Below are 57,671 nucleotides of genomic sequence, written 5' to 3'. Positions count from 1 at the left end.
GATGTTGATAAAGCCCCCTGCCCCTGCCAGCCGAGGTCCAAAGCGTGAAACATTCACATTGCCGACCGCGTCCACCTCGGCCATGCCAAGCACGGCAAGGTCCAGCCCACCGCCATCGTAAAAATCGAACTGCTGATGCTGGGGAAGAATGGCATCAGTATTGATCGCTGCGCCAAAATCCAATCCCGATGCCGGCTGACCGCCCATTACGCCGGGCTCGGCAGTCAGTGTCACGTGCTCCAGCAATCCCTCTTCAGCAGCGACCGCAGCAACACCCTCCGGCATACCGATGCCAAGATTGACGACACCATTGACTGGCAACTCAAAGGCCGCACGCCGCGCAATGATCTTACGAGGACCAAGGTCCATCGTGGGTGCGGCGCCTGGTGGCGCGCGAAACCGCCCGGCAAACAAGTGAGAATAAGCCGTCGCGAAAGTCTGCATATGATCCTGTGGCTCAGCGACCACAACCGCATCAACCAAAGTGGCGGGAATCTGGACCTCGCGTGGATTCAAACTGCCCCGTGCAGCGATGCGCTCCACCTGCACAATGACCACGCCGCCTGAATTGCGCACGGCCATGGCCTGTGCCAACCCATCGATGACCAGGGCTTCGCGCTCCATGGAAATGTTTCCCGCGGGGTCGGCGGTTGACCCGCGCAGCAACGCCACATCGACCGGAAAAGCTTTGTAAAAAAGATACTCCCTACCGGCGACCTCCATCACGCTAACAAGGTCTTCGGCTGTCATAGCGTTGATCTTTCCACCCTCAACGCGTGGATCGACAAAAGTGCCAAGCCCAACATGAGTGAGCGTGCCCGGCTTTCCAGCAGCAATGTCACGATAGAGATGGCTAACCACCCCTTGTGGGAGATTGTAGGCCTCGATCAGGCCATCAACAGCCAGCCTTCCGACCTTTGGGATAAGACCCCAGTGGCCACCGACAACGCGCTTCAAAAGTCCAGGATGGCCCAGATGATTAAGCCCACGGTCTTTACCATCACCCTGTCCCGCCGCAAAAAACAGCGTGAGGTCACGCGGCGCCGCTGTCTCGATGAAGCGTTGTTCCAGGGCTCCAAGAAGCGCCTCGGGAACCCCGATGCCAACAAACCCTGACGTGGTGATCGTGTCGCCGCTGCGCACCAATGCCGCCGCATCAGCCGCGGAGAGTATCTTGTCTTTCATAGCCCGCCCTTTTTTTGAACGGTATCCTAGCTCGACGTTGCGGTCTGTCGAGTGGACCACACTAGAGAACAGGCATGCGTTGAATCACGCATCGACAAAAGGCTGATTCGCAAAAAGAGCGTAAGTAGATGCAGTATACGAAAAGAAAGACATAAAATAAAAAAGTAACTTACGCTGCGTCAATAATAGATAGTGATCGCTATGCTCTCTTCATCCAGCATCAACGCTTCTATCTTGAATCCATCCAGCAAGGTTTCTCTACCTCAACGCTTGAACAGCTTCAGGCGTCGTCAATCCAAAATCATCTTTATATCGATAGCGATCGTTGGAGTTCTAACCACTGCGATCCTTTCGCAAGTACAAGAGACTTATACGGCAACAGCTCTGATTGTGATCGATCCTGGAACGCATCAATTAACGGCAACGCCCAACGATGTAACGGTATTCCAGCTAGCAAACAGCATCGTCGACAGCGAAGTGGCGATGTTGCGCTCTTATGAAATCGGGCAAAGAGCCATCAGTGCTACGCAGCCAGTAGCTGATTTGCACAGCCAACAATCAACGGTGATGGGCGATGTTGTGTCCTTGGCCACATCAGCCGTGGCCAGAGAACAAAATCGCATAGGATATGAAATCCAAACAGCGATGGACCTGCTCGATCGCACCACGATTGAACGACTAGGACAATCCTTCGTTATCCGTGTGGATGTCTCCGATCCATCACCAGAACGGGCCGCGGACTTGGCCAATGCACTGATTGACGCCCATCTTTCAGCGCGACGAGAGACGCGTTTCACGAATGCATCAGTCGCTGAGACAGCCCTGGCTACAAGGGTTGCAGATCTTGCTATCAACTTGAGATCCGTCGAAGGCCGTATTGATGACATGCTGCTGGCTGCAGCAGCAGCCAATCTGGCGCGTGAAGGTGGGGTGACGCCCACGCAGAACGAAGCTGTTGCTAATATCCTGGACCATCTATCCAATGAACGACGCTCCCTCTTTGCAGAAAGGGCTGATCTCACCCGCTTGTTGCGCTCAGAAGCTACATCTGGGGTCAACTCGGCCGAAACCCTTGAAGACTTGCATGACAGGCGTGCCGAAATTGACGAAGAACTGGCCGTTCTAGAGACGACAACAGCCAACGTTCGCCAGCAACTTCAAGACTTCCTTGATCCCGACAATCTCGGCCCGAGCCTTTCGCTTAGCGTCCAGCGTCTGCAAAGTGAGGCGCAAGCCCTGCGTGAGATTTATCAGGATGCACTCCAACGATGGAGACGTGCCCAGTTGGTGACACCCCATCAAAGCCAACAAACACGTATCCTCTCGCGCGCGGTTCCCCCCGTGAAGAGTGATCAACCAAGGCGGCTTTATGTGGGGTTGGTCGGACTGATGGCGAGCATCAGCCTTGGTGTTGGCTTGGGTCTGGTTCGAGAACACGTTTGGTTGGGCGTTTTTGATGTCGACATCATTGAGCGCACAACGCACTTGCCTATCGTTGCTGTGCTTCCTCGTGTCTCTCGGTTCGACGCAAACGCACCACAAGACTTGGTTAGAACGCTTCCAGCGTGTCATTTCACAGAAGGCGTGAGGCGCATCGCTCGAAACCTGCACACATCCCCAAACCTTCAACGACACGAACAAAAAGCGCTTTGCGTTCTTATGACGTCGTCACGCGCTGGTGAGGGCAAGTCCACGCTGGCGTTAGCGTACGCGATGCTCGAAGCAACATCGGGTAAGTCGACCTTGTTAATCGACGCTGATCTGCGACAGTCAGCTCTCTACGATCGTTTGCACTGGCAAATGGACGGTGTGGAAACGCAGCTTTCAGATGTACTTGCTGGCCAAGGCACAATGGCCGATATCGGCAACCTGACGTTTTGCGACCCAGAGACAGGCTTGCACGTTTTAGGCAATGTCACGCCGCCTTTGGAAACAGCAGACACGTTGCTGGTCAGCGACCGTTTTTGCGATCTGGTCGATGCTGCGCGCAACAAATACGACGTTATCGTGATCGACAGCGCTCCCGCTTTGCAGGCGAACGATGCCCACTTGCTACTCACCCATGCCGATGCAACCGTGATAGCAATGCGTTGTGGAAAAACCAGGCTTCCAACCATCCAGAAAACACTGCTCAGCCTGAGGCAACATCACGCGCCACCGGTTTTCGGCGTACTTACTTTTGCCGAGCAAGCAAGCATAGCGGCCTAGGCAGACTTAAACTTCTGCGCCTGCCGGCCCCAAGGTCTCGCGCAACATGATCCGTGTTTTCAGAAGGGTACTTGGCCCAGAATGCTGTCCACCAAGCATGCCAATCAAGATGTCAGCGGCTCGCTGGCCCATTTCACGATGCGGAACATGCACAGTGGTAAGACGCGGTGTAGAGATCTGCGCCAATTCGATGTCATCAAAACCGGTGATTGAAACATCATTGGGGACGACAAGACCCATCTGGCGCGCCATATCCAAGGCGCCAACTGCCAACACATCATTGCCACACATAACAGCCGTTGGTGGACTGCTCCCTTCCATAAGCGTGCGAAAGGCCATTGCACCGCTTTCAATGGAATAGTTAACGTCCAGCACCGACAAACTGTCCTGCCCGATACCACTTGCACTCAAGGCTTCACGAATACCCTCAAGGCGCTCCCGCGCACGGTCATTGTGCGTCCGGTGAGCTGAAATGACGCCAATACGTTTGTGACCAAACTCTAGTACCTTCTCAGCAAGCCCGCGCATCGCAGCCCGGTTGTCAAAGCCAACAGACGATGCATCAACGTCACGGTTGTAGGTCCAGGCGTTGACAAACGGGAGACCCCGCTTGGCCAAAAACGCGTAAATGTCTGGATCACGATCGTAGCCGATGAGCATCAGCGCATCGACACCACGCGCCACGAGGTTGCGAATCTGCTGCGCCTCCAAATCTTGGCGATAAGCCGAACTGGCGACCAGAAGCGTGTACCCAAACTCGCCCAATTGTTCCTGAAACGCCTGAAGGCCACGCGCGAAAATCGCGTTCTCCATAGTTGGAATGATGGCGCCAATCGTACCGCTCTTGTTGGCCGCAAGCGTTTTGGCACTGAAATTGGGCGCATAACCCAACTCGTCCACAGCCTTGAAAACACGCTCCCGTGTTGGCGCGATAACAAGATCAGGCTCGTTCAAGCAACGTGAAACCGTTGCGGTCGAAACGCCCGCCAAGCGGGCAACGTCTTGGATCGTTGGTCCAGCGCGACGGCGCTTTTCCGACCCCCGAGCATCGGTTCTTTCCGCAGCAGTCATTGGTACGCTTTCTTGCTCCACCCACGTCTTTCAGCGGCCACTCACACCCTAAAGGAGGCATCAGGTCAAAGAAAGCCTTGTGCAAAATGTCGCACAAAGGGGTTTACATATCACAATGTAAGCGCTTACATATCCGTGATTGTGCAACCAAGGATAAGAAAAATGTACTTTGCACTCGCCGCTCTGCTGTTCCTTGCCTTCGTCGGAAACGTTGTGTCCGGATCGATTGATGGTTCGGCCATTCTAAGCAACGTGCAGGAAATGCTGCTGCTCTTTGCCGCCGCGATTAGTTTCTCGGCCGCAATCCTCATCGCCGAGGCTAAGGCGAAATCAAAAAATGAAAAAACAGACTGATCCCTAGGGAGGACACGATGAACGATACAAAACAGATTAAGTCGCTAGAGCGACGCAATTTTATGCGCCTTGCTGCCAAAGGTGGCTTCACGGCCGCTGTTGTTGCCGGCGCTGGTGGCATGCTTCTTTCCGATGAAGCGATGGCACAGACAGCTGCTGAAGAGCGCGAGCGCGAAGCCGCAGCTGACCACGTGATGACGCTGGCAACAGCCTATGTGCTGGGCGCATCGCGCAGCTACCCCATCATGCAACTGGACCTCAAAGAAAACGTTCAGAACATGACGAACGGTAAGGTCTATGTGCGTTTGGCACCCGGCGGCCAGCTTGGCGCTGGTGGCGCATTGGCGCAGGCCGTACAAGGTGGAACGATCCAGTGTGCACAGCACAGCCTGGCGAACTTTGCACCGTTCGCATCGGTGGTGGATCTCATCAACCTGCCTTACTTCTGCGGTTCCAACCAGCGCTTCACCAACCTGACGTCGTCCGACGCATGGAAGCAGGAAGTTGACCCCAAGATCGCAGCCTCCGGCTTCAAAGCGCTGTTTTACATCGTGATCGATCCACGTGTTGTGGCTGTTCGTCAGGGTGGTAACGCTGTGATCACACCAGGCGATCTGTCGGGCGTGAAATTCCGCGTGCCTGGTTCTGCGATGCTCCAGCAATACTACCGCATGGTGGGTGCGAACCCGACGCCAGTGGCATGGGGCGAAACACCGTCTGCTATCCGTCAGGGTGTTGCCGATGCGCTTGACCCATCTGTGGGCGCGTTGCACGTATTTGGCTTCGGCGAAATTCTCAGCCACGTGACCTTCACTCAGGCAGTTCCTGACAGTCAGGTCTACTCCATCAATCTTGAGTGGTTCAACAGCCTGCCTGCGGACGTTCAAGAAGGTATCGAATTTGCTGGCGAAGTGACCCAGCATCAGAACCTTTCGAAAGTTCCATCGGCACGCTCCTACGCCATGTCACAGCTGATTGCGAACGGCGTTGAATTCCATACTCTGTCCGATGATCAGCTTGCCGAATGGCAGGATGCTGGTGGTTACCAGAACAGCGACTGGGACACGTTTAAAACGGACCTGGCTGGCGATATGGACACGTTCACACGTCTGGAAGAGGCGGCTGAAACGCGCGGTCGCTTCTACGTCCACGACGCCTAATAAGCATCGTCTTGCGGTCGGCGCTTTGTTGGCGCCGACCCACCATCCCCCCTGCACCGTAACGCATTGCACCCGCATGCTCGGCAACCGCTGAGCGCGCGATGCATCTTGGCCGCACGCGAGGAACTCATGACGGCACTGTACAAGGCAATTGATAAGAATGGTGAGCGGTGGTTGTTGCTCATGTTCTACGTGATGCTCGTTGGAACCATGTTCATCGAAGTGGTGCGCCGCGAGGTGTTTTCTTACTCGTCCATCTGGGGCGAGGAAATCGTGCGCTACTGCTTCATCTATCTAGCATGGATCGGCGCAGCTGCCGCCGTCAAAGAGCGCGGCCACATTCGTATCGATGTGATCATGAACTACATCGGCCCACGCGCCAAAGCGTTGCTGTACATGTTCGGCGACATTGCCATGTTTGTGGTCGCCTTGATCGCTCTCTACTGGTCCTGGGAATCTGTACACGTCTCCTGGAAATTCCAGTCGGTCAGCCATGGCCTACGGGTCGGTATGTACTTCTTCCTTTTCGCGGTGCCCTTTGGTTTCGCGCTCGTCATCTTCCGCCTCGTGCAGTCCTTCCTGCGTGATCTCAACGACCTTCGTCACGGCCGTCCGGTCTACGAAGGCGACAAACTGTTCGATTAGGGAGGGCTCAGGTCATGATGTGGCAACAACTCGGCGCAGCCGAACTCATTCTTGGCTGGGACTTTTACGCTCCCGTTATTCTTTTCGTTGTTCTCGTCGCGTTGGCCGTGCCTGTTTGGGCGGCCATCGGATCAGCCACCATCTTGATGTTGGTTTGGTCGCAAGCGCTTCCTCTCAGCCTTGTCGGCGAGAAACTGTTTTCTGGTATCGACGCCTTCGCGCTGACCGCTGTACCGCTTTTCATCCTCACCGGCGACGTGCTGGTGCGAACGGGGCTCAGCCGGAAGTTCTTGGATGTTGCTGAGGCGCTGACCTGCTGGGCCAAAGGTGGCTTTGGCTCTGCCACGGTTCTCGTGTGCGGCATGTTCGCGGCAATCTCAGGCTCTGATGCTGCCGGTGCGGCGGCTGTGGGTCGCATGACCATCGATCGGCTTGTTGAGAGCGGTTACCCACGCCCCTATGCCTGTGCACTGGTTGCCGCTGGTGCGTGTACTGGCATCCTTATCCCGCCATCGATTGCCTACATCATTATCGGCCTCGTGCTGGGTGTTGCGGTGTCCACACTGTTTTTGGCGGCCGTGATCCCCGGGCTTCTGATCCTGTTCTCCATCCTGGTCACAAACATTGTCATGAACCGTCTCAACCTCTGGGAAGGCGGCGGCATCATGACGGCCAGCGAATGGGCTGCGAACCTTTGGAAAACCATTAAGTCCGGTTGGTACGCTTTCCTTGTTCCAGGCATCATCTTCTACGGCATTTTCTCTGGTCGTTTGACGCCGACTGAGGCTGGCGCTGTGGCAGTGGTGGTAACCATCATCATCGGCTTCATCATCAGGACTCTGAAGTTCTCCGACTTTCCGGCAATGCTGGTGAGCTCGGCGAAAGTGAACGGTGTGATCCTGCCGATCATCGCCTTTTCCATTCCGCTGGCCGAAGCGCTCGCCATCATTGGTGTACCGCAGGGCTTTGTTGGCGCGCTGACATCGGTCAGCGAGAACGAATACATCCTCATCCTGATGATGGTGATCATCCTCATCTCAGCTGGCTGCGTGATGGAGACAACGCCAAACATTGTGATCCTGGCACCGATCCTCTGGCCGCTCGCGCAAGAGATCGAAATGAACCAGATCCAGTTCTGCATCATGATGATCACAGCGCTTGGGGTGGGCTTCATTACACCCCCCCTTGGGCTCAACCTGTTCGTGGTGTCGGGGATAACCGGCGAGTCGATTTTGAAGATCGCCTACCGCGCCATTCCCTTTGTCTTCTTCATGCTGATTGTGACGTTGATGATCGCCTACATACCGGCCTTCTCCACGTCTCTTCTGCCAGATAATTTCCGATAGGACGTGCGTTTAATGACTATTGAGTACCTGAAGAAAGCCCCACTCACAGCTGAGAGTGATGCGTCGGACACCAACAAGATTGTCCAGACAATTCTTGATGAAATCGAAGCTGGTGGCGATGTCAAAGCACTCGAGTACGCCGCCAAGTTCGACAAATACGAAGGCCCGGTACTGCTGTCCCAGGAAGACATTGCAGCAGCATCGGCTCAAGTCCCTGATCGGCTGAAACGCGACATCGACTTCGCTCATGCCAATGTGAAGCGCTTCGCTGAAGCGCAACGCAGCACCTTGCAAGATGTGGAAGTTGAAGTGGTGCCAGGATTGGTCGCCGGTCAGCGCACCATTCCGGTCTCTGCGGCTGGTTGTTACGTTCCTGGTGGGCGCTACAGTCATATCGCCAGCGCGATCATGACAGTGACGACCGCCAAGGTGGCTGGCTGCGACCATATCGTTGCCTGCTCCCCGCCTCGGCCAGGTATCGGGATCAACCCGGCCATTGTCTACACCGCACACAAATGCGGTGCCGATAAGATCCTAGCAATGGGCGGCGTCCAAGGCGTTGCTGCCATGACCTTTGGCTTGTTTGGCCTGCCTAAAGCCAACATCCTTGTCGGGCCGGGCAACCAGTTTGTGGCCGAGGCCAAGCGTATCCTGTTTGGCCGTGTCGGCATCGACATGATCGCGGGCCCAACCGACAGCTTGATCCTGGCTGATAAGACAGCCGATCCAAAGGTGGTGGCAGCTGATCTCGTTGGCCAAGCCGAACACGGCTACAACTCGCCAGTTTGGCTGGTGACGGACAACCGTCCATTGGCCGAAGAAGTGATGCGCCTCGTTCCAGAGCTGATCGACGACTTGCCAGAGGTGAACCGCGATAATGCGACGGCGGCCTGGCGCGATTACGCCGAAGTCATTCTCTGCTCCAATCGCGACGAGATGGCCGCAACATCGGACTCCTACGCGCCTGAGCATCTGACCGTTCAAGCCGATGATTTGGATTGGTGGTTGGCCCGCCTTTCCTGCTATGGCTCGTTGTTCCTTGGCGAAGAGACGACGGTTGCCTTTGGCGACAAAGCCTCGGGTACCAACCACGTGCTGCCAACCTCGGGCGCCGCGACCTACACTGGCGGCTTATCGGTCCACAAGTTCATGAAGATCGTGACCTGGCAGCGTGCAACACGCGAAGGCGCCAAACCGGTTGCAGAAGCCACCGCACGCATCTCGCGACTGGAAGGCATGGAGGGTCATGCCCGTACAGCCGATATCCGTTTGCACAAATACTTCCCTGAAGAGCGTTTTGATCTGACGGCGAATGACTGACCCATCTGCCCTCTTTGATGTGCGTGGGCGTGTTGCTTGCGTTACCGGCGCAAGTGCTGGCCTTGGTCGGCACGCTGCGCTGGTTTTGGCTCGTGCCGGTGCACGTGTTGTCGGCGTTGCCCGCCGCAGATCTGCGTTGGATGACCTTCAAACAGAGGGCGGAGACAATGTGCGCGGCGTCGAAGCCGATCTATCTGATCGCGCCTCGCTGAACGACATCGCCACGCAGGTAGCTGAGCCTTTCGGATCGCCATCGATCCTGATTCATGCAGCCGGCATCAACAATCGTCAGCCAGCCGACGAGGTCACACCCGAAGGTTGGGATGTGACCATGGACTTGAACCTGGCCGCTCCCTTTTTCTTGAGCCAAGCCCTCGTGCCAGCCATGCGTCAAGCAGGCTGGGGCCGCATCGTGAATTTCGCCAGTTTACAAACCACGCGCGCCTTCCCAGGCGGTATCTCCTATGGAGCATCCAAAGGCGGTATCGGGCAGTTAACACGCGCCATGGCGCAGGCCTGGTCGAGCGATGGCATAACGGCAAACGCCATTGGACCGGGGTTCTTTCGCACTGAGCTAACCGCCGCCGTCTTCGATGACCCAGAACGGGCTGCCCGCAACGCCGCGCAAACCTGCATTGGCCGCAATGGCGAACTCACAGACCTAGACGGCCCATTGCTGTTTCTTTGTTCAAACGCAAGCGCCTACGTCACCGGCCAAGTGCTGATGCTTGACGGAGGGTACACCGCCAAATGAAGGCCTTGGTTTACACAGGGCCAGAGGCCCTTGAGTACCGCGACGTCGCCGATCCTGTTGCATCGGACGGCGAAGTCATGGTGCAGGTGGAAAGCGTTGGGATCTGCGGCTCGGACATGCATGCCTTTTTGGGGCACGATGAACGCCGCCCTGCCCCGCTGATCCTCGGGCACGAGGTGAGCGGTACACTGACAAGTGGACCAAACAGCGGCCAGCGCGTGACAGTGAACCCGCTCGTAACATGCGGCCACTGCAAAGCTTGCGTATCGGGTCGCGACAATCTCTGCCCCGGTCGACAAATCATATCCATGCAGCCGCGCGAAGGCGGTTTTGCAGAGCTACTGGCGATCCCAGAACGCAATGTGGTGGCTTTGCCAGAAACAGTCAACAGCGATCAAGCGGCGTTGACCGAGCCCATCGCCTGCGGCTGGCACGCTGTGCGCATCGCCAAAACTCAGCTTCAGAACTCCAACGATGCTCAGGCACTCGTGATGGGTGGTGGCGCGATTGGCTTGGGCGCAGCTCTCAGCCTGAGGGCCCAAGGCGTAGGCGATGTCTTGATCATCGAGCCCAACGCCGGGCGGCGTACCTACCTAGAAGAAACATGTGGCCAGAAAAGCTGTGCACCTGAGGCACTGGGCAACAACCAGTTCTTCGACATCATCGTTGATGGTGTCGGCATCGAAGCTTCGCGCGCGCAAGCCTCCGCTCATGCCACACCTGGCGGGGTCATCGTTCACATCGGCCTTGGCAGTGCCTCAGGCGGCCTGGATGTGAGGCGTATGACGCTGCAGGAGATCGCCTTCATCGGCACCTACACCTACACCGCACAAGACTTTCGAGACACCGCGCACGCGATGTTCGATGGACGCCTTGGTGCTCTCAACTGGACGCAAGATTGGCCACTTGAAAAAGGCCAAGCCGCCTTTCAAGCAATCCGGTCAAGCACGGTTGCAGCGCCAAAAATCATCTTAAAACCAAACATTTGAGGAGACATTCATGTCTGAAATCCCACACCTTCTTGTTCATGAGCAGGCCGACAATGTCGGCGTGGTTGTGGTCGAAGGGCTGACCGCTGGCACCGACATGTTGTGCTGCATCACCCACGACAACTCCACGTTTCGCCTGACTGCCAAGCACGACGTTCCCATTGGTCACAAGGTTGCGCTGAAAGACCTGAAGACTGGCGACACCTGCATGAAGTACGGCGAAGACATCGGCAAAATTGTCGCCGACGTTGCCCAGGGCGAGCATCTGCACACCCACAACTGCAAAACCAAGCGCTGGTAAGGACCCCCAACCATGGCATCGAAATACTCAAACATCACGTTTCATGGCTACCGGCGCGAAAACGGTCGGGTGGGCGTGCGCAACCACGTTCTGATCTTGCCGGTGGACGACATCTCCAATGCCGCTTGTGAGGCGGTGGCCAACAACATCAAAGGCACGCTGGCGATCCCGCATGCCTATGGTCGTTTGCAGTTCGGTGAAGACCTTGAGCTGCATTTCCGCACCATCATCGGCACCGGCGCCAACCCCAATGTTCATTCAGTTGTGGTGATCGGCATCGAGCCTGGCTGGACCAAACGCATTGCGGACGGCATTCGCAAAACCGGCAAGCCGGTTGCTGAATTCTCCATTGAGCAAAAAGGCGATCTGGAAACCATTCGCGCCGCCTCTTGGGCCGCAAAAGAGTTCGTTCATCAGGCCTCAGAGATCCAGCGCGAAGAGTGCTCGGTCAAAGAGCTTTGGGTGTCCACTAAATGCGGTGAGTCTGACACCACCACAGGTCTTGGGTCCTGCCCGACCGTTGGCAACATGTACGACAAGCTTCTGCCAGAAGGCATCACAGGTTTCTTCGGTGAAACGTCTGAGATCACGGGTGCTGAGCACATCTGTCAGAAACGCGCCATCAATGAAGAGGTTGGCGAACGTTGGTACAAGATGTGGAAGGCCTATCAGGACGACGTCATCTTCGCCCACCAGACCGATGATCTTTCCGACAGTCAGCCGACCAAAGGCAACATCGAAGGCGGCCTGACCACCATCGAGGAAAAAGCCCTTGGCAATCTGGAGAAGATTGGCCGGACATCGCAATACATCGATATTCTGGAGCCTGCTGAGGCCCCAGGCAAAGGCGATGGCCTCTACTTCATGGACTCCTCATCAGCCGCAGCTGAATGCGTGACGCTGATGGCCGCTGGTGGTGCTGTCATCCACACCTTCCCAACCGGGCAAGGCAATGTGGTCGGCAACCCCATCGTTCCAGTGATCAAAATCACCGCGAACCCACGCACCGTGCGCACCATGGGCGAGCATGTGGACGTCGACGTGTCGGGTATCTTGCGCCGCGAGCAGACCATTGATGAGGCAGGTGATGCCTTGATCGAAATGATCCGCCGCACGGCCAATGGTCGCAACACAGCCGCTGAAGCCCTTGGTCACCGCGAGTTCTCGATGACCAAGCTCTATCGCAGCGCTTAGTCTCCATCCCTGCGGGCGGCGTCATGAGCGCCGCCCGCCACCAGGATATGCCCATGAGCGACCGGGTTCGCATCAGCATAAACGAAGCGAACGTGCTGGTATCGTCAGCTTTCACGGCCAATGGCGTGCCAGCCGATACCGCAGCAAGCGTTGCGCGCGCATTGGTTGGCGCTGAGGCGGAAGGTCAATCAGGCCATGGATTCTCGCGTATTGATGATTATGTGGCGCAGGTCTTGAGCGGCAAGATCAATGGTACAGCCAAGCCAAACACCACAAACCTTGCGCCTTCCAGCCTTCTGACAGACGCAGGCTTTGGGTTCGCCTACCCAGCGCTTGAGCAAGCCGTCGCCCGTGGCGCAGACATTGCCAATGCTCAAGGCGTGGCAACCATGGCTGTCACCAATTCCCATCATTGTGGCGCTCTCTCTCAACATGTTGAAACGCTGGCAGAGCAAGGTTTGGTGGCGATGATGTTCGCCAATGCCCCTGCTGCTATGGCTCCGTGGGGCTCTTCCAAGCCTGTGTTCGGCACAAACCCCATCGCCTTTGCTGCGCCCCGCGCCCACACTTCACCCTTGATCATCGACCTTTCCTTGAGCCGTGTTGCCCGCGGGAAAGTGATGCATGCGGCTAAGTCGGGTTCGCCCATCCCTCATGATTGGGCCTTGGACGCAAACGGCCACCCCACCACCGATCCTCAAGAAGCCCTTGAAGGCACCATGGTGCCGATTGGTGAAGCCAAAGGCACGTCACTGGCCCTGATGGTAGAAATTCTGGCAGCCCTGCTTACAGGCGCCGCCATGAGCCGCGAAGCGTCATCTTTTTTCACCGCCGATGGCCCAGCGCCTCGGGTTGGACAGTTTCTCATTGCGCTAAAACCGCATGAGCAATCAGGCTTTGCCGAGAGGCTGGAGGAACTGCTCACAACCATCAATGATTTGGATGGTGCTCGCCTGCCTGGAGAGCGTCGTGCGGCCAGCATCAAAACCGCCCACCAACACGGCCTCTATGTGCCACGCCACTACATTCGCCGCGTGCAAGCGCTCGCCGGCGAAGAGTTGCGCGTAGCAGGTGGGCTGCAATGACCGATCAAACCCAGGCCAATATTGCCCTCACCGAAGCCCCCGACACGTGGTGGCAGCGGATCTATGATTTCTTCCCCGGCCTTGCGCTTGCCGCGCTCATCGCAATGGCCAGCCAGTTCATCGCCGACAACTCGCAAGTGCCTGCCATGCTGATGGCACTGGTCATCGGCCTGATGCTGAATTTCTTGTCGCAAGTCCCGCGCTGCAAACCAGGCATCGCCTATGGCGCCAAACCTGTTTTGCGCATCGGCGTTGCGCTTCTTGGGGCTCGCATCAGTTTTGAGATGGTGACAGGCCTTGGCCTGCCCACCGTCTTGCTCATTGCAGGCGCCGTTTTTGCAACCATCGCCTTTGGGTTGCTGACGGCCCGCCTTGCAGGGTTTCAATATCGTTTCGGGTTCTTGTCGGCGGGTGCTGTGGCGATCTGCGGCGCGTCAGCTGCTATCGCGATCGCAGCTGTGCTGCCACGTGATGAACGCTCAGAAGATCGGTTGGTCTTTACCATTGTTGGCGTCACCGTGCTGTCGACAGTTGCCATGATCGCCTACCCGCCGGTGACGCAATTCTTTGGACTCAACGATTATGTGGCAGGGGTCTTTCTAGGGGCCACCATTCACGATGTGGCACAGGTTGTTGGCGCAGGTTTCTCTCTCTCAAATGAGGCCGGAGAGACGGCAACGCTGGTGAAACTGTTGCGCGTGTCCATGCTCGCACCCATTGTGATCGGCGCTGCCTTGATCATACGGGTCGTTAGCGCATCACGGGATCAGAATGATGCCACGAGCGGTACACGCCCGCCGCTTATGCCAGGTTTTGTGGTGGTTTTCATTTTGCTGGCCGCTATCAACTCGTTTTTTGCCGTCCCACCAATCCTCACCCAGATAGCTGCCACGCTGTCAGGGTGGCTTCTTCTGCTCGCCATCGCCGCCGTTGGCCTCAAAACCCGCCTTGGCGATGTGGTGAAAGTTGGCAAGCCGGCAGCTGCTCTTCTCATTGCACAGACCCTCTTCATTGCAATCTTCTTCGGGCTTGGGCTTCACGCCTTGGGTATCATCGCGCTTTGATGATGCCCCCCCGATGGCAACCGATAGGAAAGGACGCCAGAAAGGAACGCTATGTACAACTCAATCCTCATCCCCGTCGCGCTCGACCATGAAACACTTGTCGCGCAAAAACTTGTCCGAGCTCGAGAAATGCTGGCTCCAGGCGGCAAGATCACCCTTTTGACTGTGCTTGAGCAGGTCAGCGGCTTTGTCGCCGAGTTTGTGACCGTGAAGTCAGAAAATCATCTGACGACCAGCATTCTGGGTAAACTGGAGGGCGTGGCCGGCGACGCATCGGACATTGTCTGCAAAGTGATCACTGGCAAACCAGGCGTGGAGATTGCCCGCTATGCCGACCAGAACGGTGTTGAATTGATCATCATGGGCTCGCAAGCCCCTGGCGTGAGTGATTATGCGCTCGGTTCAACAACCGCACGTGTTGTGCGTCGCTCGCATTGCTCAGTGCTTGTGCTGCGATAATCGCAAAAGAGTTGGTGCGGTGGCGTCAGCACGCCATCGCACATGATCACGCCTAAAATCATCATAGCGATTGACTCTTGGCTCGCCTGAGTTTGTTATAAGAACAAAACATGAACAATGTGCTTGAGCGCCTGAGCTATGAACTCGTCTGTCATCCAATTACGCCGCCAGTTGGAGGCATTGGCACCTAACCACCACCATCGCGCACACGGCCATGTTGCTCTTGGTGTGCCAGCTATCGATACGCACCTAAAAGGCGGACTTGGCCTTGGTCTGTTGCATGAAGTGTATGCCGTAAAAGCTGCAGACATGGCTGCAACCAGTGGATTCACCGCCGGTCTCGTCCAACGCATGGCGCCTGACACACAGACTCAAAGAGCACGCCCAGTGGTGTGGATTCGCCAAACCATGAGCGAAAGCGAAATGGGGCGGCTCTACCCTCACGGATTGGCCAATATCGGGTTCGATCCTGCGCGTCTGATCAGTGTGCGGGTGAACAAAGCGGCCCATCTTTTGTCCGCAGCACTGGAAGCCACGCGTTGTGCTTCGCTTGCAGCAGTACTGATCGAAGCTTGGGGTGAGCCCAAAGACCTCGATCTAACCGCAACACGACGTTTAGCACTGGCCGCCGAACATTCAGGCACAACACCGTTGCTTCTACGGGCCGCGGCCAAAGAGCAGTCCAGCGCTGCGTTCACCCGCTGGCAAGTTCAAGCAGCGCCATCGCAAGCATTGGCTGCCAATGCACCGGGGCATCCAGCCTTCAACCTCACCCTTTTACGCAACAAAGCCGGCACCCATGGACAAAGCTGGCGTGTGGAGTGGCACCATGACCTCAGCCAGTTCCGATCCATTGACCGAACCAACAGCCTATCGCAAACAGCAAAAAGACAGCTCGAAACACGGTATCCAGACAAGCCAACACGTGGCAAGCCGGTACTTGGCACTGTGGTTCCCCTTTCTGCCCGCCAATCGGCTGCAACGGCAGAGCGGCGCACCGGAACAGGCTGACGCGCCAAATGTTTTCATTGAAAAACACCGCAGTGCATTGCGGCTGATGGCTGTTAGCCGCCAAGCGGTAGATTTGGGCCTATTACCCGGCATGACTTTGGCCGATGCCCGCGCCCGTGTGCCCAATCTCAACGCCATCGACATGGACAGGTCCGCAGACAGCGCCTGGTTAGAGCGGATGGCAGACTTCTGTGATCGCTACACCCCACTCGTCGCCCTTGATGGTGAAAGTGGTGTGCTGCTCGACATCAGCGGTTGCGCCCATCTGTTCGGTGGCGAAGCAGCCATGCGTGATGATGTGCAAGAACGTTGCACCAAGGTCGGTATAGAGGTGGTGTCAGCCATTGCCGCAACACCTGATACCGCCCGCGCGCTGGCTCGCTTTGGTGGTGGAGCGATTGTGGAAACCGGCCTGGAACGCGATGCCGTCACGGCCCTGCCTGTTGGTGCCATTGGTATGAGCAACGAGACAGCCCTTGCGCTTAATCGCGCTGGCCTGGTGACCATTGGTGACCTTGCCGCACGTCCGCGTGCGCCCTTAACCGCCCGCTTTGGCACAAACATCACCACAAATCTTTCCCGCGTTCTTGGCGAGGAAGACATTGCCATCACCGCCCGCAGACCCCTGCCCCCTTGCACTGTAGACCGCCGCTTTGGGGAACCCATTGGCCGCGAAGAGGACGTACTGGCCACCATTGAGCATTTGATCGAACAAGCAGCGAAGATGCTGGAAAAACGCGGCCAAGGCGGCACCGCTTTTGAAGCCAGTCTCTTTCGCACCGATGGCGCCGTACGACGCCTGACCGTGGAAACTTCTCTTCCCACCCGCAAAGCAGCCCCGTTGATGCGTCTCTTTCAAGAGCGCATTAGCACCTTGGCAGATCCTTTGGATCCTGGCTTTGGCTATGATTTGCTACGGCTTTCGGTGACCGCTTGCGCCACCTTTGTGCAGCCCCAAACCAGCCTCGACAGCCATGAGCAAGCTGACGAAGAGGTCGCCGCCCTTGTCGACACTTTGAGCACCCGGCTTGGCAAGGAGGCTGTGCAACGCTTTGTCAGCGCGCAAACGCACATTCCTGAACGCGCAGCCTATGAGGTTGCCGCCAAGGATTACCCTTCGACATCGTTCACCCATCAGATCGACATGCCCGATCTGCGCTGGGCCACACCCGATGCCGATGAGCCACCATCACGTCCAATCCACCTGTTCCAGCATCCGCAACGCATCGAAGCCCTTGCGCAAATTCCTGATGGCCCACCGCTCAAATTCCGTTGGCGGCGGGTGCTGCATGAGGTTGCACGTGCGGAAGGACCAGAACGGATCGCGCCGGAATGGTGGCGCAACGATGATGCCAGCCTGACACGTGACTATTATCGCTTGGAGGATAGTCAGGGTCGACGCTTCTGGGTGTTTCGCGAAGGCCTTTATAATCAAGAAACCCAGCATCCGAGTTGGTTCGTGCACGGGCTTTTTGCATGAAAGAGCAAACGCCCCCCTATGCTGAGCTGGCAGCAACAAGCAACTTCTCGTTCCTGCGTGGCGCATCGCACCCTGGCGATCTGGTCGGCCAAGCCATTAAGCTAGGCCACACGGGGCTAGGCATTGCGGACCACAACAGTGTCGCTGGTGTAGCGCGGGCTTACCATGCTTTGCGAGACTTGCGCGAGAGTGAGGATAAGAGCCTCAGCTCAAAAGCGGAAGCGTTCCAACTGGTCGTCGGGACACGGCTCGTCCTTGCCGATGGCACGCCTGACATTCTCGCCTATCCGGAAGACAAAGAAGGATGGGGACGGCTCTGCCGCCTGCTCACCTTAGGCAAGCGTCGCGCTGAAAAAGGCGACTGCACGCTGACCCTGAATGACCTGCTGCGCCATGTGCGCGGCTTGCTTTTGATCGTCATGCCGGACACAGGCACAGCCAAACTGAGCGATACACTGCAACGACTCAGCAATCATGCGCCCGGCGCTGTCTGGTTGGCCGCTACCATGGGGCGCAAAGGCCATGATCACCGCCGTTTAGAGGCCCTCAAGGCAGAGGCGGACAAGGCAACTGTACCACTGCTTGCAACCAATGATGTGCTCTATCATGGCCCAGAACAGCGCCCCTTGCAGGATGTCGTCACCTGCATTCGCGAAGGCTGCACGCTGGATGAAGCAGGCTTGCGTTTGGAAGCCAACGCCGAGCGGCATCTCAAAGAGCCCGAGGAAATGGCGCGTCTGTTTGAGGGGGCATCAAAGGCCCTAGCAGAGACGCAGCACATTCTTGCACGTATCGATTTCACGCTCGATCAGTTGGCTTACACCTATCCCGATGAGCCTGTGCCGCCGGGTCGAACGGCACAAGACTGGCTGGAAGAATTGGTCTGGCGCCATGCGCCCTACCGCTACTACAAAACCGGTGTACCGGAGAAGGTGACGCGCCTGCTAAAGGATGAATTGGCGCTCATCGAACAGCTTGATTACGCACCCTATTTTCTCACCATCCACGAGATTGTGCGCGTTGCGCAGGACAAGGGTATCTTGTGCCAAGGGCGCGGCTCAGCAGCGAACTCCGCCGTCTGCTACGTGCTTGGTATCACCTCGGTCGATCCAGCCGAGCATGATCTTTTGTTCGCCCGCTTCATCTCCTCTGAGCGCAAAGAACCGCCCGATATCGATGTCGATTTTGAGCACGAACGACGCGAAGAGATCATCCAGCATATCTATGAGCGCTATGGACGTGACCGGGCCGGCATTGCAGCCACCGTGATCTCTTACCGCCCACGCAGCGCCTTACGTGAAGTGGGCAAAGCATTGGGGCTGACCGAGGATGTCACTGCCCGCATGGCCGGTACCGTGTGGGGGTCCTTTGGCCGTGAAGTCTATAGCAAGCACATCAAAGAGGCTGGGCTCGATCCGGAGAACCCAATCATTCATCGCGTGCTCGATCTTGCCCATCAGATCATGGGCTTTCCGCGTCACCTCTCCCAGCATGTCGGCGGGTTTGTGTTGACCCGCGACCGGCTGGACACGCTGGTGCCAGTGGGCAACGCGGCGATGAAGGATCGCACCTTCATCGAATGGGACAAGGATGACATCGACGCGCTGGGACTAATGAAAGTCGATGTGTTGGCGCTCGGCATGCTCACCTGCATCCGCAAAGGCCTTGATTTGCTGGCCGAGAACAAAGGTCTCCACCTCGACATGCATGACATCGAGGAGGGCGACCAAAACGTCTACGACATGTTGTGTCGCGGTGAATCCATTGGTGTGTTTCAGGTGGAAAGCCGAGCGCAGATCAACATGCTGCCGCGTCTCAAACCGCGCGAATTTTATGACCTCGTCATCCAAGTTGCCATCGTGCGCCCTGGGCCAATCCAGGGCGATATGGTGCACCCCTATCTGCGGCGTCGAAACGGTGAGGAAGAGGTCAACTTCCCTTCACCGGCACCACCGCACGATCCCGATGAACTACGCGGCGTACTGGGCCGCACCCTTGGCGTGCCCCTCTTCCAAGAGCAAGCGATGAAGATCGCCATGGTCGCCGCAGAGTTCACACCTGAACAGGCTAATGGCTTGCGCCGCGCCATGGCCACGTTTCGCCATATGGGCACGATCCACAAGTTTGAACAGATGATGGTCGAAGGCATGGTGAAACGTGGCTATGAGCGTGATTTTGCCGAGCGCTGTTTCAACCAGATCAAGGGCTTTGGCGAATATGGATTCCCGGAAAGCCACGCGGCGAGCTTCGCCAAACTTGTCTACATCTCCTCTTGGATCAAACACTACCATCCGGCGGTGTTTGCCTGCTCCCTGCTCAATGCACAGCCCATGGGGTTTTACGCGCCAGCCCAAATTGTACGCGACGCGCAGGAAAACCATGTTGAGGTGCGCAAAGTCGATATCAACCACAGCCAATGGGACAACACGCTGGAGCCTGAAGATGGTGAGCTAACTCTCCGCCTTGGCCTTCGCCAAATGGATGGTTTCCATGAAGAATGGGCAGAGCGTTTGGTGGAAGCACGCACCCATAACTATGAGAGCCCCGAGGACCTTTGGCAGCGCGCGCGCCTGCCCCACCGCGCACTGAAGCTTCTCTCAGAGGCCGACGCTTTCCGCTCCACGGGGCTGGATCGACGCGAAGCGCTTTGGGCGGTGCGACGCTTACCCGATGACAATCCCCTGCCCTTGTTTGAAGCAGCCAACCGCCAGGAGCTTAGCCAAGAGCCGGATGCAAACCTGCCCACGATGAAGCTAGCCGAGCATGTGGTGGCGGACTATCAAACCATCCGCCTTTCGCTCAAAGCGCATCCAATGACGTTGCTACGTGAGCGTTTCAACGCCGAGAAAATTCTGACCTGCCAACAAGTCAGCGATGCATCAGATGGACGTTTTGTGAAGACTGCCGGTGTTGTGCTCATCCGCCAACGACCAGGCAAGGGCAACGCGATTTTCATTACGCTGGAGGATGAAACCGGCATTGTGAACGTGGTGCTTTGGGCAAGCCGATTTGAAACGTTTCGCCGTGAAGTCATGGCCTCAAAACTGCTTCAGGTCATGGGCCATGTGCAAAAGAGCAAGGAGGGCGTGATCCACTTGATGGCCACATCCCTGCACGATCGCACCGATGACTTACAAAGCCTTTCAACCTTCCACACAGCCACCAACAGCCTTGCCCGCGCTGACGAGGTTATTCGCCCCGTTCTCTCACGCGCTGACAGCGTGAAAGCAGGGCTTGTGAAGGATGCGCGCATCAAAGATGTGGTGCCAAGCCGCGGCGCGCACCCACGCAATGTGCGCATCATCCCCAAATCTCGCGATTTTCATTGAGGCTCAGCTCTTAGTCCGACTTCTTCAGAGCGTATTGGGTCATCAACGGACCGACAATCTCGAAGAAAATTGTGCTGGCAATGGTGATCGTTACCAGCGTCTCGCCATAGTCGGGAAAATGGTCGCTGGCGACCAGCGCCATGCCGATGGCAACACCTGCCTGCGGCATCAGCGCCATACCTGTCAGCACACCCTCCTGGCCTGAAAGACCGGAGGCGCGCCCACCAAGCCACCCGCCGCCAAGACGGGCGACAAATCGCAACACACAGTAGCCAACACCCGCAACACCCAGCGCCATCAGCGCCTCCACATGAAGTGAAGCACCTGCCATCACGAAGAAGAGCAACAGGAACGGCCATTCGATGCGCTCTATCTCGTGAAAAGGCCGCTCATGATGGCGGGCGAAGTTCACGATCACAGCACCGCACACCATGCCGGCAAGCAGAAACGACACCTCGAAGTAAAGCGAGAGACCAGTGCATAGCATCACCACACCAATCGCTTCCACCAGCGACGGCTCACCAGGTTTCAGGCGGCCAGTGAGGAAGGCAGCCGGTATCCCGATGGCAAAGCCCAAAGCGATGCCACCAAAGGCCTCATAAAAGGCCTGAAAGACGGCGCCACCGTCCGTTCCATTGCCAACAAGAAGCGCGGCAAGGGTCAAAAGCACACTGAAGGCAAGCAATCCCCACGCATCGTCAATGGCCACAATACCAGTAAGGTTCGTGACGAATTTTCCGGTTTTACCAGACTGTCGGATGACGTCGTGAGTTGCCGCAGGCGCGGTGGCGGCCGAAATGCCGCCCAGCAACAGCGCAATCGGCAGCGGCACGCCCAACAGATAGAGACCACCGGCAACCACCGTGATGGAAACCATCACAACAATGACAGAAATCAGCAGAATCTCACGCCCGTGCGCGGCCAAGGTCTGACGGCTCAGCGAGCTGCCCAGAAGGAACGCCACCATGGTCAGCGCCAGGTCGGTATAGATCGGATTACCGGCAGCGATCGCATCGGGCAGCACGTCCAAAAGCGGCGGACCAAGCACTGCACCAAGCAGCATCAGAAGCGTTACACGCGGCACATGAACAAGACGCCCAAAAGCGTCCAGCGCCAAGCCACCTAGAAACAGAACGCCGATAGCGACCAGTACCAGGGCGTGCGAATGAGCGTCCTCCATTCAGACGCCCATCGCAAGAAACAGCGGTCTATCGTGCAACGTCTAAGGCCGGTTTAGAGACGCCATGTCGACGGAGACTTGACCACTAAGATCCTCCAAGCTGTCGTAAAGAAGCTGGAGGGCATAGTGCGGATTGTGTGCATAGGCCCCGTGATCTTTGGCAATGAACTGGTAGTTGTAGGCAGCCTTTAGCAGGCGCGGTGTCCAAGCCGAATAGCGATTGGGAAACGCCGCCTCGCCCTCACTCGCAGCGCCATCGCCATCACTGTCGATGAAGAAATAGGGGAACTGATCGGCATAAATGATCGGCGTACCAGCAACATCAGACCCATATGCCTGAATTGCCGCATAAAGCTGACCGTGCAGGGTGCGGATTGGATGGGCAATGCCCTCGGCCATGTCGCCATCGCCGTCAACATCGATCCGCGTTGTTCGGATATCTTCAAATGTATCAGCATCCTGGTGACAGGTCGCGCACGTTTCCATTGCTACCGGCTCAAGACTATGTGGCTGGTGACAGCTCGTGCAGGTCGCAAAATCAGGCACGTGAGTGAATTGACCACGATAGTCACGCCCGGGATACTCAAACCCGCCACCGGTTACCGACCCCATCAGTGTTGCCGCTGAGGGCGAATAGTGCACGTTGATGAAGCTCAAATCCTCTGAAACAGCGTCCTCATCTAGGCCGTCGGTGGCTGCAACAACATCGGTGCCAGCGTTGCGCCCTTGGTGGCAAACAGCGCAAGTTGCTGAGCTACCAAACGTGTCAACACTTACACCTGATGGAAATGGCACGCTAACCAGCGCTGTCGACGCTTCACTGTGGCAAGCTGCACAGTCCACTACGCCACCAGTTGGCATCGCTTGGGGTGCGATTCCTGCCTGATCCATAGCGCCACGCACATATTCGATGAAGCCAAAACTCGTGTGGCATGTCGCGCACGTGGCGGGAATTTCGCCATCCTCATCCCAGTGATGGAACGAATGGCTTGTGATGTCAGCGTGCGGCGACGACAGCCACGCTTCCACAATACCTTGTAGCTGCAGGATCGCATTTTCTCCCGCATCGTCCTGAGCCGCGGCGTGACCAATGGGCAGCGCCATCAATGCAATCAGAACAGTAGCAGAGAGGATTTTAGGCAAAAATAGTTTGGGCAAGCACATGGGAGTCGATCCTGTCCGGTTGGAACGAAAGGCCATCTGGCTCTCTTGGTCATAACCGGTGGCGCCCTCCTGGCATTGACGGCCGTCAATGAACCCAGAAGCGTGATACTGGAAGGTTGGTTGTGCCCCAATCAACCTTCTTTCCTCATCTCTAGATGTCGTTTGAACGCAAACAGTTAAAGCCGGTCTCGGTGCGACGCGGCCTTCGCTTTTCCGCGCCTGCAGCGCCATCACAAACCATTGACGAGTCGAAGACCGTCAAAGCGGCAGCATTGCTGGGCGTGGACTATCCCGGCCTTCGTCCACGGTTTCTTGTGGAAGTCGGAGAACGGGTCCGCGAAGGGCAGACTCTCTTTGTCGACCGCAAAGATGATGCGGTCTGCTTTGCCTCACCCATTGCAGGTGAGGTGTTTGCTATCGAGTTCGGACCGCGGCGCACGCTGTCAGCGCTTGTTGTGCGCGCAAAAGCATCAGATGACGGTCACGACCAACTGCCCGATGACGCAGAGCCGTTGAGCACATCCTCTCGCGAAACCATCCGTGCGGTCTTGCTATCACAAGGGCTCTGGCCAGCCTTTCGATCCCGCCCTTTTGGTTTGGTACCTGCCTCTGATGAGCACCCCGCGGCGATCTTCGTTACCGCCATCGATCTGTCACCGGGCGCAGTCGACCCCGATCCAGTGATCGCGGCCCGCGAAAAGGCCTTTCGGCAAGGCTTGGAGGTACTCGGCGCGCTAACAGACGGAGAAGTGTTCGTCTGCCAAGCCAAGTCCTCGACCTTTCGCGTACCAGAGTCGGTGACAATGCGCGCCGCTTCCTTTGAGGGCACTTATCAAGCTGGGCTTGCGTCAACGCACATTCACCAACTCTTCCCGGCCACACCTGATAGCCCGGTTTGGACCATTGGCTTTCAAGACGTCATTGCCCTCGGCACCCTGTTTCTGACAGGCCGCTATGACGCTTCCCGCGTTGTGGCACTTACCGGCTCACCGCTGGAGCGATCAAAACTTGTTCGCGCACCGCTTGGCGCCGACATACGCGGTCTTCTGGAGGGGGAAATAGACCAAGGCACTGCGGAGCCAAGCTCCACGCGCGCGCTTTCAGGATCATCGGTATCAGGACGAGACGGAGGCTACCTCGGTCGTTATCACACACAGATCAGCGTGGTATCGCGGCGCTCTCGCGGAGCACGGCCCGATTGGACGCGGCGCTTACCTTTCTTTGGAACAAACAGCACAGCCACCCTAGTTCCCAACACGACCGTTGATCGCGCCCTACCAGCCAATATCCTCGCCATCCCAATGATGCGGGCCTTAAGCGTCGGCGACGCACAGGCCGCCAAACGGTTGGGTGCACTTGATCTGGTTGAGGAGGATGTTGCCGCCCTCAATCATATCTGCACCAGCGGCGCAGACTACCGACCTCTTTTGCGTGCAGTGCTCGACGAGCTGGCTGAGGACGCTGCCTAATGCGCACCAGCCTTATCTCTGTACGCGCAGCACCCTTGGTGCCGTTTTTGGCAAGCACCGGGCGCGTGAGTCTGTTCCAAGCACTTGCATTGGCCGCGCCATTGGCTGTGGACGTAATCAACCGTGGACCGCTTGTGCTGCCAATCCTCGCAACAGCCTTGGTCGTGGCGCTGTTTTGGGAAAACCTGTTCGCGTTCTTGCGTCATGCAGACATGTCTCTGCATGGCCTCACCACAGCAATGCTCGTCACCCTTTTTGTGCCACTTGGCGTGGAAGCTTGGCAGCTGGCGGTGGCTATGTCGCTGGGAGTTGTACTAGGCGAGCTCGTCTTCGGCGGGCGTGGCTTCGGCTTTGTCCATCCAGCCGCCGCAACACTGGCCCTGCTGGTCTTTTCGTTTCCTCAGTTGTCTTTGCAACCAACGGCCACGTCGGTGGCACTGGCAAGCGTTGCCAGCGCAGCCCTGCTTTTGCTGGCAGGTCTTATCTCTTGGCGCGTCTTGTTGGCCACAAGTGCGGTGGCTGGCGCCGCCTTGGCTTGGTCAGGCGGCTTGGTGTCGGTTCAAGCCTTGCTGATCCCGGTTTCTGCAGGGCTTGTTTTCTTGATCGCTGATGCTCTCAGCGCTACCGCCACCAACCCGGGGCGATGGGTTTACGGTGCACTAGCAGGTTTTTTGATCGCAGTTTTCGCCGGATTTTCAACCGATCAGCTGAGCTCTCAAGCCGTTGTGTTTGCCGCACTTCTAGCCAGTGTTTTTTCGCCTCTGATTGATCATCTGGCCGTGCTGGCCAACGCCTACTGGCGCGAAAACAGACGGGCGAAACGCACCAAACAACGACTATCCAACCAATCGCGCGGGGAGGCTGATAATGGCTAACCCGGTGAGTGCATTGTTTGCACGCCCCAATGACGACACCACCAAAACGGTCACGGTCGCAGCTTTGGTTGCTTTCGTCTGTGCCATCCTGGTTTCGACAGCCTCGGTGCTGCTTGACCCCATCCAACAGGCCCAAATTGAAGCTGAGCAGGCCGCGCGCATGGAGGCCATGCTCGACACACTGCCTGGTATGCGCGAGGTCATGGAAGACGCCGGTGTGACCGCCCTGGAAACACGCATCGTGGATCTGCAAACAGGTGCGTTCGCACCTGACATCGATCCCACAACCTACGACTTTACGGCTGCTGGAACCGATCCAGAGCTTTCAACCGAACTCTCAACGGCATCTGATCTCGCCAGCATTCGCCGCAAGCCACTTTACGCGCCGGTGCACCTGTTAGAGCGCGACGGCGAGCTGCTGCTGATCGTCTTGCCAGTTTATGGCAGCGGTTACGCCTCAACGATCCGCGCCATGCTGGCGCTCGAACCAGACCTTTCAACGGTCGCCGCGCTAACCATCACCGAACAGGCCGAAACCCCCGGCCTTGGCGCTCGGATTGCCGAGCCCGAATGGCAATCACTATGGCCCGGCAAAGAGCTGCTGAACGAGGATGGCGATATCGTCATCGAAGTTGTCCGCGGCCAAGCGCAAAGCGTGCATGAGGTCGATGGCATATCCGGCGCAACACGCACCGGTGACGGCGTGATGTTCGCTCTCCAGTTCTGGATGGGTCCTGATGGCTACGGTCCTTTCCTGGATCGCTTGGCTGAGGAGGGCTTGTAGATGGCGCGCTGGACCCACCACCTCACCACGCCTTTGGTGAAAGAAAACCCTGTTACGTTGCAGATCCTGGGCATCTGCTCAGCTTTGGCGGTGACAACGTCGCTCACCACAGCAGCCATGATGTCCGTCGCATTGACGGCTGTTCTCTGTATGGCGTCCGCCGTCATCAGCCTTATCCGCCACCACATACCAAACAGCATTCGCCTTATCATTCAAATTACAATCATCGCCTCGCTCGTGATTGTGATCGATGAGTTGATGCAAGCCTTCGCGTTTGAGATCAGCCAGCAATTATCTGTCTTTGTCGGCCTGATTGTCACCAATTGCCTGGTGCTGGGACGTGCAGAGTCGTTCGCGATGCGCAATCCTATCGGACCGTCAGTCTTGGATGGGCTCGGCAACGGTTTGGGCTACAGCCTGATCCTGCTGTTGGTTGGCGGCACCCGCGAACTTCTTGGCGCAGGCACCCTGTTTGGCCAAACGGTCTTGGTCACAGTAGCTGATGGCGGTTGGTTTGAGCCCCTTGGCCTGATGCAACTGGCTCCTGCTGCCTTCTTCATCATCGGCTTGTTAATCTGGGCAATCCGCACGCGCTGGACGGCACAAGTAGAAGCGCCAAAGTTCAAACTGCACCCATCGCTAAAGTCTGCCGGAGGACGATCATGACCGATCTGCTTCTGGCCGCCATTTTCCAGGAAAACCTCGCTCTCTCGTTCTTTCTAGGGGTGTGCACGTTCCTGGCTGTATCGGAACGCTTTGAGACAGCGTTTGGCCTTGGGATAGCCGTCATTGCGGTGCAAACGCTGACTGTCCCCCTCAACAATCTCATCTTCAATGGCCTGCTCGTTGAGGGCGCGTGGGGCTTTCTCGGCTTGCCGGAGATGGACCTCACCTTTCTCAAGCTGATCGCTTTCATCGGGGTGATTGCCGCCTTCGTCCAAGTGCTTGAGATGACGCTCGATCGCTATGTGCCAGCGCTCTACAATGCGCTGGGCGTTTTCTTACCCCTCATCACAGTCAATTGCGCCATCTTGGGTGGCAGCCTGTTCATGGTTGAACGGCAATATGATTTCACAGAATCGGTGGTCTACGGCTTTGGCAGTGGCTTCGGTTGGGCGCTGGCCATCATCACCTTTGCCGCGATCCGCGAACGGCTGAAGTACGCCAACATACCCGCAGGCCTTCAAGGCCTTGGTATTGCCTTCATCGTGACAGGTTTGATGTCTTTAGGCTTCTCAGCCTTCGCCGGGGTTACGCCATGAGCGTCATCCTTTTCGGCACGTTTCTCATTGTCTGTGTGGTCTTGCTTCTGACAGCCATGGTGATGGTTGCCCGCGGCGTTCTGATGCCGTCACAACCCGCAGTTTTGACCGTCAATGGCGCCACCGATTTTGACGTCAAAACGGGGCAAAAACTGCTGACAGCCCTGCACGATCACGATGTGCTCGTGCCCTCCGCTTGCGCCGGCGCCGGAACATGCGGCCTTTGTCGAGTAACGGTGCTCGATGAGGATCAATCTTACCTTCCCGTGGAAGTTGCGCATCTGTCCAACGCCGACCGACGCCAGGGCGTGCATCTGGCTTGCCAGGTCACGCTGCGGGACGATATGGCAGTTGAAGCCCCGCAAGAATGGGTCGGCGCGACCAGCTACACATGCACCGTCCACTCGGTCACGGCACTCACTCCCCTTATCCGGGAAATTGTGTTGCAACTGCCAGATCATTTCGATGCGGCCATCGTTGCGGGCTCTTACGTCCAAGTAACAGCGCCGCCCTACACGCTGAACTACAGCGCCATCGACACACCTGAAGAGCACAGCGCAGCCTGGCACGCTCTGCGGTCACTGTCCGTGGAAAGCACCGAGGAGGTTACCCGGGCCTACTCCATCTCCAACAGACCGGAAGACACGGCAGCGCGGCGTGTGGTGCTGAACATCCGGTTGGCACTGCCACCGCCGTCAGAACCTGACGCACCACCGGGGATCGTCTCGTCCTGGCTGTTTAACCTGAAACCTGGCCAGACGGTGACAACATCCGGTCCCTTCGGAACCTTTCGCGCCCAACCCACCGACAAAGAGATGGTGTTCATTGGCGGCGGTGTTGGCATGGCGCCGTTGCGCGCGCTCATCCACGAGCAGCTGGGCATCACCAAGAGCGGGCGCAAAATGACCTTCTGGTATGGCGCCCGCAGCAAGGCTGAACTGCTCTACGTGGACGAGTTAAATGCACTCGCCGACGCTCATGAGACATTTGAGTGGACGGTCGCCCTTTCTGATCCGCAGCCGGAAGATGACTGGCAAGGCGCGATCGGTTTTGTCCATCAAGTCGCGTTGGAACGCTATCTGCGCGACCATCCAGCACCAGAAGAGTGCGAATACTACCTCTGCGGCCCACCTCTCATGATCCGTGCAGTTTTCCAGATGCTCGATGATCTCGGCGTCGACCGCGATCACATCTTCAACGACGACTTTGGAGTCTAGCGATGCCGGTCACACGACGCAGTTTCATCGCAGGTAGCGCTCTGTCCGGCACACTTCTCGGGTTTGGCATACCGAGGCCTGCCTATACCGCCACGCACACTTTTGGCGGCCACGCATTCGGTAGCACTTGGCGCATGACAAGCGGAACATCTGCGGATGAACGCCATTTCAGACCAGCCATCGAGGCCGTCCTTCAGAACGTCGATTTCCTCATGTCGCCTTGGCGCGATGACTCCGTCATCTCGGGCTTCAACCGGCTTCGCTCGACAGATTGGCAGACTTTACCTCAAGAGGTCTGCCATGTGGTCGCCGAGAGCCTCAACGTGGCCAATCTAACAGACGGCGCGTTCGATCCAACCGTCGGTCCGGCTGTGGCCCGCTTTGGATTTGGCCCCATCGAAGGTGGTGCTGGGTCATATACACAGGTCGCAGTTCAAGCTGATGCGATCCGCAAAGCAAACGCTGATTTGACCCTTGACCTTTGCGGCATCGCCAAAGGTCACGCGCTTGATCAGATCAAAACGTTGCTACGTCTCGAGGGTGTAACCAACGCACTGATCGAGGTGGGAGGAGAGGTTACCATGCTTGGGCATCACCCTTCAGGGCGCCCATGGCAGGTCGCGATTGAGCATCCAGGCGCAGACACGCTGCGCGCCTATCGTGTTGTCATGCTGCGACAGCTAGCACTAGCAAGCTCTGGCCATGCGCCGCAGGGTTTTCGCGGACGTGTTCAACTCAGCCACCTGATCGATCCAACTGGTCAAAGACCTGCAAACAACGATCTGGCGTCCGTCTCGGTACTCGCACCTACCGCCATAGAAGCGGACGCTCTTGCCACAGCCTTTGCCGTTCTCGGTCATCAACGTGGGGTCGCGCGAGCATCGGAACTTGGCGTGTCAGCACTCTTTCTGGCGCACAGCGAAAACGGCCTCACAGAAACCATGACCGGCAGCTTCGCCGACCATGTCGTGGCGTAGGGGGTAGTGATGGTTTTTCTTTTCACGTTTGCAGCGTTTGCCCTGGCCATCCTTGGGTTAGCCATTGGCGTCATGGGAGGCCGCAAACCTATCGAAGGGTCCTGCGGCGGTGTTGCCTGCCTCAAAGACATTGAGTGCGCCATCTGCCCCAACCGCAAACTGTTGGAGCAAGAACCATGAGCCGCGCCGATGCCTTGCCGCTTGTGGCCGACTTCATGTCACGTGACTTGGTGACGCTGACTCCACAGATGGAAATCAACCGCGCCATGACCATCCTGCTCGAGCGCAAAATATCGGGTGCACCGGTGCTGGATTCCGACAGCTTTTTGGTGGGCGTTCTAACGAAGCGTGACTGCCTCAAAGCAGCGCTCGACGCGAGCTACTACCGCGACTGGGGCGGTCGCGTGGACGCCTATATGAGTCACCCAGTGATGACCATCGAAGCCAGCATGGACATCATCCGTGCCACCAACCTTTTCATCGAAAAACCCTACCGCCGCTTCCCCGTGATGGAAGGCGGCAAGCTGGTCGGCCAACTCAGCCGTACCGATGCGCTACGAGCGCTGGCGGGCCAGTGGGGATAGGGCTTTTCGCAATCTGACTTCTTCCAACAACACCCAACAACACGCCCACAAAGCGGCATAGAGGAAACGCCATGAGCACGAAAAACATCATCTGGTTTGATACACTGTCGCGCGGCGATGTCGGCTTGGTTGGCGGCAAAAACTCCTCGCTCGGCGAGATGGTCCAGCAGTTGGGCAGCGCCGGCATCCAAGTGCCGCCAGGCTTTGCAACCACAGCCGACGCTTTCCGCGGTTTCGTCAAACACAACGGCCTGGACCAAGTGCTCGATGAAACGCTGAACCATCTTTCAACCAAAGAAATGACGCTTCAAGAGGCTGGCACGCACATCCGAAAAGCTTTTACAGCTGGGGATTGGCCAGAGGATCTGCGCAACGATATCGTGGCCCACTACGAGGAGTTGAGAGAACGAACCGGCGCTGATGAACTGTCTGTCGCGGTTCGTTCCAGCGCCACCGCTGAGGATTTGCCAGACGCGAGCTTCGCCGGGCAACAAGAAACCTTTCTCAATGTGCGCGGAGCCGATGCGCTGCTGGCCACCTGTCGGCGATGCTATGCCTCGCTCTTCACCGATCGCGCGATCATGTACCGGACAATGAAAGGGTTTGACCATCAAAAGGTCGCGCTGTCCGTCGGCGTTCAGTTGATGGTTCGCTCCGATATTGGCGGTTCCGGCGTAATGTTTTCGATCGATACCGAAACCGGTTTTGACAAAGTGGTGCTGATCAATGCTGCCTGGGGCCTCGGCGAGAACGTCGTTCAGGGCGCCGTCAATCCCGACGAGTATCAGGTTTTCAAACCCTTCTTGAACGACACATCGCTTAGCCCCATCGTTGAAAAGCGGTTGGGTGAGAAAGAGCAAAAAATGATCTACGCCGGCCAAGAAGGCGGCGAAACAATCAATGTACCAACGTCAAAACGCGAGCAGCAGAGCTTTGTGCTTGAAGACAAGGACATTGTAGATCTCGCTTGCCAAGCGAGCATCATCGAAAAGCATTACGGCCAGCCCATGGATATGGAGTGGGCCAAGGATGGAGAGACCGGCGAACTCTACATCGTTCAAGCGCGTCCAGAGACCGTGCAGTCGCGTGCCGACCAGCAGGTGATGAAAAACTTCACCCTGAAAACCGATGACACACCAATCCTAAGCGGCTTGAGCGTTGGCAACGCGATCACGCAGGGCCCGATCTGCATCATCGAGAGCGCGCAGGATATCGAGCAATTTGTGGATGGATCGGTGCTCGTCACGTCAACAACGGACCCTGACTGGGTGCCGATCATGAAGCGTGCAGCGGCGATCATCACCGACCATGGTGGCCGCACCTCGCATGCCGCCATCGTGAGCCGAGAGCTTGGCATCCCTGCCATCGTGGGCACGGGCGATGCCACGCACATCCTACATGACAAGCAAAAGGTGACAATTTCCTGCGCCGGTGGAGAACAGGGTGACATCTACCAGGGTTACCTGGATTTCGATGTTGAAGATATCGCGCTCGACCACGTGCCCGATACCAAAACCAAAATCATGCTGAACCTCGCCAACCCGGCTTCAGCGTTCCGCTGGTGGCGCTTGCCGTTTGATGGTGTCGGCCTGGCGCGTATGGAGTTCGTGGTCAATTCCGCAGTCCAGGTACACCCGATGGCGCTGGTCACCTTTGATAGGCTGCATGATGATCATGACAAACATGAGATCGAAGCCCTCACCCGAGGCTATGAAGACAAAAAACACTACTTTGTCGAAACGCTGGCACGGGGACTGTCGCGGATTGCAGCAGTCGCGCACCCCAACCCGGTGATCGTGCGGATGAGCGACTTCAAAACCAATGAGTACGCCAAACTGCTCGGCGGTTCGGCCTTTGAGCCAGATGAAGAGAACCCGATGATTGGCCTGCGCGGCGCCTCTCGCTACTATGCCGACATCTATCGCAACGGCTTTGCGCTCGAATGCCAAGCCATCAAACACCTGAGAGAGGACCTTGGCTTCACCAATGTGTTGGTGATGATTCCCTTCTGCCGCACACCTGAAGAGGCCGATCTTGTGCTTAAGGTGATGGAAGACAACGGTCTGAAAAGCGGTCAAAATGGGCTCGACATCTATGTGATGTGCGAGGTGCCGTCCAACGTCATCATGGCCGAAGAGTTTGCCAAGCGTTTCTCGGGATTCTCCATCGGTTCCAATGACCTGACCCAACTAACCCTCGGCGTTGATCGCGACAATGAACACCTATCGGGCGTTTTTGAAGAGCAAAACCCAGCCGTCAAATGGATGATCCAAACGGTCATTGAGCGCGCGCATAAATCCGGTGCGAAAGTCGGCCTGTGTGGCCAAGCACCGAGCAACGATCCGACGTTTGCGAAGTTTCTCGTAGAAGCTGGGATCGACAGCATATCAGTCACACCCGACAGCTTCCTGGCCGTCAAAGCCAATGTTGCAGAGGCCGAAAAGGCGGGCGGATAGCCTCCTCCAAACTGGATCAGCTCAAGCGCTGAGCTGATCCAGCCATTCCTCGCGCGCCGCCGTAAGCGCCAGTTTTTGCGGATTGGTGATCTCGAATGTCTGCCCATCAATGATCTTGATGATGTTATTGCGCGACATCCACTGAACCTGTCGAGACACCGTCTCAGGGGTCGTACCGAGATAAAGCGCAACATCTCTGCGACTTACGGGAAAGGTCACAATGGGTGCGTCAGGTTTGCCTGCTTTTTCGCAACCAATGAGTGTTGAGCGGCGCAGCAACATCAAAAGAAAACTGGCCACCTTCTCGCGAGCACTTTGGCAACCGAGCAGCACCATCCACTCACGAGCAGCATCCAGCTCTGTGAGCACCTGAACAAGCAGCTCGTGTTCCACCTCTGGGAACCGTTCCAGGAGACTCTGAAAGGCTTGGCGTTCAAAGACACAGATCTCAACATCCGTCGCCGCCTCAAAAGAAAATGGCGACTGCTCTTCAAACGGGCGGCCGAAAAAATCTGATGGAAACAGCAAACCAACCACCTGCTGTCGACCATCTTCCAGAAGTCTTACACAGCTTCACCATGCCCGAGACAACGTTGCCGAGAAATCCGCTTTGCGTCCGTTCTCCTATGATCACCTGACCGGCAGAAAAACGGCGAATGCGGCTTAAGCTTTGCAGCTCTTGCGCGGCAGCGGATGAAGCACGACTGCAAATGGCTCGATTGTGGATGGCACACTGATCGCATCGTGTGCGGAAGGACGCATGCTGCGGGGATTGGTTCATCAACCAGACCTAAGGGATAGAGAATGACCTCAGGCAACAGTTACATATCGAGCGAAGCGGGTGAAGCGAAATCGGTTTCGACCAAACGAGGAAGCAACAAATGATGTCAGAGAGCGGCAGCAGCCTCCTTGGCTGTTCCATAGCGAGGCAGGTCTGCTAGCGTTTTACCATGAGCGGCCATCAACGCGTCACGAACGAAAGCAATGTGCGCTGTTTCTTCAATGATTTCAGCAAGATATTGCGCCGCCATCAGCGTTTTGCCCACACCGATGGTACCGTGATTGGCAAGCACAGCTGCACGGATAGACGCATCGCGAAAAACCGGAGAGATCTCCACATCAGTCTGCGGTCCACCGTTTGCTGACAGTGGGATTAACGGCATGCGCCCGATCTTCTCAATCGTCTGCACGGTCAAACACGGTATCTCAATACCGGCAGATGCATACCCTGTGGCCCATGGGCTATGGCAGTGAACAATGGCGTTGATGTCGGGGCGGATACGGTAAAGGTCAACGTGGAAATCCAGGTCTTTGGACGGCTTGAACGCCGACGGTTCCAGCGTTCCATCGAGATAAGCCACTTGAAGATTGTCTCGGGTGCATTCAGCAAATCCAACCCCAGATGGCTTGATGACAATGGCTTCTACCGAGGCCAAGCGAACCGAAAGGTTACCCCCGGCATTGGTTTGCAAACCGCGCTCAAAACAGCGGCGCGCAGTGGCAATCAACGCATCCTTCTTAGCTTCAAGTTCGCTAGCGTCAGGCTTTTGCGCGGACATGGGGGGCTCCTTCATGGGGGATCGTATCGCGGGCAGGCAGATGAGGACGCAACGCGTCCATAATGGCCTGCACCGTTTCGGGTTCATTGATGTGATGGTCAAACGCGTGCACCGTCACGGACGACGACAGGCGCTGGCGCATGACATCAAGAAACACGTGACGAAGCTGGGGTGACTCGATCGCGCCACCGGGCGCGTCTTGATGGGAGAAGCCCCCCATAGGCACGAGAAGTGAAACAGGCGCATTTGAAGCATTGAGACTGTCGGCAAGTTTTTCAGCGACCAACGCCATTTCGTCTTCGGTCAGCTGAACATGAGTAAAAAAGCCGGTATGCTGATAGTGCGGGCGCTCAAGATAGGCCGGTGGCACCAGCGCCAACTCGCCCAGCCCGATAAAATTCAACCCACCTGGCAGTAAGACTTGCGGCACACTAGCATCGCGCGCGGCCGTAAGCCGATCAGGCATCTCAACATGTGCACCGGCCACATGAATGCGGGTCAGCTCATGCAAGGTCATGTCGACAACGGAGTGGAAGGTGCCACAACGCGCAAAACGCGCATAAGCAGCTCCACCAAACCCATTGGCATGAAAGACAGTGGCCTCTTGGCCTGCTGCCTTCAATGCACCCACCAAGCCATCACCGCAGCCACTCGTGGCCCCCAACGCCGTGATGCCAACGGAAGGATTGTTAGAAACGTGAGGGAGTGTGCTGGAGGTTTGGCAAAGACCGGCCAGCATAGCCGCAGCGTTTTCAAGCGCTTGGCGCAGCGCTGCATTGATACCGCAGACATCAGCCAGCGTTGGCACCACAACAATGGCGTTATCAGCCAACGCATAGCGCGGATCGAATGGAAGGGTGGTGACAAGCATTTTGGGAAACGCAAACGGCATGCCGCGCATCACTTGCAGCGCGATCTCTCCGCCTGTTCCGCCGCCAATGGAAACCGCAGCGGTGGCGCCGGCTTCAATCGCTTCGCGTGCAAGAACCAAGGCATTGCTGGCCACGTCGGCCATGGATTGCAGCTTGCGCTCGCCGGAGAGAACTTCACCATGCGCATTCAACGACAGATCAAGCACATGACACTGAACATCGTGTCGATCCATCGCCTTCTTGAAGTAGGCGATGGCCTCATGCTTGGTTTCCATCGTCGCCAGAAGCAGGACGGAACAGCCCATCAACGCTAACCCTTCACAGCACCCGCGGTCATACCGGTGATGATCTGACGCGAGGCGAAAAATGTGAAGAGGATTGGGGGGATGGCAAGCAACATCCCAGTCGCCATGATGACTCCCCAGTCGATATTGTACTCGGTGATCGAATTCACAATGGTCACCGGAACCGTTCGCGAGTTGCGATCGGAAAGCGCATTGGCGAGCAGAAACTCATTCCACGCCACGCGGAAGGTAAAAATCGCTGCCGCAGCCAGCCCTGGTTTGATCAAAGGCAACACCACCAGAAAGAACACCCGAAACGGCCCTGCCCCGTCAATTCGTGCGGCCTCTTCCAGCTGGATCGGCACCTGCACGATGAAGCTCTGCAAAATCCAGATCACAAACGGCAAGTTCATCGCCACATAGACCAAGATGATGCCGGAACGCGTTCCATCCAGGCCAAATTGCTCGTTCCAGATGCCAAATACTGGCACCAGAAGTACCGCAGGCGGCACCATACGCATGATGAGCGTGGTGAAGCTTGCCGCATCGCGCCCCATGAAACGGAACCGCACAATCGCGTAGGCGGCCATACACCCAAGCACCAAAGTGAGCGCGGTCGAAACCAAAGAGATGATCAGCGAGTTAACCAGCGCACGGCCAAACGTTGGGTCGCAGCGGCGCAAATGCTCCGGATCATAGGGAAGGAACTCGCACAACGCTGTCTCATAATTTTGCAGCGTTGGCATGAAGAACAGGCTCGCAGTGGGCGAGGTAATGTCGACGTTGAGCTTGAACGAGTTGGCAAGCATCAGCACGATTGGCCCAGCAGACATCACCACCAAGCAGATGAGCAGCACGTAAAAGGCGGGGTTAGTGCGGTTTTCGATGTGTCCCTGCGACATGTTACACCGCCTCCTCTTCCGCCTGGGCGGCTCTGGCGCCAGCCGCACGTATACGGGCAAGCCGGGCATCGTTAAGTCGGGTATAAACAAACATCACAGCCGTTATAATCATCAGCAAGATGAGCAAATAGTTCGACATCGCCGCGGCCTCGCCAAGCTGCCGGAACTCTGATGCGGTGCGCGATATGCGCAAGGCCAAAATTTCCGTTGAAAGCCCCGGCCCGCCATTGGTCATCACCAAGATAACCTCAAGCACCTTGAAGGCATCAATCAACCGCAACAAGCAGGTCACGATAAGCACCGGCATCATTAAGGGGAGCTTGATGTAGAGGATCTGCTGCCAACCCGTCGCGCCATCGACTCGCGCAGCTTCTAAGGCCGAGGATGGCAATGACTGAAGGGCCGCTAGAGCCAGAATGAAGATAAAAGGTGTCCATTGCCAGATATCGGCAATGACAATCGATGCAAACGCCCAGCTGCTATCGCCAAGAAAGGGAATGGTATCGAAGCCGAGATCATTCAGCCAGCGGTTAAACACGCCCACCTGCGGGTGATACATGTAGCGCCACATCAGACCGACCACGATCGGCGCAATCATCATCGGAAGAATGAAGATGGTGCGCAAAACCGCCATGCCACGCAATTGGCGATCAAGCAGCAAAGCCAGTCCAACGCCAAGGAACATTTCTAAGGAAACAACCAGCGCTGCGAACCTGATGGTCACCCAGAAGCTTTCCCAGAAACTGTCGGAATTCCAGAGGTTTATATAGTTACGTAGGCCAATGAACTCGGCCTCACCAATACGTTGGCTCGGGTTCCAATCCAGAAAGCTCGCATAGACCATGTAGCCAATTGGGTAGAGCAGAGCGATGATCATCACCGCAGCCGCTGGTGCCAGGAACATGTAGGGCGTGAGCCGATTGGCAGCTTGGATGTTCATAAGCGTTGAGCCGAACCTTCAAAACCGTGGAAGCGGCGGGCCGATGGATCGGCCCGCCGCAAGTTGGGGTGGTTTACTGCCAGGCGTAGTAGCCGGCCTCATCCATGATCCCACGCGCGCGTTCTGCAACGCCATCCAGTGCTTCTTGAATATCAACACCTTCAGTCAAAACCTGGCTCAGCGTTGTGCCGAGATCAGCGTTGATCTCACCCCAGGTTGGGATGATCGGACGCCAGTCTGGATCGGCAAAGCGCAGGGCCTCACCAAAGGTTGCCGAGTAAGGGAAGCGCTCATTAAGCGCCGCATCTTGGTAGGTGGAGAACCGCGATGGGTTTCCGCCTTCCATGGCGATCATCAGATCAATCCGCGGGCTGGTTAGCCACTGCATCAGCAAGAACGCTGCTTCAGCATTTGGCGCGTTGCGGGGGATTGCGAGGCCAAAACCACCGGTCTGGGAGGCACGCTCAACACCCATGGGATGCATCGCCCAGCCAACATTGCCAGCAATTGTGGAACGCGACGGATCTTCAAATCCAGCAGCAAAGGCAATGGAGTCCAGGAACATACCATATTGGCCCTGGGCAAACGCCGCCGCAGCTTCGGACGGGCCAAAGGTTGTTGAACCTTCGATGCCGCAATCGACAATGCTCTTCAGTGCTTCAGCCGCTTCCACGCCCTGCGCGTTGTTGACGATTGGCTCCCAATTGTCATCAAAGATGCCGCCACCCAGCGGATTGAGGTGCAACAGATAGGCATGGCTTGCTTGGTGACCAGACGCCGCACGGGACGCTAGACCACCCATACCAGGCTCTAGCTCAGGGATTAGGCAGGCAAGTTCCAGAAGTTCCTCATAGGTCTCTGGAACCTCAAGCCCATGTTCCTCGAAAATGTCAGTGCGATAGCCAAGCACCGACGTTTCCGATCCGAACGGAATACCGAACAGCGATCCCGTTGGCCCAGGCAAATAGCCTTTGGTGCCACCGGCAACGCCAATGTTCTGCACATAGCCATCGATCAAGTCATCGGGGTTGTAGTTCGGATCAGCAAGCGAGGGATCCATAAAGAACCGTGCAAGATTGTGCAGCTGATCGGCAAACACATAGTCGGCTTTTGAGAACACAACATAGGCGATCAGGTCGTAATCGCCCTCATCCTGCGTAAGCTCCAATGTTTGGCGCTCACGCATGCGAAGATATTGCAGCTGATCCACTTCAACTTCGATGCCGGTTTCTTCCGTGAACAGCGGCAACACACGCATCGCAGCATCATAGTGCGGGTGCGCAGGGAAGTTCACCACAAGCGTTACGTCCTGATAGGGCTCGTAGACAGCTGCGGGCATCTGCGCGAGCGCTGGGGCGCTGCTGATCGCAGTGCCGACAAGCGCCGCCAGGGCTATTGTCTTAATCAATTTCATCTTGTTCCTCCCAAGGATGATGATGGCCTTTTGGCCGGTTTGCAGCGGCGCGTCAGAGCGCCGCTTCAGTCTGCGGATCGAAGAGGTGCAACTCCTCATTGTCGATACGGAACGAGCGCGACTCGCCAGCGGGGATCGGCGCTGCGGTGGAAATTTCAATTTGGATGGATTGGCCGCCAAGCTCAGACATCAGAACCGACTGCGCCCCAATGTACTCCGACAACACAATGGGCAACGTCAGAGAGCCTGAGCCATCGTCTTCGGCGAAAGCGGAAGGGCGGATTCCAAGCTGGACAGACCGGTCCTTACGGCCATCCAGGCTTTGTGTACGCTCGGGGGAAAGCGGAATTTGGAAGCCCGGTCCACTGACAAAAAGCGCATCACCTTCCTGTTGCAGTTCCGCGCTCAAAAAGTTCATGGTTGGTGAGCCGATGAACCCAGCAACAAAGCGGTTGGCAGGACGGCGGTAAAGTTCTTCCGGCGTGCCCGCCTGCATGATCTCTCCACCACGCATGACCACGATCTTATCGCCCAGCGTCATCGCCTCGATCTGATCATGGGTCACATAGACCATGTTCTTTTGAATGCGCTTGCTCATCAATGCCAGCTCGGCGCGCATCTGGCCGCGCAACTTGGCATCTAGGTTGGAAAGTGGCTCGTCGAAAAGGAAAGTAGACGCATCACGCACGAGCGCCCGGCCCATCGCCACGCGTTGGCGTTGCCCACCCGACAGTTCGCCGGGACGACGATCAAGGTGCTGATCAAGGCCAAGGGTGACCGCAACCTCCTTAACCCGTGAGTCAATCTCAGCCTTTGGGTAGCGCGCCAAGCGGAGCGCAAACGACATGTTCTTAGCGACATTCATATGCGGGTAGAGCGCATAATCCTGGAACACCATCGCCAGATCACGATCTTTGGGATCAAGCCGCGTCACGTCACGATCACCGATGGAAATCGAACCACCAGTGACTGATTCCAAGCCCGCAATCATGCGCAATGTCGTGGACTTGCCGCACCCCGAGGGCCCGACAAGGACGGTGAACTCACCATCGTCCATGGTGAGGTTCAGATTCTCAATCACAGTGACAGGGCCGTAAGCCTTGCGCAGATTTTCCAACCGGATTTCAGGCATTTCAGCTCTTCTTTTCTCCCAGTTCAACCAGCAACGCATACTTTGTATACAAAAGCAATCAAAAACATACAAATTGGCGAGATCGTTGTTTTTTGCCCCCGCATACGCTACGCCTGGGTGCAAAGGAGAGCCAATTCATGAGTTCGGTGACCCAACGTAGCCGCGTCAGCGTCGCGCAAAAGATCGAAACAGCCCTGTTGGATGAAATTGCTGCTGGCCAGATCACACCTGGCGAACGCCTTGATGAAACACGACTTGCCGAACGCTTTGGCGCCTCGCGTACACCCGTCCGAGAAGCACTAGGTCGTCTGACAGCCCAAGGTGTCCTGGAAACCGGTGAAGGGCGCGGGGCGCGGGTCGCACAGTATACACGCGAAGAGTTGGCCCAGATGTTTGAGGCCATGCATGAAATAGAAGCTTTGTGTGCACGTTTGGTTGCGCAGCGCCTGACACTGCTGGCGCGCTCTCAAATGGAAGAGGCCCAAGCGCGATGCCATGAAGCCGCCAATGCCGGTGATTTTCCCGGCTACCTTCGTGCCAATGAAGCGCTGCACTACGCCATCTATCGCGCCACCGGCAATCCCTATATCCAGCAGATGGCATCCGATTTTCGCCGCCGCACAGGGCCATTCCGAGCCAAGAAGTTTGCCACCAAAGCCGATTTGCTAGCCTCGGCGAAAAGTCATGATGAACTGCTCGAAAAAATCTTTTCTGCGAACTCAAACGACGCTTTCGACTATATGCGCAAACATATGGAAGAAAGCTTCATGCGGGTGCTGGCAGCCAACTAGGTCACGGAATGGCGTAAATTTTCGTCATTTTTGCCCTGAACTGTAGACAGATATAAATCTTTGTATACAAATGGCCGCACCAACAGCCGGAGCGGAGTAGCATGGGCATTCAACAGACAAAAATTTATCCTATCAACACCGGCTGGCTCGAAGCAGACCTCGGTACTTACATTTTCTGGAAGGGCCCAGCGGGTCAGAAGATCTGGAACCCAGTCTATTGTCACTATGTGGACACCGGCGAGCACAAGATTCTCATCGATACCGGCCTCTGTGATGAAGAGCGTGCCACAAAATATCACCACAAGTGCGACAAGCGCGGCTGCCTACAGGTGCACGAGCATCTGGAGCAAAAGCTTGGTGTGCACCCTGACGAGATCGACGCCATCGTGTTTACCCATCTGCACTGGGACCATGTGCAGAACATGAAAGAGTTCAAAAACGCGCGCTACATCGCGCCGAAGGCCGAGATCGAAATGGCCTACAACCCGCTCCCCCTCTACTACCGAACCTATGAGTCAGGTTACCTGGGCATTGAGCCCGCCTATGCTGGCTGCGTCTTTGAGGCCGTGGAGGATGAGTGCGAGGTTCTCCCCGGCATCACCATGTTCCACACACCTGGACACTCTGTGGGTCATATGGCCGTGACCGTTGCCACATCAGCCGGTGATATCGTCGTTGCCGGTGACGCCATCTTCCAGGAACGCAATTTGGAGCCCAATCCCGCCGAAGGCTGGCGCTATTGGGTGCCTGCACGGTTTGTGAATTCGTTCGAAGGTTGGAAGTCCGTCGAAGAGTTGGACAAACGTGCTGACTATGTGCTGGCTTGCCATGATAAGGTGGCCAATGAACGCTCAGACGTGTTCCCATACGAAGGCATGCCGTTGCGCAAGCGTCGCCAAGTGATCCCTGGCTACCAATTCTATTTTGGCGACATGCCGGCAGGAACAGTCGATAAATCTGCACCGGCTATGCCTAAAGCGGATGTTGAGGCATATATTGCAGGCCTTGTGCCACCAACACCGGACTGATCACCTCTTATGCACATCATCGACAGCCTGATGGCCGTGGCCGATCAATGCGATGCTGTGGTATTCGATCAATGGGGGGTGCTGCACAACGGCTCCACCCCCTACCCTGGCGCGGCTGAGGCAATTGTGGCGCTCGCCGCAGCGGGCAAGAAACTGGCCGTCCTTTCCAATTCAGGCAAACGAGCGCAGCCCAATCGTGCGCGTATCGAAGCAATGGGTTTGCCAGCACACCTCTTCGTCGAGGTCATGACATCTGGTGAGGCGTTTTGGCAGGATGTGCAAAAACAACGGGTCGACCCCGGCCGCCTGTTCGCGATCACATCCCAACCGGGCGATGCTCAAAAATGGGCTGACAACCTCACCGTTAACTGGACCGATACGCTAGAGAATGCCGACGCCATTCTTCTGATGGGCATGCCAGAAGGTGGAGATGGTTCAGATGAACGGGCCATCCTGGATCAAGCGCGCAGCCGTGGCCTGCCCCTTTACTGCACCAACCCGGATCGCGGCTCACCACGCGCAGATGGTGTGGTGCAGCTTTCACCAGGCGCTCTCGCCCACGCTTACAGCGAAGCGGGCGGGAAAGTCGCTTTCTACGGCAAACCCCATCGGCCCGTTTTCGATGCCCTCACCAAAGCTCTGGACGCTGCACCCTCATCCACTCTGATGGTTGGGGACTCTCTGGAGCATGATGTAGCAGGCGGCACCAGCGCCGGTTGGAAAACGGTTTTCGTGACAAAAGGATTGCACGCAGACGCCTTTGAAACTGGGGATGCATTGGCGGCCACAACCCAATTGGCAGGCGAACACAACGCGCCATTGCCAGACTATGTCATCCATTATCTGGCCGGAGAGGACGAAACCCATGGGTGAGCAAGCACCCCTTCCACAGGACTTCTTGGACCTATCGGCAGATTGCGGCGGCGACCCGCTTCGCGTTCAGGGACCAGGCGGCAACACATCCATCAAACTGGGCGAGACACTTTGGATCAAAGCATCCGGCACAGAGCTTGCCAACGCCCTTGACGATGACATTTTCGTAGCAGTCGATCGGGCCATCGCTCTTGCCGAGGCCAAAGGTGCAGGCGATGGCACATGCCAGGCCGCAATCCTGGATCCTGAACGCGGCTTGCGGCCCTCTATTGAAACAACGTTCCATGCCCTTATCGACTGGCCAGTCGTGGCCCACACCCACTCCGTGGCAACGCTTGTCCATGCGACCAGCGATCAAGGCTTTGCGGAGGCCAAACGCAAGCTCGATGGCTTACCGGTCGCTTTCGTGCCCTATTGCAAACCAGGGCGGCCCTTAACGGAGGCCATCGCCGCGAAGATGACACCCAGCGTCCAAGTCTTCGTTCTTGGCAATCACGGTCTCATCGTCGCAGGAGACAGCGCGCCTGATGTCGCCACCTTGATGGGCGAAGTGGAAAGACGCCTGGCCATGCCAGTTTTGGCAGATGGCTCACCGCCGGAGGGTAGCGCGCCAGACGGTTTCATTTGGCTTCAAACCAGCGCGTTGGCCCACGATGCACAGCTCTTTTCGCTCGCAACTCAAGGGTCTTATTACCCTGATCATGTCGTTTTTCTTGGACCTGCCTTACCAACACAGCCAGTTGACGGCGCACCAGCCTGTCTCATCCAAGGCCAGGACCTGGCCATCCGAAAGGAGGCCACGCCCGCGCAAAAAGCTATGGCGCAGTGTCTCAGCGATGTTCTAACGCGTCTGCCAGCAAACTGGGATCCCAATGCCATCGGCAGTGAGGCCGAAGCAGAGCTTCTCAACTGGGACGCGGAAAAGTATCGCCAAGCACTGGCAGCCCGACGCGCATGACCAACGGCGTATCCGACTTCGCTCTGGGCATTGATATTGGAACATCGGGTGTACGCACCGCGATCGTTGATCGCTTTGGCGGTGTCATTGGAACGGCCACGGCAAGCCACACGCCAACCTCGAATGAGGACGCAATGTCCTGGTGGGATGCAGTGGCACGGGCGCTGGACGATCAGGTTCAACAGTTGCGAAGCTTGAGCATTGACCCTCACCGTATTAGCCGCGCCGCGGTCGATGGAACCTCGGGGTCGATGGTTCTTGTCGATGACCAACTAGCCCCCGTCACACACGCGCTAATGTACAACAGCTCGGGGTTCATTCAGGAAGCAGAACGCATCGACCAGTTTGCTGAACTGACATCCATAACACGTGGAAGTTCATCAGCTTTGGCGCGTATGTTGCGCCTGCAAGCACACGACAAAGACGGCAAAGCAAAGCACCTCTTGCACCAAGCCGATTTCATCACCGCAAAACTTGCGGGCACCTCGCTCGGCTCAGACGATAACAACGCTTTAAAGCTCGGATGGGACCCCGCCGACCAAACGTGGCCAAGCTGGTTTGATGCGCTGGGCGTGTCGTTATCCTTGCTGCCGACAGTCCATCCAACAGGAGCAGCAATTGGCAAGTTGGGGGCTGAGACCGCAGTACGCTTTGGGCTTTCACCCGCGCTTCAACTGCATGCTGGAACCACAGATAGCATCGCCGCGTTTCTCGCCTCTGGCGCACGGCATGCCGGCGATGCGGTTACATCGCTGGGCACGACACTGGCCATCAAACTGCTAAGCGACAAGCGTATCGATGATCCAGCGAGCGGTGTGTACAGCCACAAAGTTGGCGATAGCTGGCTGGCTGGAGGTGCATCAAACACAGGCGGCGGCGTGCTGGCTTCGTTCTTCAAACGTGATGAGCTGGCCACATTGAGCGCGCAGATCGATCCGAAAACACCAAGCGAACTGGATTACTACCCGCTCCTGAGACCCGGCGAACGATTTCCGATCAACGATCCAGACCTAGCACCGCGGCTCGACCCGCGCCCACAGAGCAACGTGGACTTTCTCAAGGGCATGTTGGAGAGCATCGCCCGCATTGAGGCGCAGGGCTATGCTCGGCTCACAGAGCTCGGCTCCCCTGCTCCAAGGCGCGTTTTCACCGCAGGGGGTGGCGCCAAGAACCCTGTCTGGACCGCCATGCGCGAGCGACTTTTGGGTGTGCCTGTCGAGCAGGCCGATGAAGCTGAGGCAAGTGTTGGCGTGGCGCGCCTGTGCTGGCACGCCACGTAATCGTAAGCGGTCTTTATTTGACAGCGACGGCTTCGATCTCAACCGTTGCTCCAAGAGGTAGAGCGGCAACCGCGATACACGAGCGCGCCGGCTTGTGGTCGCCGAAAAACTCAGCATAAACGGCGTTGACGGCAGCGAAATCGCCCATGTCCGTCAAAAAAACCACCGCTTTGGCAACATCGCTCGGCCCAAGACCACCAGCGGCCAGCACTTTGCCCAAATTGCTCAGCGCCTGGCGAGCCTGTGCGGCCGCATCGCCACCAAGAAACGTACCTGTCTCATCAAGCGCAAGACAGCCAGAAATGTAGAGCGTATTGCCTGCCTGCGCGGCATGGCTGTACGGACCAACGGCTGGCGGCGCGCCATCAGCAATCAAGGTGGTTACGGGCATAGAAGCGTCTCCCTTTGGGGTGGGTCACAAAAAAAGAAGTTTGGCCGCGATAGCCGCGACCAGCAAAAAAATGGTTTGCGCAACGACCAACGCGATATGATTACCGCCAAGATTGACCATGGCACCAAGCGAGGTTTTTACCCCCAATGCGGCAATCGCCGTGATCAGCATCCAGCGGCTCGCTTCAACGAAGAACGAAACAATTGCTGGCGGCAATACGCCCGTTGAGTTGATCAGCATGAAGACGATGAAGGCGATCACAAACAGTGGAATACCTACACCTTCGCCGTCGCTTTTGCGGGTGGCGAGCAGGATCGCAAGAATGACCACTGGCAGGAGCAAGACTCGTTGCAATTTGGTGAGCGTGGCAACATTGCCCGCTTCATCGCTGATCGAAAAACCGGCACCCACCACCTGCGCAACATCATGGATCGTCGCACCGATCAGGAATCCCGCCTGCTCATCGTTGAAACCAAGCACAGAAAACAGCAATGGGTAGAGCACCATCGCGACGGTGCTCAGCGTGGTGACAGCCACCACGGTGAACAGCGTGTCACGCTCCAGATTGTCGCGTTTTGGCATAACGGCGGAGATTGCCAGCGCAGCCGATGCACCGCAGATGGCCGTTGCACCACCGGTCAGAATACCGAAGGCAATCTTTCGCTTGAATAAGGGGGCCAGCAACGCCCCGCTAAACAGCGTCAACGCGACCAGACCAATGATCACGGCAACGGGTTCCCAGCCTTGCGCTGTCACATCGCTGAGGCTGAGCCGAAAGCCAAGCAGCGCCACGCCAATGCGCAACAGTGATTTCGACGCGAACGTGATGCCACCAGCGCATTTGGGGTGGTCGGCCAAGAAGTTAAACGCCATGCCAACAAGCAACGCAAACAGCATGACCGGCGCCCCATAGTGCTCCGATAAAAAACCGGCACACAGAGCAATCGTAACGGCCAAGGCCAAGCCGCTGTAACCGCCCGCGAGCGGCTTGAAGATGGAGAACAAAGAACAGCCCCCAGACTAGCTGGTCGCGCGAAGATCGAAAGTTTCTTGAGGGAAGTATTTCTCAAGGCGAATGTCTGCCGTCTTAGCATGCCCCTCCATGCCTTCAAGGCGGGAGATACGTGCTGTGGCTTCGGCAACGGGCTTGGCGCCTTCACGCGTAGCGCGCTGCCAGGTGACAGTTTTCATGAACTTGTGAACCGAAAGCCCACCTGTATACCGCGCTGCGCCCGACGTTGGCAGCACGTGATTGGGGCCAGCAGCCTTGTCACCGAAGGCCACAGTGGTCTCCTCACCTAAAAACAATGAGCCGTAGCTCGATAGATTCTCAAGCCACCAATCCAGATTCTTCGCCTGTACATGCAAGTGCTCCGGCGCGTAACGATCGGCGGTTTGCACCATCTCGTCGCGATCCACACAGAGGATGATTTCCGCATAGTCTCGCCAAGCGGCCTCGGCGTTTTGAGCGTTGATCTTAGGCAGCTGGGCGATCAATCCGGGCACGAGAGCTCTGACCTGATTGGCCAGGGCCTCGCTATCGGTCACGAGCCAAACCGGCGAATTGTAGCCATGCTCAGCCTGACCGACCAAATCCCACGCAACCACAGTTGGATCAGCAGAGGCATCAGCGATCACCATGGAATCAGTCGGCCCAGCGAACATGTCGATGCCCACTTGTCCAAACAGCAACCGCTTGGCTTCAGCGACGAACTGATTGCCAGGACCAACCAAGATGTCCGCCTTTGGCAAGCCAAACAGGCCATAGGCCATTGCTGCGATGCCTTGAACGCCGCCCATGTTCAAGATCACATCCGCGCCACAGAGATCCATCGTGAAGAGGATAGGAGCCGGAATGCCCGCACCAGGTTTGGGTGGCGAGCAAGCAGTGATGTGCGGCACGCCAGCAACCTTGGCGGTCGTAATCGTCATGATGGCTGAGGCGATATGGCTGTAACGCCCGCCAGGCACATAGCACCCTGCCGCCGACACCGGTATTTGCCTCTGCCCTGCTGTCAAACCAGGGATGACGTCAATCTGGCAGTCTTGAATGGTCGAACGCTGCGCTTCGGCAAAGCGGCCAATATTGTCATGCGCGAAACGAATATCACTCTTCAGCTGATCCGGCACCTGTTCAATGGCAGCATCAATCATGTCGCGCCCAGCAACGATATCACCATCCCAACCGTCAAAGGCTCGGCAGTACTCTGTCGCAGCCTTCTCACCGCCACCTTCAATGGCGTGGAGCATATCAGCCACTGTCTGCTGAACGTCAGATTGGTCTGTTTCAGCCGTTTTCACGGCCGTCTTCAAGTAGGTAACGGGCATGCAAGAAAGTCCTACGTCTTCAGGTCTGCGCGTCGAAAAGCGCCCTGAACGATGCGGTCAATGACCATGGCAACAAACAAAATGGCAAAACCACCCAGAAGACCTGGCCCTTTGGCCGCGAACTGAAGCGCTTCAAGGATCACTTGGCCAAGCCCACCGCCACCAATCAGCGAAATGATCACCACCATAGAAAGGCACATAAGGATGGTCTGGTTGACACCAGTCATGATGGACGGCAGCGCCAGCGGTATCTCAACATCACGCAAAATCTGCCGTCGTGACGCACCAAAGGCTGATGCAGCCTCTTTGATGCTGTCCGGTACACCGCGAATGCCGAGCGCCGTCAAACGGATCACCGGTGGCATACCAAAAATGATGGTGGCCAAGATGCCAGGCGGATTGCCCGTACCGAAAAAGGCAATGATGGGAATGAGATAAACAAAGGCTGGAAGTGTCTGCATCAGATCCAGCACGGGTTCAGCAAACTTGTACGCGCGAAGAGACTTACCAAACCAGATGCCCAACGGGATACCGACAACCACACAAAGAACCACCGCTGCGCCAACCAAAGCCACCGTCTCCATGGCGATTTCCCAGTAGCCAAGGAAGGCGATGTAGGCGAGCGCGGCGGCGGTAAAGATGGCCACACGCGGGCCTGCTGATCGCCAAGCGATAACGCAAATGACGATCATGACCACCGGCCAAGGGGTACCCATCAGAGCCAAAGAAACGGTGTCGAGCACCGTGCGAACCGCCAACACGATACCATCAAACGTGCCGGACCCAGCGGTTGCCGCGGCATCGATTTGGCCTTCTAGCCATCGCGCTGTGCCGGTGTAGTGCTCCGGCGTCGCTGGAAACGCGAGCAGAAAATCGGGCACGTTCTCCACCGTGAAGCGGTAGACCGTCAAAGGCATCACGGCGATCAACAAAAGCGTACCAAAACCAGCAGACAGCATGCTGACGCCCGACGGAACGCGGTCAGGCGTGACACGCCACGCAGAATACTGTTTTTCATACGCGATGTTGCTCCAAACACCTTGGACAACACGGATCAAGACCAGGAGAACAATGCCGGAGATAAGGATCATCACCGCGTCAGCAGCAGCAGCTTCAGCCGTGTCACGGCTACGTTCTGCGGCACGCATCAAATTGGTGCCCAGCGTCTCAAACCGTGATCCATCCTCGCCTTGAGCGATCGCTGCAGCAGCTCTGTCCAAAAACTCTTGAGCGCGCGTTTCCTGCCTTATGGCCTGCTGCAAATCAGCCGCGCCAAGCTCTCCCCAAGTGCCTCGCCCGATCTGGACCCAGGCAATGATCTCCAAGATCAAAAAGCCCCAGAACATACCCCATACACCACGGGCGGCAGCCCAAAGCGGCCCTAACAGCGCGGCCCCTGCGTTGAAGGTCAGCGGTATGCCGGAAGTCGTGTCATGAATCTTATGAAAGATGCGTTGGTAGTAGGAAGGGTTCCGCTCAACGAATGCCGCTATGGATTGATCGAGTGCAGCACGATCAACCTGCACATCAGCAACGGCTGAAGCTTTCGATGCATCAAGGTCGGAGAGGTCATTCTTCATTACCTGATCGGTCATCACCATCCCCTACTTCCCACCTTGGATGCCGCGCAAAAGCGTGGCTTTGGAAATGTAGCCCACCTCGCTGTCGCCTTCGGTGACGACCACCGGCGCATCGCTGTCGACCGACATGTCAATGAGCGTATCAAGATCGGTGTCGTGGGAAGCGCGTTTTGCATCAGCGAGTGCCGAGCGGTCATAGCCGTTGAGCGGCTGCATGATGGAGTGCGCCTTCACAAGCTTGAGCCGCGAGATGCCCTGAACAAACTCACGAACATAATCGTCTGCCGGATTGGTCACGATCTCTTCGGGCGTACCAATCTGGACGATCACACCATCCTTCATGATCGCGATGCGATGACCAATGCGGATCGCTTCATCCAAATCGTGCGTGATGAACAGCGTTGTCTTTTTCAGTTCCGAGACAAGCGCGCTGAACTGGTCTTGAAGCTGCAAACGGATCAGAGGGTCAAGCGCAGAAAACGGCTCATCCATCAAAAGGATTTCAGGATCAGAGGCCAGAGCCCGAGCGATACCAACGCGCTGTTGCATGCCGCCCGACAGCTCTCTGGGCAAGCGATCTTCATAGCCTTGCAAATCCACCAGACCAAGCGTGTGGTCGGAGATTGCCCAACGTTGGGACTTGGGCACACCGCGAATTTCAAGTGGGTAGGCCACATTCTCGCGCACGGAGCGGTGGGGCATCAGCGCCATGTGCTGAAACACCATACCGATGTGGCGCGAGCGCATTTCGCGCAAGTCTTTTTTGCCCATCGCGCTGACATCTTCGCCGAGCACCTTGATCGTACCCGCGGTCGGTTCAATCAGTCGGTTGACATGCCGAACCAAGGTCGACTTGCCCGATCCGGACAGACCCATGATGCAAAAGATCTCACCACGCGCGACGGAAAAGCTCGCATCACGCACACCAATAACGGTGGCAAATTCCTCCAACGCCTCTGCTTTGGTGAGCCCAGTTGTCTTAGCGGCTTCCACTGTTTCGGAAGCGCGCTCGCCGAACACTTTCCAAACGTTCGACAGTTCAACCACGGCTTCGGGCTTAGGATCGACATCCACGGGGTTTCACTTCCACGCTACGATTGGAGAGAACAAGAAGGGGGGAGACGGGTGGCCAGACACGCTGGCCACCCGGGAGAAAGCAGAATGGCTTAATTTGTCAGCCAGCCGAGAACGACATCTTCGTTCTCATCAACCCACCGACGCGCGAAATCAGCTGCGTCCTCGCCTTGAACACTTAGTGCATAGCCCATTTCACTGAGCGCAGCTGACGGCATCTGGTAGGCATCAAACATCGCGGCAACTTCTGGAAAGTCATCCTGAACACTGGCAGCATAGTGAAGGTGCAAGGTAGCGCCGTTCCACGCGGTCGATGCTTCGGACTTCTCAAGCCATGCAGGATCATCGGTTGGCTGAATGATCGTCCAGGTGTCTGGATCATGCTCTGGCTCGTCCAAGATCGTTAGGTCATAGGCGACGAAGATGAAGTGCGGATCGTAGCAGAAGCCAATCCAGGGCTCTTCGGCAGCAACAGCGCTGCCAAGCGCACCCCAAGCCACCGAACCGTCATACTCCTGAAGGTCCATCACCTCGTCATAACCGTAGGAGCGTGCGCGGATGCGTTCGATAGCGGTGGACGCCCAGCCCGGAGCACCAATCCAAACCTCCGGCGTTCCATTGCCGTCGAAATCGAAGATCGCCATCTTTTCCGGATCGGTCAGATCCTCAATGCTGGTGATGTCATATTGCTCAGCAATGTAGGTTGGAACACACATGCCCTGAACGGCTTGCACGGGGTTGGTGTTCATCACAACGGACTGATTTTCCTGCACATACTGATCGTGCAGGTTTTGCTGATTGGGCATCCAGACTTCAGGGTGAAGATGCATGGACCCGGCGTCCATCGCCTCGAAAATGATTGGGTTGGTCCCATTTTGTAGCTCAACATCAAGACCGAAATTGTCTTCGATCACCACTTTGAGAATGTTGGCTGTCGCGTTCGCTGCAGGCCAGTTCGGTACGCCAAGAACCAAGTCTGCCGCCTGGGCCGAGGAAACGGCCGCGAGCGCAGCTACGCCGGTCGCAAGTGCCGTTTTGGACACGGATTTCATCATCATACTGCTTCCCTTGTTGTGTGACCGGATTGGTTTTTAGAAGAAGCCGCACCCGGTCTGTGCGCGGCTGAGGGGGAGACGCCTGTGGCACTGTCCCCAAACTGAGAAAACGTAACGGTTGCTGCGACAAGCACATCCAAGCTGTCGATCACGGGCATCTGCTCTGCGATGTCTTGAGCAAGCAGAGAGAATTCGCTGCACCCCACCAAGACGACGTCAGCACCTTGGGCTCGCAAGGCCTTCGCCATCTGTATGGAAGCTTCTCTCGCTGATGGATCATTGCCATCGCGCTTCAGCGTGCGAATGGCCGACAGAAGCGCGTCCTGGTCCTGGCCGTAGAGCGGTGTCAGACCATTGGCCGCGAAGGCTGGCTCAAAAACCGAGGTAAGCTTCACAGCCGGCGAAGCAAGCATGCCAACTTTGGCCCTCGGCTGATGCTCGGCAATCGTCTTTGCAGTTGCGTCGACCATCGACAGGAATGGAATGGCCACAGCAGATTGAATGACATCAGCATAGGCGTGCGCGGTGTTGCACGGCATCACAAGAGCTTGCGCGCCAGCGATTTCTAGCCGCTTGGCCATGGCCGACAATACAGGTCCTGGATCAGAGCCTTCGCCTTCAATGAGAGCTGCGATGCGCGAGGGCACCTGCGAATTTTGGTCAACTAGCAAAGGGATGTGATCAGCGTCATCCTCTGCAGAAACAGCGGCCAACACACGCTGCATAAAAAGAAGCGTCGCTTCCGGGCCCATACCACCCAGCACACCGATGGTCCGTAAGCGTCGGGAGCTAGGCATGGGTCACCATATCGGCGGCGACCTCAGCCAAATGTGCAGCTATGAGTTCGCAGTCGGCCAGAGAGAAGGTGAGCGGCAGGCGCATATCAAACAAGCCAGCCAAGATGCTGTCGGTCTGCGGCAGTCTCTGTTCGGGGACATACCGCCAGCTTGAATGGGCCGAGGTAAACGCAACAGGATCGGCATCACCGAACCATTTCAACTCCACACCGCGATCAGCGCTGGCCTTCAGGAAGGCACGAGCGCCACTTTCACTGATGCCGGGGACCATGAACTGGATGGATGATCCAACAAAAAATTCCTCGCTGGGACGCACCGGCAAACGAAGCTGTTCGCTCCTTTTCAACACAGCTTCGATGACCCGATAATGCTCATTCCAGCGCTTGATAGCGTCATTCAACCGCGCAAGTTGCGGCCGCAGAATCGCTGCGCGCAGATTGTCCATGCGGGCAGACATGTTGGGCGTATCAAGTTTGATATCATCGTAGACATCGACAGACGGCCCCGCGCCATGTCGGTCAAACAACATGTAAGACCCCGACATCATCGTTGCTCGCGCCATAAAGGCAGCGTCTCTAGATGTGAGGAGACCGCCTTCACCTGAGTTGATGTGTTTGTAGGTCTGCGCGGAGAAACAACCGGCAAGTCCGAAATTGCCGGACTTCGCTCCACGCCAGGAGGCGCCCATTGTGTGGGCACAGTCTTCCAACAGAGTGATCTGAAGCTCCTCTACCAAGGCAGTCAGCGCGTCCATGTCACAGAGATGCCCGCGCATGTTCGACAGCATCAGAACCTTGGCGCCAGACTGCCCTGCTTTGGAACGAAGGTCGTCCAGATTGATCACCAAATCATCGGTGATCTCTACCAGAACAGGTTCAGCACCAACGCCTGCAATGGCCCCTGGAACGGGCGCCAGCGTGAACGCGTTGGTTAGAACTTTGTCACCCGGTCGAACGCCCGCGGCACGTAGCGCGATCTGCATGGCTTGCCCACCAGACGCAACGGCCAAGCAATAAGGAACACCCTGCCAAGCGGCATACTCCCGCTCCAGCGCAACGGTCTCAGATTCTTCGCCAGGCAACGCATTGTAACGATGCAAACGCCCAGTTTGCATGACCTCAACAGCCGCTACGATACCCTCCTGAGGTATCGGCTCCTGCTGGGTAAAGCTGCCCCGAAAGGGTGGCAAACCCATCGGCTACTCCGCAGCCTGAGCGAGCGAGGTGTTGGTGAAGAACGCATCATAGCCAAACAGGGCCGCCGATCCGCCGGTATGCAAGAACACAACGCGTTCGCCCTTTTTGAAGTGTCCTTTGCGTGCGTAATCAATGAGACCAGCGGCACCCTTGCCAGAATAGACTGGGTCAAGCAGGATGCCTTCTAGCTCGGCAAACATGCGAATTGCCTCCAGCGTGTCCTGACGTGGCAATCCATAGCCCTCACCCACATAGCTAGTGTCGGCACGCACATCCTCTCGGGTAACGATGCCCGAACAGCCGAGCTTATCAGCTGTTTTACACGCCAGATCGAACACCATCTGCTCTTGCTTCGGCTGGGGCGCGCGCGTGCCAAATCCAAGCAGCGGGATACCCGCATTCAACGCTTTCAGTCCGACGATGAGGCCTGCCTGTGTGCCTGATGAACCGGTGGCGTGCACCAAATGATCAATCACCAAACCGCTCTCATTGGCTTGGCTCAGCAACTCCAAGGCGCAGTTCACATAGCCCAGCGCACCGGTAGGATTGGACCCACCACCAGGGATGACATAGACGGTCTTGCCATCGGCACGCGCGGCCTGCGCTGCTTTTTCCATCTCGCCTGGCATGTCATGCCCGCCAGGGAATTTGGCTGTCGTTGCCCCATGAAGGTGGTCGAGCAGAACATTGGCATTGTCATTATAGTTGTGGTCGTCGTAGCCGGTCCTGTCTTCCAGCAAGATATGGCATTTCATGCCAAGCTTGGATGCGAAGGCTGCCGTTTGCCGCGCGTGGTTCGACTGGGTCGCCCCCTGCGTCATCACAATATCGGCATTCATGGCCTCCGCTTCGGCCATTAGAAACTCTAGCTTTCGCGTTTTGTTGCCGCCCGTCGAAAGCCCCGTGCAATCGTCTCGCTTAATCCAGATTTCAGGTCCGCCAAGCTCCTTGCTCAACCGCTCCATGGGTTCAAGCGGTGTCGGCAAATGCGCGAACTTAAGCCGGGGGAAGCGGGCGAGGTGCATGATCACTCCTTTGTCGAAAATTGCACCATTGCAGTTTTGCTGACCAAAAAAACCAATGCAAATTCAAAATTTTTGATCTAAAATGCAAAACATGCAACTTAGAAGATCATCATGCGATTAGAATGGCTTGAGGACATCCTAGCGGTCGCCGACACGGGGTCCTTCACAGAAGCGGCTGACAGACGGCATCTCACCCCATCGGCCTTCTCTCGCCGCATCCAACAGATCGAAGAGCATTTGGGGGTTGAGCTTTTCGACCGTACCCGTAAGCCGATCCAGTTGAAGCCAACAACCGATGAGAACAAGGACGAGATTGCCAAGCTGGTTGGCAATTTACGCCAGCTTGCCACCGACCTACAGCGCAGCAGTCGCTTGTCGGGCAACCGCTTGGTTATTGCCAGTCAGCATGCACTCACCGCAGCCTTCACACCGCGTCTTTTACAAGTCGTCCAAAGCCGCCACAGTGAGCTCTACGTGCGTCTGCGGTCTGCTAATCTAGACGATTGTTTCAGCTTGCTTTTGGCCCGGCACGCCGATCTGGCCATTCTCTATCAGGTGCCTGATCAAAAGCTTGATCAGTCCGCCGATTTTCTCCAAACGCGCACCATTGGCAAAGACACGTTGGTTCCAGTGTTCTCAGCAGCAAACAAAGCTCTGCTCAACGAACACTTTTCGTCTGGCCAGCTGCCGATCATCGCCTACCCAAACGATGTATTCTTGGGCCAGGTGATGGACCGCACGATCCTGCCACGTGTCCGTAGCTTGGCGGACGCAGTACCGCGGGTCGAAACCGCGCTCACCTTGGCGGCTTTGGAATTTGCCGTTTCAGCCATTGGTGTGGCCTGGGTTCCGCTTTCGCTGGCACGCAAGGAACTTGCCTCTGGGAGCCTGCATGACCTTTCAGCCACTCTGCCGAGCTGCGACCTGACGATCACCGCAGCTCGCCTTAACGACGAAACCACCAAAAGCGAAGACCTGATGTGGACGCTTCTGGAGTCCCTGCCCATCGACGGGGCTGAAGCGAAATGCGGCACGATGCCAGGACCTGTTCAATCCGCCTGAACAAGCGTATCTGAGAAACGCTTGATCTGCGCATTTGCGTTCAGATCCCTGTCTGTTTGAGTGCCGCTCTCTTGTTTCATTTTGTTAAATACAACGCCCGCTGGCTCGGCGCAGGCTTTCTGCTGACCTTCGCATCGGGTTTTGGCCAAACCTGGTTCATCTCTCTGTTTGCCGGGTTCATCAAACAAGAGCACGCATTAACCGATGGCCAGTGGGGCAGCCTCTACACCGTCGCAACGCTAGCATCCGCAGCCCTCCTTTTCTGGCGCGGCTCTTTGGCCGACAGCATTCCGCTCTACAAACTTGCTCCCTCTATCACTCTCGGATTTGCGGTCGCGGCCCTTGGTATGGCGCTCTCACCATGGGTTTGGATGCTTGGGTTGTCTCTGTTTGCGCTGCGGTTTTGCGGTCAGGGCATGTTTTCGCACATCGCGATGACAGCCATGGGTCGCTGGTTTGAAGCACGGCGTGGGCAGGCCGTTGCCATCACCAATCTGGGTCATCCAACCGGTGAAGTGATGTTGGCCTTAACCGCTGTGCTGGCAATCGGCCTGCTCGGTTGGCAGACCACATGGCTCGTCGTTTCAGGCATCCTCATCGTGATCGTTCTGCCAAGCCTCTATTGGCTGCTGCATGAGGGTCGAACCGCGCAAGGCAAGCGCGTCCAAAACGGCACACCTGGCCTGGGTGGCCGACATTGGACGCGGCAAGACGCAGCGCGACACTGGCTGTTGCCAGCCCTGCTGCCTGTTCTGTTGACCCCTGGGTTTATCGGCACGGTGATCTTCTTCCATCAAGTCCATGTGGCCGATGTTAAAGGCTGGACGCTGCTTGCCATGGCACCAGGCTACACGGTGTATGCAGGTCTTTCGGTTGCTTTTGGCTTCCTAAGTGGATGGGCCAGCGACAGATTTGGTGCGCAAAAGCTGCTGCCGTTTTTGTTGGTTCCAATGGGACTTGGTATTGCTGTTGTCGGACCGGCAGATCATGTGGGCATGTGGTACCTGGCACTTGGGCTCATTGGCATCACACAGGGCATCAACAGCGCTTTGCTCGGCGTTCTTTTTCCGCTTGTCTACGGCACCGCGCATCTCGGCTCGATCCGATCCATGGCGACAACCATCATGGTTGTCTCCACCGCCATAGGGCCCGGCGTCACAGGGCTGTTGATTGATAAAGGCATCACATTCCCAGCACAGGGCCTCACCATGGGGGCTTGGTGTTTGTGCCTGTCGGTCGGGTGCGTGGTCATTGCTCGTCGCCTGACGCGAGAACTGTCCGAAACGGGCGCAGAAACAGACTTTGCGCTTAAAACGAACCAGGGCCCAAGATCAAACTGATCCCGGGCCCTGGAACGTGTCAAAACCGATGGTTCTGACGGGAGGAAGGCTTAAGGCCGTGTGCTTACTGCCAAGACTGGATTAGCTCATCATAGCTGACAGTCATTGGCTGCTCATCTTCGTTCTCAAGCTCAGCTTTGGGAGAACCTGGCTGGCTTAGCCAGAACTCTGGGTCCATTTCCTCGTTGAGAACAGGACCTAGATCACCCTGAACACCAGACCGTTCAAGGCGCTCCAGAACACGCTCTTGCTCAGCGCAGAGATTGTCGAGAGCCTCTTGGGCCGACAGAGCGCCCGAGGAAGCATCACCAATGTTCTGCCACCAAAGCTGCGCCAGACGTGGGTAGTCAGGTACATTGGTACCGGTTGGCGACCATTGCAGGCGCGCTGGTGAACGATAGAACTCGACAAGGCCGCCAAGGTTCGGCGCACGCTCAGTGAAGCTCTCATGGTTGATCGTCGATTCACGGATGAATGTCAGACCAGCATGGGACTTCTCAAGATCAACCGTCATGGAGGTGACAAATTGAGCGTAGAGCCAAGCCGCCTGGGCGCGGTCCACTGGAGTCGACTGCATCAGCGTCCAGGAACCAGCATCCTGATAACCGATTTTCATGCCCTCTTCCCAGTAAACGCCGTGCGGGCTGGGCGCCATGCGCCAACGCGGTGAGCCATCTTCATTGAGCACGGCAGCAGCACCCTCACCCACCATGTCGGCGGTGAAAGCAGTGTACCAGAACATCTGCTGAGCAATGCCGCCCTGCGATGGGATCGGACCGGATTCAGAGAAGTTCATACCCGCAGCAGCCGGTGGTGCGTAGCTGGTCAGCCAATCGGTGTATTTCTCGATGGCGTAGACAGCTGCTG

General features: G+C 56.8%; 54 protein-coding genes (2 of these 54 cut by a window edge). 33 read left to right on the top strand and 21 right to left on the bottom strand.

Annotated elements, in window-relative coordinates; translation table 11 throughout:
* On the bottom strand, positions 1–1,185 hold the 5' portion of the coding sequence (locus ABWH92_RS10745) for an acyl CoA:acetate/3-ketoacid CoA transferase (protein ID WP_375568206.1). The gene continues 738 nt to the left of window position 1, outside the view; the window shows 1,185 of its 1,923 coding nt (coding positions 1–1,185); its start codon is at positions 1,183–1,185; its stop codon lies beyond the left edge, outside the window.
* 390 nt (positions 1,186–1,575) lie between these two features.
* Between ABWH92_RS10745 and ABWH92_RS10740 the strand changes: the two genes are divergently transcribed.
* Entirely contained in the window at positions 1,576–3,393 is a 1,818-nt protein-coding gene (locus ABWH92_RS10740; protein WP_375568204.1) for an AAA family ATPase, read from the top strand.
* A 6-nt stretch (positions 3,394–3,399) separates the two neighbouring features.
* On the opposite strand, the gene ABWH92_RS10735 is transcribed toward ABWH92_RS10740, so the two are convergent.
* Positions 3,400–4,464 carry a LacI family DNA-binding transcriptional regulator gene (locus ABWH92_RS10735; protein WP_375568202.1) on the bottom strand — a complete coding sequence of 355 codons (1,065 nt, stop codon included), beginning with the start codon at positions 4,462–4,464 and terminating at the stop codon, positions 3,400–3,402.
* Between the two features lie 162 nt (positions 4,465–4,626).
* Between ABWH92_RS10735 and ABWH92_RS10730 the strand changes: the two genes are divergently transcribed.
* From ABWH92_RS10730 to ABWH92_RS10660, 15 genes are all read left to right on the top strand, one after another.
* The gene (locus tag ABWH92_RS10730; protein WP_375568200.1) at positions 4,627–4,818 is read left to right on the top strand and encodes a hypothetical protein; all 192 of its coding nucleotides are present in this window, start codon (positions 4,627–4,629) and stop codon (positions 4,816–4,818) included.
* Between the two features lie 17 nt (positions 4,819–4,835).
* Positions 4,836–5,978 (top strand): TRAP transporter substrate-binding protein, encoded by a 1,143-nt coding sequence (locus ABWH92_RS10725; protein WP_375568198.1) that lies wholly within the window; start codon positions 4,836–4,838, stop codon positions 5,976–5,978.
* 129 nt (positions 5,979–6,107) lie between these two features.
* The gene (locus ABWH92_RS10720) at positions 6,108–6,623 is read left to right on the top strand and encodes a TRAP transporter small permease (RefSeq protein WP_375568196.1); all 516 of its coding nucleotides are present in this window, start codon (positions 6,108–6,110) and stop codon (positions 6,621–6,623) included.
* Between the two features lie 14 nt (positions 6,624–6,637).
* Entirely contained in the window at positions 6,638–7,969 is a 1,332-nt protein-coding gene (locus tag ABWH92_RS10715) for a TRAP transporter large permease (protein WP_375568194.1), read from the top strand.
* A 12-nt stretch (positions 7,970–7,981) separates the two neighbouring features.
* Complete coding sequence (gene hisD, locus ABWH92_RS10710) at positions 7,982–9,289, top strand: histidinol dehydrogenase (RefSeq protein ID WP_375568192.1); 1,308 nt, start codon at positions 7,982–7,984, stop codon at positions 9,287–9,289.
* Positions 9,282–10,043: an SDR family NAD(P)-dependent oxidoreductase gene (locus tag ABWH92_RS10705; protein WP_375568190.1), complete on the top strand. Its 762-nt coding sequence runs from the start codon at positions 9,282–9,284 to the stop codon at positions 10,041–10,043. The genes hisD (ABWH92_RS10710) and ABWH92_RS10705 overlap by 8 nt, the downstream gene beginning before the upstream one ends.
* Entirely contained in the window at positions 10,040–11,032 is a 993-nt protein-coding gene (locus ABWH92_RS10700; RefSeq protein ID WP_375568188.1) for an alcohol dehydrogenase catalytic domain-containing protein, read from the top strand. The genes ABWH92_RS10705 and ABWH92_RS10700 overlap by 4 nt, the downstream gene beginning before the upstream one ends.
* Positions 11,033–11,042: 10 nt before the next feature.
* Positions 11,043–11,333, top strand: a complete 291-nt coding sequence (locus tag ABWH92_RS10695; protein WP_375568186.1) for a UxaA family hydrolase — start codon at positions 11,043–11,045, stop codon at positions 11,331–11,333.
* A 12-nt stretch (positions 11,334–11,345) separates the two neighbouring features.
* On the top strand, positions 11,346–12,527 hold the full coding sequence (locus ABWH92_RS10690) for a UxaA family hydrolase (RefSeq protein WP_375568184.1): 1,182 nt from the start codon (positions 11,346–11,348) through the stop codon (positions 12,525–12,527).
* Between the two features lie 53 nt (positions 12,528–12,580).
* On the top strand, positions 12,581–13,612 hold the full coding sequence (locus tag ABWH92_RS10685) for an Ldh family oxidoreductase (RefSeq protein ID WP_375568182.1): 1,032 nt from the start codon (positions 12,581–12,583) through the stop codon (positions 13,610–13,612).
* Positions 13,609–14,676, top strand: a complete 1,068-nt coding sequence (locus ABWH92_RS10680) for a YeiH family protein (RefSeq protein WP_375568180.1) — start codon at positions 13,609–13,611, stop codon at positions 14,674–14,676. The genes ABWH92_RS10685 and ABWH92_RS10680 overlap by 4 nt, the downstream gene beginning before the upstream one ends.
* A 51-nt stretch (positions 14,677–14,727) precedes the next feature.
* Positions 14,728–15,135 carry a universal stress protein gene (locus tag ABWH92_RS10675; protein ID WP_375568178.1) on the top strand — a complete coding sequence of 136 codons (408 nt, stop codon included), beginning with the start codon at positions 14,728–14,730 and terminating at the stop codon, positions 15,133–15,135.
* Positions 15,136–15,273: 138 nt separating this feature from the next.
* Positions 15,274–16,146: an ImuA family protein gene (locus ABWH92_RS10670; RefSeq protein WP_375568176.1), complete on the top strand. Its 873-nt coding sequence runs from the start codon at positions 15,274–15,276 to the stop codon at positions 16,144–16,146.
* Positions 16,076–17,626: a DNA polymerase Y family protein gene (locus tag ABWH92_RS10665; RefSeq protein WP_375568174.1), complete on the top strand. Its 1,551-nt coding sequence runs from the start codon at positions 16,076–16,078 to the stop codon at positions 17,624–17,626. Before ABWH92_RS10670 ends, ABWH92_RS10665 begins: the two co-directional genes overlap by 71 nt.
* Entirely contained in the window at positions 17,623–20,955 is a 3,333-nt protein-coding gene (locus tag ABWH92_RS10660) for an error-prone DNA polymerase (protein ID WP_375568172.1), read from the top strand. The genes ABWH92_RS10665 and ABWH92_RS10660 overlap by 4 nt, the downstream gene beginning before the upstream one ends.
* Before the next feature lie 10 nt (positions 20,956–20,965).
* On the opposite strand, the gene ABWH92_RS10655 is transcribed toward ABWH92_RS10660, so the two are convergent.
* Both ABWH92_RS10655 and ABWH92_RS10650 read right to left on the bottom strand, forming a co-directional pair.
* Positions 20,966–22,135 (bottom strand): cation:proton antiporter, encoded by a 1,170-nt coding sequence (locus ABWH92_RS10655; RefSeq protein ID WP_375568170.1) that lies wholly within the window; start codon positions 22,133–22,135, stop codon positions 20,966–20,968.
* Between the two features lie 42 nt (positions 22,136–22,177).
* Positions 22,178–23,299 carry a cytochrome c3 family protein gene (locus ABWH92_RS10650; protein ID WP_375568168.1) on the bottom strand — a complete coding sequence of 374 codons (1,122 nt, stop codon included), beginning with the start codon at positions 23,297–23,299 and terminating at the stop codon, positions 22,178–22,180.
* A gap of 155 nt (positions 23,300–23,454) precedes the next feature.
* Here ABWH92_RS10650 and ABWH92_RS10645 point away from each other — a divergent pair, with 155 nt between their 5' ends.
* The 10 genes from ABWH92_RS10645 (at position 23,455) to ppsA (ending at position 32,923) form a co-directional block, all read left to right on the top strand.
* Positions 23,455–24,768: a hypothetical protein gene (locus ABWH92_RS10645; RefSeq protein WP_375568166.1), complete on the top strand. Its 1,314-nt coding sequence runs from the start codon at positions 23,455–23,457 to the stop codon at positions 24,766–24,768.
* Entirely contained in the window at positions 24,768–25,643 is an 876-nt protein-coding gene (locus ABWH92_RS10640; RefSeq protein WP_375568164.1) for an RnfABCDGE type electron transport complex subunit D, read from the top strand. The genes ABWH92_RS10645 and ABWH92_RS10640 overlap by 1 nt, the downstream gene beginning before the upstream one ends.
* Positions 25,636–26,427, top strand: a complete 792-nt coding sequence (gene nqrC, locus ABWH92_RS10635) for an NADH:ubiquinone reductase (Na(+)-transporting) subunit C (RefSeq protein WP_375568162.1) — start codon at positions 25,636–25,638, stop codon at positions 26,425–26,427. The genes ABWH92_RS10640 and nqrC overlap by 8 nt, the downstream gene beginning before the upstream one ends.
* Positions 26,428–27,093 carry an NADH:ubiquinone reductase (Na(+)-transporting) subunit D gene (locus ABWH92_RS10630; protein WP_375568161.1) on the top strand — a complete coding sequence of 222 codons (666 nt, stop codon included), beginning with the start codon at positions 26,428–26,430 and terminating at the stop codon, positions 27,091–27,093.
* Complete coding sequence (nqrE, locus tag ABWH92_RS10625; protein WP_375568159.1) at positions 27,090–27,689, top strand: NADH:ubiquinone reductase (Na(+)-transporting) subunit E; 600 nt, start codon at positions 27,090–27,092, stop codon at positions 27,687–27,689. Before ABWH92_RS10630 ends, nqrE begins: the two co-directional genes overlap by 4 nt.
* Positions 27,686–28,906: an NADH:ubiquinone reductase (Na(+)-transporting) subunit F gene (gene nqrF / locus ABWH92_RS10620; protein WP_375568158.1), complete on the top strand. Its 1,221-nt coding sequence runs from the start codon at positions 27,686–27,688 to the stop codon at positions 28,904–28,906. Before nqrE ends, nqrF begins: the two co-directional genes overlap by 4 nt.
* Before the next feature lie 2 nt (positions 28,907–28,908).
* Complete coding sequence (locus ABWH92_RS10615) at positions 28,909–29,883, top strand: FAD:protein FMN transferase (RefSeq protein ID WP_375568157.1); 975 nt, start codon at positions 28,909–28,911, stop codon at positions 29,881–29,883.
* Positions 29,884–29,892: 9 nt separating this feature from the next.
* A complete protein-coding gene (nqrM, locus tag ABWH92_RS10610) occupies positions 29,893–30,063 on the top strand; it encodes a (Na+)-NQR maturation NqrM (protein ID WP_375568155.1) in 171 nt (56 codons plus the stop codon).
* Complete coding sequence (locus ABWH92_RS10605) at positions 30,060–30,467, top strand: CBS domain-containing protein (protein WP_375568153.1); 408 nt, start codon at positions 30,060–30,062, stop codon at positions 30,465–30,467. The genes nqrM and ABWH92_RS10605 overlap by 4 nt, the downstream gene beginning before the upstream one ends.
* Before the next feature lie 71 nt (positions 30,468–30,538).
* A complete protein-coding gene (gene ppsA, locus ABWH92_RS10600) occupies positions 30,539–32,923 on the top strand; it encodes a phosphoenolpyruvate synthase (RefSeq protein WP_375568151.1) in 2,385 nt (794 codons plus the stop codon).
* A 21-nt stretch (positions 32,924–32,944) separates the two neighbouring features.
* Here the strand turns inward: ppsA and ABWH92_RS10595 are convergent, their stop codons facing one another.
* The 7 genes from ABWH92_RS10595 to ABWH92_RS10565 all read right to left on the bottom strand — a co-directional run bounded on the left by ABWH92_RS10595 (position 32,945) and on the right by ABWH92_RS10565 (position 40,026).
* On the bottom strand, positions 32,945–33,481 hold the full coding sequence (locus ABWH92_RS10595; RefSeq protein WP_375574234.1) for a Crp/Fnr family transcriptional regulator: 537 nt from the start codon (positions 33,479–33,481) through the stop codon (positions 32,945–32,947).
* A gap of 329 nt (positions 33,482–33,810) precedes the next feature.
* A complete protein-coding gene (locus tag ABWH92_RS10590) occupies positions 33,811–34,482 on the bottom strand; it encodes a class II aldolase/adducin family protein (RefSeq protein ID WP_375568150.1) in 672 nt (223 codons plus the stop codon).
* Entirely contained in the window at positions 34,463–35,659 is a 1,197-nt protein-coding gene (locus ABWH92_RS10585) for a Tm-1-like ATP-binding domain-containing protein (RefSeq protein WP_375568148.1), read from the bottom strand. The genes ABWH92_RS10590 and ABWH92_RS10585 overlap by 20 nt, the downstream gene beginning before the upstream one ends.
* A gap of 5 nt (positions 35,660–35,664) precedes the next feature.
* Positions 35,665–36,540: a carbohydrate ABC transporter permease gene (locus tag ABWH92_RS10580; protein ID WP_375568146.1), complete on the bottom strand. Its 876-nt coding sequence runs from the start codon at positions 36,538–36,540 to the stop codon at positions 35,665–35,667.
* 1 nt (position 36,541) lies between these two features.
* Positions 36,542–37,480 carry a carbohydrate ABC transporter permease gene (locus ABWH92_RS10575; protein ID WP_375568144.1) on the bottom strand — a complete coding sequence of 313 codons (939 nt, stop codon included), beginning with the start codon at positions 37,478–37,480 and terminating at the stop codon, positions 36,542–36,544.
* 73 nt (positions 37,481–37,553) lie between these two features.
* The gene (locus tag ABWH92_RS10570; protein ID WP_375568142.1) at positions 37,554–38,894 is read right to left on the bottom strand and encodes an extracellular solute-binding protein; all 1,341 of its coding nucleotides are present in this window, start codon (positions 38,892–38,894) and stop codon (positions 37,554–37,556) included.
* A gap of 52 nt (positions 38,895–38,946) precedes the next feature.
* The gene (locus ABWH92_RS10565; protein ID WP_375568140.1) at positions 38,947–40,026 is read right to left on the bottom strand and encodes an ABC transporter ATP-binding protein; all 1,080 of its coding nucleotides are present in this window, start codon (positions 40,024–40,026) and stop codon (positions 38,947–38,949) included.
* A 137-nt stretch (positions 40,027–40,163) separates the two neighbouring features.
* Here ABWH92_RS10565 and ABWH92_RS10560 point away from each other — a divergent pair, with 137 nt between their 5' ends.
* From ABWH92_RS10560 to ABWH92_RS10540, 5 genes are all read left to right on the top strand, one after another.
* A complete protein-coding gene (locus ABWH92_RS10560) occupies positions 40,164–40,817 on the top strand; it encodes a GntR family transcriptional regulator (protein ID WP_375568138.1) in 654 nt (217 codons plus the stop codon).
* Positions 40,818–40,918: 101 nt separating this feature from the next.
* On the top strand, positions 40,919–41,845 hold the full coding sequence (locus ABWH92_RS10555; protein ID WP_375568136.1) for an N-acyl homoserine lactonase family protein: 927 nt from the start codon (positions 40,919–40,921) through the stop codon (positions 41,843–41,845).
* Between the two features lie 9 nt (positions 41,846–41,854).
* Positions 41,855–42,718 (top strand): TIGR01459 family HAD-type hydrolase, encoded by an 864-nt coding sequence (locus ABWH92_RS10550; protein WP_375568134.1) that lies wholly within the window; start codon positions 41,855–41,857, stop codon positions 42,716–42,718.
* On the top strand, positions 42,711–43,676 hold the full coding sequence (locus ABWH92_RS10545; protein WP_375568132.1) for a class II aldolase/adducin family protein: 966 nt from the start codon (positions 42,711–42,713) through the stop codon (positions 43,674–43,676). The genes ABWH92_RS10550 and ABWH92_RS10545 overlap by 8 nt, the downstream gene beginning before the upstream one ends.
* Entirely contained in the window at positions 43,673–44,956 is a 1,284-nt protein-coding gene (locus ABWH92_RS10540; protein ID WP_375568130.1) for an FGGY-family carbohydrate kinase, read from the top strand. Before ABWH92_RS10545 ends, ABWH92_RS10540 begins: the two co-directional genes overlap by 4 nt.
* Before the next feature lie 13 nt (positions 44,957–44,969).
* On the opposite strand, the gene ABWH92_RS10535 is transcribed toward ABWH92_RS10540, so the two are convergent.
* From ABWH92_RS10535 to ABWH92_RS10495, 9 genes are all read right to left on the bottom strand, one after another.
* The gene (locus tag ABWH92_RS10535) at positions 44,970–45,347 is read right to left on the bottom strand and encodes a Rid family detoxifying hydrolase (protein WP_375568129.1); all 378 of its coding nucleotides are present in this window, start codon (positions 45,345–45,347) and stop codon (positions 44,970–44,972) included.
* Positions 45,348–45,371: 24 nt separating this feature from the next.
* Positions 45,372–46,352 (bottom strand): YeiH family protein, encoded by a 981-nt coding sequence (locus ABWH92_RS10530; RefSeq protein WP_375568127.1) that lies wholly within the window; start codon positions 46,350–46,352, stop codon positions 45,372–45,374.
* A gap of 15 nt (positions 46,353–46,367) precedes the next feature.
* On the bottom strand, positions 46,368–47,675 hold the full coding sequence (gene hisD, locus ABWH92_RS10525; protein ID WP_375568125.1) for a histidinol dehydrogenase: 1,308 nt from the start codon (positions 47,673–47,675) through the stop codon (positions 46,368–46,370).
* An 11-nt stretch (positions 47,676–47,686) separates the two neighbouring features.
* Entirely contained in the window at positions 47,687–49,270 is a 1,584-nt protein-coding gene (locus ABWH92_RS10520; RefSeq protein ID WP_375568123.1) for an ABC transporter permease, read from the bottom strand.
* 9 nt (positions 49,271–49,279) lie between these two features.
* Positions 49,280–50,329 carry a glycine betaine/L-proline ABC transporter ATP-binding protein gene (locus ABWH92_RS10515; protein WP_375568122.1) on the bottom strand — a complete coding sequence of 350 codons (1,050 nt, stop codon included), beginning with the start codon at positions 50,327–50,329 and terminating at the stop codon, positions 49,280–49,282.
* Between the two features lie 92 nt (positions 50,330–50,421).
* A complete protein-coding gene (locus ABWH92_RS10510) occupies positions 50,422–51,387 on the bottom strand; it encodes a glycine betaine ABC transporter substrate-binding protein (protein WP_375568120.1) in 966 nt (321 codons plus the stop codon).
* Positions 51,384–52,181: an aspartate/glutamate racemase family protein gene (locus tag ABWH92_RS10505; RefSeq protein WP_375568118.1), complete on the bottom strand. Its 798-nt coding sequence runs from the start codon at positions 52,179–52,181 to the stop codon at positions 51,384–51,386. Before ABWH92_RS10505 ends, ABWH92_RS10510 begins: the two co-directional genes overlap by 4 nt.
* Positions 52,174–53,376, bottom strand: coding sequence for a DegT/DnrJ/EryC1/StrS family aminotransferase (locus tag ABWH92_RS10500; protein ID WP_375568116.1), 1,203 nt, complete (start codon positions 53,374–53,376; stop codon positions 52,174–52,176). Before ABWH92_RS10500 ends, ABWH92_RS10505 begins: the two co-directional genes overlap by 8 nt.
* Before the next feature lie 3 nt (positions 53,377–53,379).
* A complete protein-coding gene (locus ABWH92_RS10495) occupies positions 53,380–54,402 on the bottom strand; it encodes a D-cysteine desulfhydrase (RefSeq protein ID WP_375568114.1) in 1,023 nt (340 codons plus the stop codon).
* Between the two features lie 111 nt (positions 54,403–54,513).
* Here ABWH92_RS10495 and ABWH92_RS10490 point away from each other — a divergent pair, with 111 nt between their 5' ends.
* Positions 54,514–55,464: a LysR family transcriptional regulator gene (locus ABWH92_RS10490; RefSeq protein ID WP_375568112.1), complete on the top strand. Its 951-nt coding sequence runs from the start codon at positions 54,514–54,516 to the stop codon at positions 55,462–55,464.
* Positions 55,465–55,535: 71 nt separating this feature from the next.
* Positions 55,536–56,804 (top strand): MFS transporter, encoded by a 1,269-nt coding sequence (locus tag ABWH92_RS10485; RefSeq protein WP_375568110.1) that lies wholly within the window; start codon positions 55,536–55,538, stop codon positions 56,802–56,804.
* A gap of 64 nt (positions 56,805–56,868) precedes the next feature.
* Here ABWH92_RS10485 and ABWH92_RS10480 read toward each other — a convergent pair whose 3' ends face one another.
* On the bottom strand, positions 56,869–57,671 hold the end of the coding sequence (locus ABWH92_RS10480; protein ID WP_375568108.1) for an ABC transporter substrate-binding protein. Its footprint extends 922 nt past the window's final position; 803 of the gene's 1,725 nt are visible here — the last part of the coding sequence; its start codon lies off the right edge, out of view; it ends in the stop codon at positions 56,869–56,871.

Origin of the sequence: Ahrensia marina, assembly GCF_042140245.1 — a bacterium.
In the GTDB taxonomy this organism is placed as follows: Bacteria; Pseudomonadota; Alphaproteobacteria; order Rhizobiales; family MH13; genus MH13.
Note: the sequence above shows the minus strand (reverse complement) of the source record. Positions and strands in the feature narration are given on the sequence as shown.

Bases quoted from the DNA above. Each gene is read 5' to 3' on its own strand.
- ABWH92_RS10735 (WP_375568202.1), bottom strand. From the start codon at position 4,464: ATGACTGCTGCGGAAAGAACCGATGCTCGGGGGTCGGAAAAGCGCCGT.
- ABWH92_RS10730 (WP_375568200.1), top strand. From the start codon at position 4,627: ATGTACTTTGCACTCGCCGCTCTGCTGTTCCTTGCCTTCGTCGGAAAC.
- ABWH92_RS10725 (WP_375568198.1), top strand. From the start codon at position 4,836: ATGAACGATACAAAACAGATTAAGTCGCTAGAGCGACGCAATTTTATG.
- ABWH92_RS10720 (WP_375568196.1), top strand. From the start codon at position 6,108: ATGACGGCACTGTACAAGGCAATTGATAAGAATGGTGAGCGGTGGTTG.
- ABWH92_RS10715 (WP_375568194.1), top strand. From the start codon at position 6,638: ATGATGTGGCAACAACTCGGCGCAGCCGAACTCATTCTTGGCTGGGAC.
- hisD (WP_375568192.1), top strand. From the start codon at position 7,982: ATGACTATTGAGTACCTGAAGAAAGCCCCACTCACAGCTGAGAGTGAT.
- ABWH92_RS10705 (WP_375568190.1), top strand. From the start codon at position 9,282: ATGACTGACCCATCTGCCCTCTTTGATGTGCGTGGGCGTGTTGCTTGC.
- ABWH92_RS10700 (WP_375568188.1), top strand. From the start codon at position 10,040: ATGAAGGCCTTGGTTTACACAGGGCCAGAGGCCCTTGAGTACCGCGAC.
- ABWH92_RS10695 (WP_375568186.1), top strand. From the start codon at position 11,043: ATGTCTGAAATCCCACACCTTCTTGTTCATGAGCAGGCCGACAATGTC.
- ABWH92_RS10690 (WP_375568184.1), top strand. From the start codon at position 11,346: ATGGCATCGAAATACTCAAACATCACGTTTCATGGCTACCGGCGCGAA.
- ABWH92_RS10685 (WP_375568182.1), top strand. From the start codon at position 12,581: ATGAGCGACCGGGTTCGCATCAGCATAAACGAAGCGAACGTGCTGGTA.
- ABWH92_RS10680 (WP_375568180.1), top strand. From the start codon at position 13,609: ATGACCGATCAAACCCAGGCCAATATTGCCCTCACCGAAGCCCCCGAC.
- ABWH92_RS10675 (WP_375568178.1), top strand. From the start codon at position 14,728: ATGTACAACTCAATCCTCATCCCCGTCGCGCTCGACCATGAAACACTT.
- ABWH92_RS10670 (WP_375568176.1), top strand. From the start codon at position 15,274: ATGAACTCGTCTGTCATCCAATTACGCCGCCAGTTGGAGGCATTGGCA.
- ABWH92_RS10660 (WP_375568172.1), top strand. From the start codon at position 17,623: ATGAAAGAGCAAACGCCCCCCTATGCTGAGCTGGCAGCAACAAGCAAC.
- ABWH92_RS10655 (WP_375568170.1), bottom strand. From the start codon at position 22,135: ATGGAGGACGCTCATTCGCACGCCCTGGTACTGGTCGCTATCGGCGTT.
- ABWH92_RS10650 (WP_375568168.1), bottom strand. From the start codon at position 23,299: ATGTGCTTGCCCAAACTATTTTTGCCTAAAATCCTCTCTGCTACTGTT.
- ABWH92_RS10645 (WP_375568166.1), top strand. From the start codon at position 23,455: ATGTCGTTTGAACGCAAACAGTTAAAGCCGGTCTCGGTGCGACGCGGC.
- ABWH92_RS10640 (WP_375568164.1), top strand. From the start codon at position 24,768: ATGCGCACCAGCCTTATCTCTGTACGCGCAGCACCCTTGGTGCCGTTT.
- nqrC (WP_375568162.1), top strand. From the start codon at position 25,636: ATGGCTAACCCGGTGAGTGCATTGTTTGCACGCCCCAATGACGACACC.
- ABWH92_RS10630 (WP_375568161.1), top strand. From the start codon at position 26,428: ATGGCGCGCTGGACCCACCACCTCACCACGCCTTTGGTGAAAGAAAAC.
- nqrE (WP_375568159.1), top strand. From the start codon at position 27,090: ATGACCGATCTGCTTCTGGCCGCCATTTTCCAGGAAAACCTCGCTCTC.
- nqrF (WP_375568158.1), top strand. From the start codon at position 27,686: ATGAGCGTCATCCTTTTCGGCACGTTTCTCATTGTCTGTGTGGTCTTG.
- ABWH92_RS10615 (WP_375568157.1), top strand. From the start codon at position 28,909: ATGCCGGTCACACGACGCAGTTTCATCGCAGGTAGCGCTCTGTCCGGC.
- nqrM (WP_375568155.1), top strand. From the start codon at position 29,893: ATGGTTTTTCTTTTCACGTTTGCAGCGTTTGCCCTGGCCATCCTTGGG.
- ABWH92_RS10605 (WP_375568153.1), top strand. From the start codon at position 30,060: ATGAGCCGCGCCGATGCCTTGCCGCTTGTGGCCGACTTCATGTCACGT.
- ppsA (WP_375568151.1), top strand. From the start codon at position 30,539: ATGAGCACGAAAAACATCATCTGGTTTGATACACTGTCGCGCGGCGAT.
- ABWH92_RS10590 (WP_375568150.1), bottom strand. From the start codon at position 34,482: ATGTCCGCGCAAAAGCCTGACGCTAGCGAACTTGAAGCTAAGAAGGAT.
- ABWH92_RS10585 (WP_375568148.1), bottom strand. From the start codon at position 35,659: ATGGGCTGTTCCGTCCTGCTTCTGGCGACGATGGAAACCAAGCATGAG.
- ABWH92_RS10580 (WP_375568146.1), bottom strand. From the start codon at position 36,540: ATGTCGCAGGGACACATCGAAAACCGCACTAACCCCGCCTTTTACGTG.
- ABWH92_RS10575 (WP_375568144.1), bottom strand. From the start codon at position 37,480: ATGAACATCCAAGCTGCCAATCGGCTCACGCCCTACATGTTCCTGGCA.
- ABWH92_RS10570 (WP_375568142.1), bottom strand. From the start codon at position 38,894: ATGAAATTGATTAAGACAATAGCCCTGGCGGCGCTTGTCGGCACTGCG.
- ABWH92_RS10565 (WP_375568140.1), bottom strand. From the start codon at position 40,026: ATGCCTGAAATCCGGTTGGAAAATCTGCGCAAGGCTTACGGCCCTGTC.
- ABWH92_RS10560 (WP_375568138.1), top strand. From the start codon at position 40,164: ATGAGTTCGGTGACCCAACGTAGCCGCGTCAGCGTCGCGCAAAAGATC.
- ABWH92_RS10555 (WP_375568136.1), top strand. From the start codon at position 40,919: ATGGGCATTCAACAGACAAAAATTTATCCTATCAACACCGGCTGGCTC.
- ABWH92_RS10550 (WP_375568134.1), top strand. From the start codon at position 41,855: ATGCACATCATCGACAGCCTGATGGCCGTGGCCGATCAATGCGATGCT.
- ABWH92_RS10545 (WP_375568132.1), top strand. From the start codon at position 42,711: ATGGGTGAGCAAGCACCCCTTCCACAGGACTTCTTGGACCTATCGGCA.
- ABWH92_RS10540 (WP_375568130.1), top strand. From the start codon at position 43,673: ATGACCAACGGCGTATCCGACTTCGCTCTGGGCATTGATATTGGAACA.
- ABWH92_RS10535 (WP_375568129.1), bottom strand. From the start codon at position 45,347: ATGCCCGTAACCACCTTGATTGCTGATGGCGCGCCGCCAGCCGTTGGT.
- hisD (WP_375568125.1), bottom strand. From the start codon at position 47,675: ATGCCCGTTACCTACTTGAAGACGGCCGTGAAAACGGCTGAAACAGAC.
- ABWH92_RS10520 (WP_375568123.1), bottom strand. From the start codon at position 49,270: ATGACCGATCAGGTAATGAAGAATGACCTCTCCGACCTTGATGCATCG.
- ABWH92_RS10510 (WP_375568120.1), bottom strand. From the start codon at position 51,387: ATGATGATGAAATCCGTGTCCAAAACGGCACTTGCGACCGGCGTAGCT.
- ABWH92_RS10505 (WP_375568118.1), bottom strand. From the start codon at position 52,181: ATGCCTAGCTCCCGACGCTTACGGACCATCGGTGTGCTGGGTGGTATG.
- ABWH92_RS10500 (WP_375568116.1), bottom strand. From the start codon at position 53,376: ATGGGTTTGCCACCCTTTCGGGGCAGCTTTACCCAGCAGGAGCCGATA.
- ABWH92_RS10495 (WP_375568114.1), bottom strand. From the start codon at position 54,402: ATGCACCTCGCCCGCTTCCCCCGGCTTAAGTTCGCGCATTTGCCGACA.
- ABWH92_RS10490 (WP_375568112.1), top strand. From the start codon at position 54,514: ATGCGATTAGAATGGCTTGAGGACATCCTAGCGGTCGCCGACACGGGG.